At 46.7% G+C, this 57,671-nt stretch carries 45 protein-coding genes (1 of these 45 running past the window's edge); 36 read left to right on the top strand and 9 right to left on the bottom strand.

What is annotated here, in order from left to right:
• The 9 genes from BK127_RS16315 to BK127_RS16275 all read left to right on the top strand — a co-directional run.
• On the top strand, window positions 1-454 hold the 3' portion of the coding sequence (locus BK127_RS16315) for a carbohydrate ABC transporter permease (protein WP_076232026.1). The gene continues 416 nt to the left of window position 1, outside the view; 454 of the gene's 870 nt are visible here — the last part of the coding sequence; its start codon lies off the left edge, out of view; it ends in the stop codon at window positions 452-454.
• 66 nt (window positions 455-520) lie between these two features.
• Entirely contained in the window at window positions 521-2,107 is a 1,587-nt protein-coding gene (locus BK127_RS16310) for an extracellular solute-binding protein (RefSeq protein WP_076232024.1), read from the top strand.
• Window positions 2,108-2,196: 89 nt separating this feature from the next.
• The gene (locus BK127_RS16305) at window positions 2,197-3,936 is read left to right on the top strand and encodes a cache domain-containing sensor histidine kinase (protein ID WP_076232021.1); all 1,740 of its coding nucleotides are present in this window, start codon (window positions 2,197-2,199) and stop codon (window positions 3,934-3,936) included.
• Window positions 3,933-5,558 carry a response regulator transcription factor gene (locus BK127_RS16300; protein WP_256711342.1) on the top strand — a complete coding sequence of 542 codons (1,626 nt, stop codon included), beginning with the start codon at window positions 3,933-3,935 and terminating at the stop codon, window positions 5,556-5,558. The genes BK127_RS16305 and BK127_RS16300 overlap by 4 nt, the downstream gene beginning before the upstream one ends.
• Before the next feature lie 21 nt (window positions 5,559-5,579).
• Window positions 5,580-6,788: an SGNH/GDSL hydrolase family protein gene (locus BK127_RS16295; protein ID WP_076232018.1), complete on the top strand. Its 1,209-nt coding sequence runs from the start codon at window positions 5,580-5,582 to the stop codon at window positions 6,786-6,788.
• Between the two features lie 271 nt (window positions 6,789-7,059).
• Complete coding sequence (locus tag BK127_RS16290; RefSeq protein ID WP_179097508.1) at window positions 7,060-11,559, top strand: golvesin C-terminal-like domain-containing protein; 4,500 nt, start codon at window positions 7,060-7,062, stop codon at window positions 11,557-11,559.
• A 241-nt stretch (window positions 11,560-11,800) separates the two neighbouring features.
• Window positions 11,801-15,949 (top strand): WIAG-tail domain, encoded by a 4,149-nt coding sequence (locus BK127_RS16285; RefSeq protein WP_076232012.1) that lies wholly within the window; start codon window positions 11,801-11,803, stop codon window positions 15,947-15,949.
• A 132-nt stretch (window positions 15,950-16,081) separates the two neighbouring features.
• The gene (locus tag BK127_RS16280) at window positions 16,082-16,876 is read left to right on the top strand and encodes a DeoR/GlpR family DNA-binding transcription regulator (RefSeq protein ID WP_076232009.1); all 795 of its coding nucleotides are present in this window, start codon (window positions 16,082-16,084) and stop codon (window positions 16,874-16,876) included.
• Between the two features lie 27 nt (window positions 16,877-16,903).
• Window positions 16,904-17,869, top strand: coding sequence for an ROK family protein (locus tag BK127_RS16275; protein ID WP_076232440.1), 966 nt, complete (start codon window positions 16,904-16,906; stop codon window positions 17,867-17,869).
• A 167-nt stretch (window positions 17,870-18,036) separates the two neighbouring features.
• On the opposite strand, the gene BK127_RS16270 is transcribed toward BK127_RS16275, so the two are convergent.
• Together BK127_RS16270 and BK127_RS16265 are read right to left on the bottom strand one after the other, a co-directional pair.
• Window positions 18,037-18,636 carry a TetR/AcrR family transcriptional regulator gene (locus tag BK127_RS16270; RefSeq protein WP_076232007.1) on the bottom strand — a complete coding sequence of 200 codons (600 nt, stop codon included), beginning with the start codon at window positions 18,634-18,636 and terminating at the stop codon, window positions 18,037-18,039.
• A gap of 3 nt (window positions 18,637-18,639) precedes the next feature.
• Window positions 18,640-19,383: an SDR family oxidoreductase gene (locus BK127_RS16265; protein ID WP_076232005.1), complete on the bottom strand. Its 744-nt coding sequence runs from the start codon at window positions 19,381-19,383 to the stop codon at window positions 18,640-18,642.
• Between the two features lie 300 nt (window positions 19,384-19,683).
• Here BK127_RS16265 and BK127_RS16260 point away from each other — a divergent pair, with 300 nt between their 5' ends.
• The 4 genes from BK127_RS16260 to BK127_RS16245 are packed head-to-tail and all read left to right on the top strand — an operon-like array spanning window position 19,684 to window position 23,337.
• Window positions 19,684-20,409, top strand: coding sequence for a sugar phosphate nucleotidyltransferase (locus BK127_RS16260; RefSeq protein WP_076232002.1), 726 nt, complete (start codon window positions 19,684-19,686; stop codon window positions 20,407-20,409).
• Complete coding sequence (rfbB, locus tag BK127_RS16255; RefSeq protein WP_076232000.1) at window positions 20,406-21,425, top strand: dTDP-glucose 4,6-dehydratase; 1,020 nt, start codon at window positions 20,406-20,408, stop codon at window positions 21,423-21,425. The genes BK127_RS16260 and rfbB overlap by 4 nt, the downstream gene beginning before the upstream one ends.
• A complete protein-coding gene (rfbD, locus tag BK127_RS16250) occupies window positions 21,422-22,288 on the top strand; it encodes a dTDP-4-dehydrorhamnose reductase (RefSeq protein ID WP_076231997.1) in 867 nt (288 codons plus the stop codon). The genes rfbB and rfbD overlap by 4 nt, the downstream gene beginning before the upstream one ends.
• A gap of 5 nt (window positions 22,289-22,293) precedes the next feature.
• Window positions 22,294-23,337, top strand: a complete 1,044-nt coding sequence (locus tag BK127_RS16245) for a mannose-1-phosphate guanylyltransferase (RefSeq protein WP_076231994.1) — start codon at window positions 22,294-22,296, stop codon at window positions 23,335-23,337.
• Between the two features lie 188 nt (window positions 23,338-23,525).
• On the opposite strand, the gene BK127_RS16240 is transcribed toward BK127_RS16245, so the two are convergent.
• Entirely contained in the window at window positions 23,526-24,191 is a 666-nt protein-coding gene (locus BK127_RS16240; protein ID WP_076231991.1) for a glycosyltransferase family protein, read from the bottom strand.
• Window positions 24,188-24,889, bottom strand: a complete 702-nt coding sequence (locus tag BK127_RS16235) for a class I SAM-dependent methyltransferase (protein ID WP_076231989.1) — start codon at window positions 24,887-24,889, stop codon at window positions 24,188-24,190. The genes BK127_RS16240 and BK127_RS16235 overlap by 4 nt, the downstream gene beginning before the upstream one ends.
• 223 nt (window positions 24,890-25,112) lie before the next feature.
• Here BK127_RS16235 and BK127_RS16230 point away from each other — a divergent pair, with 223 nt between their 5' ends.
• Both BK127_RS16230 and BK127_RS16225 read left to right on the top strand, forming a co-directional pair.
• Complete coding sequence (locus tag BK127_RS16230; protein ID WP_256711341.1) at window positions 25,113-25,958, top strand: glycosyltransferase family 2 protein; 846 nt, start codon at window positions 25,113-25,115, stop codon at window positions 25,956-25,958.
• Between the two features lie 54 nt (window positions 25,959-26,012).
• Window positions 26,013-26,963, top strand: a complete 951-nt coding sequence (locus BK127_RS16225) for a GDP-mannose 4,6-dehydratase (RefSeq protein WP_076231986.1) — start codon at window positions 26,013-26,015, stop codon at window positions 26,961-26,963.
• 64 nt (window positions 26,964-27,027) lie between these two features.
• On the opposite strand, the gene BK127_RS16220 is transcribed toward BK127_RS16225, so the two are convergent.
• Window positions 27,028-28,110 (bottom strand): tetratricopeptide repeat-containing glycosyltransferase family 2 protein, encoded by a 1,083-nt coding sequence (locus BK127_RS16220; protein WP_076231984.1) that lies wholly within the window; start codon window positions 28,108-28,110, stop codon window positions 27,028-27,030.
• Window positions 28,111-28,252: 142 nt separating this feature from the next.
• Here BK127_RS16220 and BK127_RS16215 point away from each other — a divergent pair, with 142 nt between their 5' ends.
• Together BK127_RS16215 and BK127_RS16210 are read left to right on the top strand one after the other, a co-directional pair.
• Window positions 28,253-29,995, top strand: a complete 1,743-nt coding sequence (locus BK127_RS16215; RefSeq protein ID WP_179097507.1) for a DUF4214 domain-containing protein — start codon at window positions 28,253-28,255, stop codon at window positions 29,993-29,995.
• Between the two features lie 19 nt (window positions 29,996-30,014).
• On the top strand, window positions 30,015-30,653 hold the full coding sequence (locus tag BK127_RS16210; RefSeq protein ID WP_076231981.1) for an acetyltransferase: 639 nt from the start codon (window positions 30,015-30,017) through the stop codon (window positions 30,651-30,653).
• 136 nt (window positions 30,654-30,789) lie between these two features.
• On the opposite strand, the gene BK127_RS16205 is transcribed toward BK127_RS16210, so the two are convergent.
• Together BK127_RS16205 and BK127_RS16200 are read right to left on the bottom strand one after the other, a co-directional pair.
• Window positions 30,790-31,914, bottom strand: coding sequence for a DegT/DnrJ/EryC1/StrS family aminotransferase (locus tag BK127_RS16205; protein ID WP_076231979.1), 1,125 nt, complete (start codon window positions 31,912-31,914; stop codon window positions 30,790-30,792).
• Window positions 31,915-32,121: 207 nt separating this feature from the next.
• A complete protein-coding gene (locus BK127_RS16200) occupies window positions 32,122-33,651 on the bottom strand; it encodes a glycosyltransferase (protein ID WP_076231976.1) in 1,530 nt (509 codons plus the stop codon).
• Between the two features lie 215 nt (window positions 33,652-33,866).
• Between BK127_RS16200 and BK127_RS16195 the strand changes: the two genes are divergently transcribed.
• The 4 genes from BK127_RS16195 to BK127_RS16180 all read left to right on the top strand — a co-directional run bounded on the left by BK127_RS16195 (window position 33,867) and on the right by BK127_RS16180 (window position 39,326).
• Complete coding sequence (locus BK127_RS16195) at window positions 33,867-34,982, top strand: aminotransferase class I/II-fold pyridoxal phosphate-dependent enzyme (protein WP_076231973.1); 1,116 nt, start codon at window positions 33,867-33,869, stop codon at window positions 34,980-34,982.
• An 8-nt stretch (window positions 34,983-34,990) separates the two neighbouring features.
• Window positions 34,991-35,614, top strand: coding sequence for an acetyltransferase (locus BK127_RS16190; RefSeq protein ID WP_305954305.1), 624 nt, complete (start codon window positions 34,991-34,993; stop codon window positions 35,612-35,614).
• A gap of 22 nt (window positions 35,615-35,636) precedes the next feature.
• Window positions 35,637-36,500 carry a glycosyltransferase family 2 protein gene (locus BK127_RS16185; protein WP_076231970.1) on the top strand — a complete coding sequence of 288 codons (864 nt, stop codon included), beginning with the start codon at window positions 35,637-35,639 and terminating at the stop codon, window positions 36,498-36,500.
• 435 nt (window positions 36,501-36,935) lie between these two features.
• Window positions 36,936-39,326, top strand: a complete 2,391-nt coding sequence (locus tag BK127_RS16180; RefSeq protein WP_076231968.1) for an exosporium glycoprotein BclB-related protein — start codon at window positions 36,936-36,938, stop codon at window positions 39,324-39,326.
• A 241-nt stretch (window positions 39,327-39,567) separates the two neighbouring features.
• On the opposite strand, the gene BK127_RS16175 is transcribed toward BK127_RS16180, so the two are convergent.
• A complete protein-coding gene (locus BK127_RS16175) occupies window positions 39,568-39,942 on the bottom strand; it encodes a hypothetical protein (protein WP_076231965.1) in 375 nt (124 codons plus the stop codon).
• A gap of 99 nt (window positions 39,943-40,041) precedes the next feature.
• Window positions 40,042-41,247 (bottom strand): glycosyltransferase family 4 protein, encoded by a 1,206-nt coding sequence (locus tag BK127_RS16170; RefSeq protein WP_256711340.1) that lies wholly within the window; start codon window positions 41,245-41,247, stop codon window positions 40,042-40,044.
• Window positions 41,248-41,867: 620 nt separating this feature from the next.
• Here BK127_RS16170 and BK127_RS16165 point away from each other — a divergent pair.
• From BK127_RS16165 to BK127_RS16100, 15 genes are all read left to right on the top strand, one after another.
• On the top strand, window positions 41,868-42,638 hold the full coding sequence (locus BK127_RS16165; RefSeq protein WP_076231962.1) for a glycosyltransferase family 2 protein: 771 nt from the start codon (window positions 41,868-41,870) through the stop codon (window positions 42,636-42,638).
• Window positions 42,639-42,643: 5 nt separating this feature from the next.
• On the top strand, window positions 42,644-43,774 hold the full coding sequence (locus BK127_RS16160; protein ID WP_083689359.1) for a glycosyltransferase family 2 protein: 1,131 nt from the start codon (window positions 42,644-42,646) through the stop codon (window positions 43,772-43,774).
• Between the two features lie 18 nt (window positions 43,775-43,792).
• Window positions 43,793-44,542 carry a glycosyltransferase family 2 protein gene (locus BK127_RS16155; protein WP_076231960.1) on the top strand — a complete coding sequence of 250 codons (750 nt, stop codon included), beginning with the start codon at window positions 43,793-43,795 and terminating at the stop codon, window positions 44,540-44,542.
• Window positions 44,539-45,729, top strand: a complete 1,191-nt coding sequence (locus tag BK127_RS16150; RefSeq protein WP_083689358.1) for a CgeB family protein — start codon at window positions 44,539-44,541, stop codon at window positions 45,727-45,729. The genes BK127_RS16155 and BK127_RS16150 overlap by 4 nt, the downstream gene beginning before the upstream one ends.
• A 52-nt stretch (window positions 45,730-45,781) precedes the next feature.
• Window positions 45,782-45,988 carry a hypothetical protein gene (locus BK127_RS43725; protein WP_179097506.1) on the top strand — a complete coding sequence of 69 codons (207 nt, stop codon included), beginning with the start codon at window positions 45,782-45,784 and terminating at the stop codon, window positions 45,986-45,988.
• Window positions 45,975-47,009, top strand: coding sequence for a CgeB family protein (locus BK127_RS16145; RefSeq protein ID WP_256711339.1), 1,035 nt, complete (start codon window positions 45,975-45,977; stop codon window positions 47,007-47,009). Before BK127_RS43725 ends, BK127_RS16145 begins: the two co-directional genes overlap by 14 nt.
• Window positions 47,010-47,049: 40 nt before the next feature.
• The gene (locus BK127_RS16140; RefSeq protein ID WP_256711338.1) at window positions 47,050-48,198 is read left to right on the top strand and encodes a GT-D fold domain-containing protein; all 1,149 of its coding nucleotides are present in this window, start codon (window positions 47,050-47,052) and stop codon (window positions 48,196-48,198) included.
• A gap of 159 nt (window positions 48,199-48,357) precedes the next feature.
• Entirely contained in the window at window positions 48,358-49,710 is a 1,353-nt protein-coding gene (locus BK127_RS16135) for a glycosyltransferase family 2 protein (protein WP_076232423.1), read from the top strand.
• Between the two features lie 273 nt (window positions 49,711-49,983).
• Window positions 49,984-50,274, top strand: a complete 291-nt coding sequence (locus BK127_RS16130; RefSeq protein ID WP_076231955.1) for a hypothetical protein — start codon at window positions 49,984-49,986, stop codon at window positions 50,272-50,274.
• A gap of 49 nt (window positions 50,275-50,323) precedes the next feature.
• Window positions 50,324-50,680 (top strand): alpha-helical endospore appendage domain-containing protein, encoded by a 357-nt coding sequence (locus BK127_RS16125; RefSeq protein ID WP_076231953.1) that lies wholly within the window; start codon window positions 50,324-50,326, stop codon window positions 50,678-50,680.
• A complete protein-coding gene (locus tag BK127_RS16120) occupies window positions 50,677-51,033 on the top strand; it encodes a hypothetical protein (RefSeq protein ID WP_076231951.1) in 357 nt (118 codons plus the stop codon). Before BK127_RS16125 ends, BK127_RS16120 begins: the two co-directional genes overlap by 4 nt.
• Window positions 51,034-51,091: 58 nt before the next feature.
• Window positions 51,092-51,478, top strand: a complete 387-nt coding sequence (locus BK127_RS16115; RefSeq protein WP_076231949.1) for a hypothetical protein — start codon at window positions 51,092-51,094, stop codon at window positions 51,476-51,478.
• A gap of 218 nt (window positions 51,479-51,696) precedes the next feature.
• Entirely contained in the window at window positions 51,697-52,923 is a 1,227-nt protein-coding gene (locus BK127_RS16110) for an S-layer homology domain-containing protein (RefSeq protein ID WP_076231947.1), read from the top strand.
• Between the two features lie 2 nt (window positions 52,924-52,925).
• On the top strand, window positions 52,926-55,598 hold the full coding sequence (locus BK127_RS16105) for a CARDB domain-containing protein (RefSeq protein ID WP_076231945.1): 2,673 nt from the start codon (window positions 52,926-52,928) through the stop codon (window positions 55,596-55,598).
• 61 nt (window positions 55,599-55,659) lie between these two features.
• A partial coding sequence (locus BK127_RS16100) for a hypothetical protein (protein ID WP_144026474.1) occupies window positions 55,660-57,671 on the top strand: 2,012 nt, incomplete at its 3' end.

Genomic DNA, 57,671 nt, shown 5'->3' with positions numbered 1-57,671 from the left:
TCCGTGGGTATTGATTATTCCACAGCTCATTAGTGCATTTAATCTGGTGATCATTAAAGGCTTTTTCGAGCAATTACCTGCAGAAATCGAGGAATCGGCGAGAGTAGACGGTGCAAGTGAACTTCAAGCATTATGGAAAATCATTTTACCTCTATCCTTACCTGTCCTTGCTACGATATCCTTATTTTACGCAGTTGGGCATTGGAACAGTTATTTCGATGCTATCGTTTATTTGAATAATACGAATTTAATGCCTCTTCAAGTCGTCTTGCGAAACATCCTGCTTAACGTGGCAACACAAAGCGCTGATTCACTCGCCAATTCCGGAACGGTTAGCAAGTTCGCTGTGCAAATGGCTGCTGTAGTTGTGACTACGGTTCCGATTTTGATTGTTTATCCCTTTATGCAAAAGCATTTTACCAAAGGTGTGCTCATGGGATCGATTAAAGGTTAAAAGGCAATCCCCGTATAGGTATTACAGGAAAATCGTGATCGTATAAAAGCAAAAGGAGAGGTCCATATGCAACATACAAAGATTACATATACTATTTTGGCATCCATCATGGGGTTGGGAGCGATATTATCAGGATGTGGGGAAGATAAAGAAGTTATTCCAGCAGTATCGGGCATCTCTCAAGGCCAGGCTAGCCAGTTTGCCAACAAAATAAAAATCTCGATGTTTAACCAAGGCACATTCAACGCTGCTGCTCCGCTTCCTCCTCGTGAAGAAGATATTCAACGCCAAATGCTGGAAAATGCAATGAATATTGACTTGAACATGATTATTCCTCAATCCGGGCAAGCAACGACCAAATTGAATACGCTAATTGCCGGCGGAGATATCCCGGATTTGCTCTTCTTGAAGAGCCGTGCTGATCTCGCTCAATATTATGACCAAGGTGTGCTGGCGGATTTGACCCCGTACCTGGAGCAATTTCCCAAACTAAAGCAGCGTTTTGGTAAAGATTCCTGGGATGCGATGTTCTATCAGGGAAAAACGATTGCGGTTCCCGGCTATGATAATGTGAACGGTATCAGTCGAAGCCTCTTTATCCGCAACGACTGGCTGAAAAAACTGAATATGAAAGTGCCAACAACTCCTGATGAGCTGTTCGAAGTAATGAGAGCCTTTACAGAGAAAGATCCGGATGGAAACGGCAAGAGCGATACGTACGGTTTCATCGGCGGTATGAATAAAGAAGGCAATCTGCAAACCTATGGCTTTGATAGTTTGATGTGGATGTTTGGCGTCAATCCCCCTTCTGCCATTGAAGTGAAAGACAATAAACCGGTCTTCCTGTTTATCGAACCCAAAATGAAAGAGGCACTCGCCTACATTAATAAAATGATGGAAGCCAAAGTTGTGGATCCGGACTGGGTGACGATGAATACACCCGATTTGTTGGACCAAAAGCTATATAAGGGTAAGGTCGGCTTCATGGTAAGAGATGCCCGCAGGCTGGAGCCGGATGCCCAGCAAAAAATGAAAGAAATCGGCGGAGAGGTACCGGAATGGATTGTCATTCCACCGATGAAAGGGCCTTATGGCGATGAAATATTGGAGAGAAAATCGTTCCAAGGCAATTCATGGGCTATTTCCAAAAAAGCCGACAAGGACAAAATCATTCGCATCCTGTCCTTGCTGGAATATCTCTTTACAGACAAGGAAGCATATCCTCATTTCGCATACGGAATCAAAGGGATTCATTGGGATCTGATGGACGGCAAGGTTAAAAACAAAACCCCCGATTTAACGAAAGAATTGAAAGAAAAATACCTGTGGGTCGATCATTATAGGATGCCGCGCCGAGGGGATGATACCGAGTATTTTAGCTTCAAGAATCCAAAGACGGCAGAAGCTTTTACGAATAACCAGAAATATGTACTAGATCCGTTGCCCGGAAATTTATTGACGGCAGACTTGAGCGATACATTGTCAGCTGATCGCACGCGTTTTATTAATGAGAGCTTGGTCAAATTTATGACGGGCAAAGACCCTCTTTCCAATTGGGATCAATTTCTCAAAACGTTGGATACCAAGTTTGACATGCAAAAATATAAAGACAGCGCAATCAAGCAATTTAAAGATGCAGGCATAATTAAGTAAATAAAGGAAGTCAGTGGAAAGTCATTGTCCCTCTCTATGTCGTTCTATGCTATTCTTAGTTTCATACAGATTCATAAGGAAGATGACCGATGCGAAGAAGAATTAGCTTGCCGATGAAATTATTTTTAATATGCTTTGCATTTGTATTAAGCTGCATTATTTTGATTAGCCAATTGTCCTACCGATATGTCCAAAAGGAAATAAGAACGAACGACATCTATTTCTCAAACCAAATCCTAGACAAGGTCGACCAGTATTTAACGGTTAATTTCTCGTCTTTTCAGACGATCCTGTTCTCGATCGAAACCTCGGTGAAAGCAAACATAAACCGTCCGGAAGTAATAAAAAAGCAATTAAGGGAGCTGTATGAGCTCAATAGTAATTATGTCAATAACATCTACCTGATTAGGGATGATTTATCCATCATTGGCGGAAGTACGCCTACGCGGATCTTTGATGAGCCTCTGGCGGATCGAATGCCTATGTTTGCTGCGGCAAGCACGAACAGATTGACTACGATTGTCAGCGAGCCTTATTTATCGAAATATTCCGGCTGGACGGTTACGATGGTCCGATATCTGAACGGTTCTCCGGACCCTATGGCCATTGCTGTAGACTTGGATCTTAAAGCGATTGAGGAGACCTTATTCAAGATTAATAAACAAGAGCACATGAATCTAGCACTTATTACCGCTTCGGGTCAAATTATTGCCGGATTTTCGGAGCATACCGGACCTCTGGATGTGCAGGATCATACTTTTTCAATTGGGAAAACCTCAGCGCAACAGATTCTTGATACTACTGGAACAAGCCTTCAGCTGCATAGAAAAGAAGGGGTACCGGTCTCCATTCTGAAGAAGCCGACCGAGAAATTCAATTGGTTCATCATCTCGATTAACGATGAATCGCGGATGGAAGCTGCATTGGCCAGGTTGGAAACCTATTATATCTGGCTTCTGGCTGGAGGCTTGCTATTAAGTCTGTTTATTTCTTTTTTTATTGCCAAATATATTAGGAATCCGCTCCATGCTCTCAAATTAAAAATGAAAAAGGTGGAGCAAGGCGATCTGACAACTAGCATTTCTATTAACCGTAACGATGAATTCGGCGATCTTTCGCGAGCCTTCGACCGTATGCTGCAGCAAATTGTAGAGTTGATCCGAGGATCGGAGCTTCATAATGAACAGGAGCGGAAGTTGGAAATCCAAGTGCTGCAATCTCAAATAAACCCGCATTTTCTGTATAACACGCTCGGCTCGATAAGCAATGTCATCCATCTTGGACAATTAGAGAAGGTGGATGTGGTGATCGGGTCCCTCATTTCTTTATTGGAATACGGAATAGCGGAGGCGTCGGAGAAGGTTTCATTGCGTCAGGAATTACATAATGTATCGGACTATATCGCGATCCAGAACATTCGGTATAATCGGTATTTCAAGTTAGTGGAGAACATTGAAGAAGGCCTGATGGATTTTCCGGTTTTTCGAATGCTACTGCAGCCCATGGTGGAAAACAGCATCTTCCATGGTTACAACGGCGGAGGAATCGAAGGTTCCATTACTATTCATGCTTATAGGGCGGATACTAACGTCGTGATCGAAGTCATTGATCAAGGAGAGGGCATTCCAGCGGATACGATCAAGCATATTTTAAATTCTGAATGGAGTGATCTGGAAGTAAAGAGAAAAAGAATCGGGTTGAACAATATTCATGGTCGAATAAGGCTGCATTACGGGGAACAGTTCGGGCTGAACATCATAAGCATACCGAAGGAAATAACCCGTGTCCGTGCCGTATTCCCGGCAGGTCTATTTAAAGGAGATGCATGATTGTGAGAGCCTATACCTGCCTCATCGTTGACGATGAAGATCTGATTATTCAAAGATTGGAGCTGTTTTTTAAAGCGCTATCCAATAAGGAACATAAATTCCGTTTAGTCGGAAAAGCGAATAACGGTATGAAGGGGATAGAGGAGTGTCTAAGGCTCAAACCGGATATCGTGATATCCGATATTGTCATGCCGCAAATGGATGGAATTTCCATGATCGAGCAGTTAAAGCCGGAGCTGCCGCGTACCCAATACATTCTTTTGACCGCCTATTCTTCTTTTGAATATGCACAGAGAGCTATCCATGCCAATGTTTTGGAATACATTGTTAAGGTTCCGTTAAGGGAAGCTGATTTAGAGCGAGCTTTGAATAAGGCAGCCGGAATTTGGGATGAGCTTAAGAAAAAAGAAGAGGAATTACAATCTTTAAACGTATCCGTGCTTGAAAATAAATATAGGGTGCGCAAACAATTTTTTAACGAATTGATCAGAGGGGAGATACCAACGCATCGGGCAACGGATTTCGCCAATCGTATGCAGTTCCATTTTTTTCAAGCGAACTACTGTTGCTTTATTGTTGAAATGAATCTGTATGAAAGCTTCCGAAATGAATATTCGGCGGTTGATCAAAGCATCTTGAAATATGCGATTACTAATGTCATCGAAGAGACGGTGATGAATGTTGGAATGGGAGTAGCTGTAGATCTGTCCGATAATCGATTTATTGGCTTTCTTTCCTGGGAAAATACCCGCAGTGACAAGGATACGGAATACGCTTGCCAAACGTTGGGCAGTCAGATCGTGCACCATCTGAATCAATATTTGAATCAAATGGTATCCGTAGCTTTTGGACATCCGCACCGAGGCTGGGAATCCATCAAAAAAGCTTACACGGAAGCAGAAAATGGGAGTGAGGATTTCTATTATCATGCAGAGAAAGTAGTCAAAACGCCTGCGAACAGGTTCCATTATGATAATAAAAGAAAGGAGGACTTTCAACAGAAAACGGCTGATTTTCTCGGACGGCTGCACAGGAGGGTTTCCAAGGAAGTGCTGGACAAAGAATTAGCTGCTTTAAACCAATTTGTTATGGAGAACAAAATTCATAAGTCCATTATGGCGCCTATGCTTCGAGACTTGTACAGAGACATAACAGCAAAATTTAAATCGGCGAGCACTATAACCGCAGATGTAGAAGAGTTTCCCGTAGAATTTATGACATTTCGGGAGCAGCTTGCGTATATTGGCGATTTCACATTCGAATATGTACACGCTGGCCAACTTAGGCATCGTGCAGAAATCATGAGAGCCATGCGGTTTATAGACAAAAATCTGAAACAGCGTCTAACGTTGGAGGCTATTGCCGAGGATGTGAATTTAGCTCCATCGTATTTCAGCAGCCTATTCAAAAAAACAATGAACGAAGGGGTTATCAGTTACATCAATCGCAAAAAAATTCAAATGTCACTTGAGCTGTTAAATGTTCAGGATTATTCTTTATTGGAATTGTGTGAAGAAGTAGGAATTGTGAATGAAGGTTATTTTTGTAAGCTGTTTAAGGAATATACCGGGGATACACCCAAGCAATATCGAATGAAAATGACAAGATATGAATCCAAATAAGTGAGGTTAGGTGAATTGGCGATGAAGGAATTATTCCCAAGAAGAGGGCTTCCTAATGTAATTCATAAGTTGGAAAATGGGGATGCGGTGACCATAGTTTATTTTGGCGGCAGCAATACCCGATCTGAAGGATATCGGGTCATGACGGCGGAATGGCTTCGTGAGCAATATCCCAAGGCGGATATCCGCTGTATAAATGCAGGCATTTCTGGAACGGGATCGGATTTAGGTTGTGCACGTTTGGAGATGGATGTACTGCGGCATCAGCCTGACCTGGTGTTTGTCGAATTTGTTGGAAACGACGGAGGTGTTTCCGAGTCCAAGATGCGGATCGAAGGAATCGTGCGTCAAATCCGCAAGCGGAGTCGTTTTATCGATATCCTGTTTGTATATACGTTGAAGGAGCGGGACGTCGCCGGATTTCAGGCCGGGCAATACCAGAAGGGAGCTATTATGCAGGAGGAAGTGGCCGAGTATTACGGTATTCCTTCGATTCATTTGGGCATAGCTGTCAGCCATTTGGTGTCAGAGGGCAAGCTCATCTTTACCTCTGGGGCAGACGAGCCCATTTCTGGAGCAGTTGTTTTTACGCATGATTCGATTCATCCTACAATTCCAGACGGGCACCGGATTTACTCGAATACGATCACCCGGTCGTTTGAGAAAATTCGCGAGCTTCGAGGCGGTTTGCCAAAATTTGAACATAACTGGCCTCAGGAGCTTTTGGTCCCGGGCAATCCTTGGGAGTATGCCGCTATGCTGCCGTTGGATAGCCATGCCCATTTTTCGGCAGGGTGGTCGTATATGATGCCTGATGATTCAGACTTGGTCCGTGAATACAATTGGTTATTTCCCGGCATATGGCGGGCAGTCGACCCGGGAGAAGCGCTCACGGTGCAGTTCACAGGCACTCACATCGGGCTATTCGATATCGGGGGACCGAATTCCGGCAGACTGAAGGTGACGGTGGATGGGGGAAAACCCTTCCTCGTTGATCGATTTACACTGTATAACGATCATAATAGGAATCAGTATGTTTATTTGCCGGAGCTTCCGAATGGGAAGCATACGGTTCGCTTCGAGATTGATTCCGATAAGACAGACAAAGCGGCAGTGTTTGAGGCAAGCGGCAATGAACGAAGCCTTGAGCATGTTCGGCAGCATCCGGATTGGTACAAGCAAACAGTGATTCAGCTTGGAAGACTGCTGCTGGTACAGCCGCCATTATAGTCGGCACAAATGCTACTTCCATACGAGTGGATGTCCCCCAAAGCAATTGGGACCACGCATGCCAGGCTAACAAAGACGGAGAGACCAGCCAGACCTATAATGGCTTCGTCACGAAAATTCGAACAAAGGAGGCTTTTGTGAAAGCGCTATCAATCGTTGGAACCGCCCATTCATTCGTTGACATTCGTATAGTTTGAAAGCAGATCATGGGGAGGATGTGAAATTTATGATAAGAAGCAAACCGTTTTTTTTAATAGTTCTCATCATGACTATGATATTTCCTGTAAACCTGCTCGGGATCAAGACTGTTATTGCAGAAATCTTACCGTATAAGACATTTATCGTTGATGATGGAAGCCTGACGATCGATAGTGTCGTCACCGCAGATGTTTATAACACCAATACCGGCTTCTCGGCTCCAAATTGGTCCACAAGTACGGGGGTGAAGGGGTATAATAATTCCAGTTCCAAATATACGGATGCTGTGAACAGAAGCATGACCTGGAATCCGCGATTAGAATCAGGTATGGCGAGAATATCGTTTAATAAGCTTAATTGGGCGGATAAAGCAGACAGTAATGTAAAAATTGAAATTATTCACAACGGGATTACGGATGTCATATTTATGGATCTGAGGCCTTCGTCAGGCCCGGCTGTCGGATGGGTCGATTTGGGTGAGTATGAATTCAACGGTAAAGATACCGAATTTGTCAGACTTACCCGAATTCAACCTACGACCGGCACTATCATTACACGGGCTGATGCTGTCAAATTCGAAGGGAACATCAAGCAGCAGGCTCCACCGTTGCCTCCTCTACGCAGCCGCACTTTGACGAACCTCAGTTATACGGAAAAAGGCAGCATAGAAAACGCAAGCTATAAGGCGACCTTCTATGAAGCAGCCTGGGAGGATGGCAAATCGATCGTTCGTGATTTGTTCTACAAGGACGAGGGATCAGGGAACTGGGTCCCAGTCAATAATGTGCCTGAGAGACTTGAGGAACAATGGGTTTTATTGGATGGGAATGCGGGGAGTCAAGCCAATTACTATGATACGATGAACAAGCGCTGGATTACATTCGACAGTATCGATTTTCCAAATAGCCATACTGCGGTATTAACCGACTCTTTGCATGGAAGCGATTACGATTTGCAAGTGAACTGGTCCATGTCAGCGAACAAACCTGAAGTTTCCTTCGCTTTTACCCCTCGCCGGGATGGGAATTATGTAATCGGATATCAATCTTTCACAGCGGAGTTAATCTCTGACGTAAATGAAGTGTTAAACGGTTTCAGGTCGCATGCAAAAATGATAGGTTCCGTGGAATCAACAGGATTAAGGGAGCTGACTGCTCCAATGAGTCTGGTTGAAAAGAATAAGGGCACGGAGAATGCTGTTTCATACGGGGTATTTGTACCGTCCGCAGAGCTTCCGCTCGAATTTGAACCTACAGGAGGCGTTACCAATCAACGGCTTGGTATGAGTCTTGTCAACAATGAAGGCAGCGTTCAGCCGATCCTGTATGCTCCTCAGGTAGGGAATTATTCGAGAATGACTGCAGAAAGCAAATATCAGTTCCATATCGGGTTGATCGCACAAAAAAGTAGTTTATATGAGGCCTACGAGGATATTATACGCAGCGAATATGGTTATTCCGCATACCGAAAAAATGTTGCCAGTCAGTCGCTTACCGATGCGATGTTCAATATGATTGATTTGATCAAGATGCAGCCGCAGGGCGACGATTCAGTTGATTATGTTCCGTCACCCAGCGGCTGGTGGAGCCGGGCCAAGGGCTTCATTGATATTGAGAACGAGGATAGCGTTCGAACAACGTCGAATGCCGTGCTTCTGGGGGCGTACTATTTGACCGGAGACGACCAGCTTTACGATACGCGGGCGCTGCCTTCCATCCAGTACGGAGTATCCCGAAATGGTATCGGTTGGTCGCCGACGCAGAAGCCAGTATACGGCGTGCCGTCATTATGGAAAATGGCGACCTTGCCGTTCGATGTTTCCACCATAGCTGCTGTTTATCAAATGATGGGCGGGTCAGCAAGCATTCAAGAGCTGGGGCTGGAGGAGTACCGTTTCCGCAATCCCGACCAGAAAGACAGGGGTCCTGTCATTCAACCCCTGATGATGTATCGTATGACTGGTGATGCGCAGTATTTACAGGCTGCCAAAACTGCAGCAGATAACTATATCGCTCAAAATATCGATACCCCTGAGTCCGTAAATGTGAGTAAAAATGAGTTTATCTATTATTATAGCAAGCTGTGGATGGAGATTTTGGAGCTTTACGAGGAAACGAAAGATCCCAAATACTTGAACTCCGCGTACAAGGAAGCCAAACAGTACGCTACCATGTTCGTTACACGTCCGGTCCCTGGAGGTACCGTTACGATCCCTCAACCGAATACGTATAATTACGCGGAGTCGTTCCATTGGCCGGAAAGTGGCAAGTATGATTATCCCAGAGATAAGCTCCCGGAGGATGTGGCCGGAGGCGTACAAGTGGACAGTTGGCTTGTTTCACAGAGCGGGCTGACTTTTGAGGCGGGAAGTACTTCGGGATTTTATCGGATGAATGCGCAGGAGGCTCCGTTCATGCTGAGGTTGTCGCTGTATACAGGCGATAAGCTGCTGCAGGATATCGCTCATAATGCGGTAATCGGACGCTATTCCAGCTATCCGGGCTACTACTACAAGGGTTTCGCCGTTAGTCAACTCGAACCGGATTTTCCTCTGGAGGGTCCAAGCGGGGCTACATCGATTTATTATCACCATATGCCGGCGCAGCTCGGGCAAACGATGGATTATCTGATCAGCGAGCAATCGCTGAAATCGAATGGGAAGATTGCATTTCCTTCCGTATTCGAGACTAATTTTTTGTGGTTCAAATATCACCTCTACGGTCATAAACCAGGCACCTTTTATGGCAATTCCAACGTTTGGCTCTGGATGCCCAAGGGGATCATTCAGACCAACCATCCTCAATTAAACTGGATAACGGGGGAGAGCGGAAATAAGTTCTACATCGGATTGAGTAATGAATCCAACGCTGAAGTACAGACTCCAATCCAATTGAATCCGCAAATCATCGGGTTCAATCCGGCACAAGATTATGCAGTAACCATCATCCGCGATAATGGCACACCAGAGCAAGGGGTTATGCGAAATGGAATTATTAATGCTACGGTTTCAAGCAGAGGAATAACCGCGATTATTGTGGAGGGGCTCGATATTAATGTGCCGCTGCACCAGACCAGAACTGCCGATACATCGAGTGCAAGCTATTTCTTCGATATCCACAGTCCGATAGACGCAGTTAAAGGCATGCTAATCGTCAAGCCCGACGAAACGTCCTATGACGCTTACGTGCAGGCAAAAACGACCAAACCAGCGACGCTCCATTACTCGTTGAATGGAGGGGCCACATACACTACCGTTCCAGATACGATATATCCGATGGAATGGTCGATTAGGGTAAACGACATGTCCCAAACGTTCACCTATTATGTAGAGTCAGAGGACAAGCACACCCGTACGCGGACGTTATACCTGCCTGATCAGGTAACGGTAACTCCGTCTCAACCGGAGTGGCAGCAGGGATCATCTATCATTGTGGATAATGCTGAGGCAGAGACAGAAGGTGTCTGGATACGTGATTCAACGGCTAATACCTATTATTACGATAACTATGCTTATGCGAAATCGACTGCCGGAACAGCGACCAGCAGGATGGTCTGGCGACCGGAGCTGCCGGAAACCGTAACTTATAGCGTGTATTCCAAGCTTCCTCAAATAACAGCGACGAACGAAAATTGGTCAACGAATGCCTCATTTAAGGTTTATTACAGTGGAGGTTCTGAGACGGTTACGGTTGATGAGACAACGGGCAACGGGTCATGGGTGTTTCTGGGAGCCTATCCTTTTGCCTCAGGCCATAGCGGGTATGTCGAACTAACCAACAAGGCCAACAACTCACAGGTAGTTGCCGATGCTGTCATGTGGGTGAACAATAATAAGATGCCGCCATTGGAGTCGGTAGCCATTATGTCGAATCGGAGCGAACTGCAGATGACTCGAACCGCTCAGCTGACCGTAACCGGCTATCTGTACAACGGCTTGATTGGTAATCTGGGAAATGCCAACATGCACTATTACGTCGACAGGAACGATCTGGCTGAAGTGGACAGTAATGGTGTGCTGACCCTCCAACACCTCGATGGTGAAACGGATCACATCACGGTTTGGGCCACCGTAACGATTGACGGAGTGACCTTAACGACAACGCCATTAACCATATCCATCAGGGACCTGACGGTTATTGTCGACAGTACGAATACGGCTGGATTATACGCCACGGAAGGGTCTTGGAGCCAAAGCAATTTAGCCGGATACAAAATTGGTGTTAAGTCCCGTTACTCTACGGTCCAAGGATCATCGGCGACATGGAAGGCACAGTTTCCAGAGGGGAGGTACACCGTCTCCATTTATAAGCTCGTCCACACTACGGCAAATGATAATCATGTTAAAGTGGAAGTGAAGCATCAGTCGGTTACTGAAGCCACGTATATCGATGCGACAGTTGGCTCGTCGGGTTGGGTCAATCTCGGAACATTCGACTTTACTGGAGACGGCAGCGAGTATGTTCGTTTAACCAGGGAGACCCCGACAACGGTAGATCCGCCAACCCTTCCTGCCAATATGATCTATACGAGGGCTGACGCAGTCAAGTTCGAAAGGCATTCCGTCAGTCCGTAATTATAACCCAATTTATAAGCTGCAAAATAAATCAGCCCTCCGGATCATTACTTGGATCCAGAGGGCTTTGTCATTTACAAGGTTTTGGATATGTTTATAGAACTCACTACAGCAAACGGCTCGTAGCTGCGCCTATTTTTCCATAGGCAATGACTTCCATCTGGGTGAATGCATATGTTACAAAAGACTACTAAATGCGGTGCCCAACAAGAAGCATTACCAAAACGGGAGGAAGTGCAGGATGAAGAAGCCAACTAGCCGTGGTTTGAGTAAGAGTAGACTGCTGCCAAAAAAGAACGGGGCTTATATTAATGAATTGAAATGGTTGGATGATGTTCAGGATTCGGATCGAATTAAGAAGATTCATCCAGCAGATAATATCGATGCTACGATCAGTCATACTGAACTTGCCCAGCCAGAGGCTCAACAAACCACTGAGGAACCTCTTATAAAAGTGGGGAAATCAAGGACTGACAGTGTACCCTTATTGTTAACGCGTAAGGCTGCTGACGGAGCAGGCAGCGGAGGCGTTATTTACACGGACGATTTGGCTGAGGAATCGGTTACTGCTGAGAAGATTGCGCGGAATGCGATTGAAGGTAGTAAGGTTAAGCGCGGCGCAATTGGAAACGAACAGCTGGCCGACTATGCAGTGACTGCGGCAAAGCTTGGGGATCGCAGTGTGACTCAGCAAAAGCTGGGACTTCGATCAATTACAGAGGAGCATATTGCGTCTTTTGCAATCACGGGTGACAAGATTCAGGAAAGAGCGATTGGAGGCGAAAAGCTGCAGGATAACAGCATCACCTCTGAGAAGCTGGCAGACAAAACGATTGATGCCATGAAAATTGCCGAATATTCGATTCAAACCAAGCATTTGGCTGAGGAAGCGATTACTGGCGAGTTGATTCAAAACCAGTCGATCACGTCTGAGAAAATCAAAAGCGGTACGATTCAGGCGACGAATCTGGCCAATTACATCATCAATTCGGCAAAGCTGGCAGACTTGTCGGTCACAACAGAGAAGCTGCGTGACCACTCCATAACGGCGAGTAAAATCGCAGATGGGGAAATTACGGCGGTGAAGCTGGGCAAGCAATCCGTGACGGAGGAAAAGCTGGCAGCCTGGAGCGTTAATTCAGATCATTTACAGTCAAAATCTATTTTGCATGAGCATCTGGCAAGCGGCATCGTGCACAGTGATTCTATTGGGCCCAAGCAGGTTATCGCAGAGCATATCCTTGGCGGTGCCGTGACGGGTGAGCACTTGCGAGATCATACGGTAACCTCCGAGAAGCTGGCGAAGCAATCGGTGGGTGGTATACATCTACAGGATTTGGTGATAGAAAAAAGGCATCTTCAGCCTAAAAGTGTGGAAGCCCAACATTTGACGGATGGGGCGGTAACCGCAGGCAAGCTTGCTCCGCAAAGCGTAGGCGCGGAGCAGCTAGGTGCGGCATCGGTAGGCTCGGATAAGCTAAAGGAGCAAGCTGTCACTTCGGCGAAGCTGGGTAGGAAGGCTGTTACCAGTGAGCATCTATCCGGCAATGCGGTAAGCAGCGGACACATTACTGAGAAAGCGATTCAGGCTCTCCATATCGGGCTGCTTGCCGTGGGTAAAGAGCATTTGCAAGATCAGTCCGTTGTGACTTCGAAGCTGCAGGATCGAGCTGTAACTTCGGAAAAGCTGGCAACAGGATCGATCCAGCATCAGCATATTCAAGAGGGTGCTGTATTATCCGGGCAGTTGGCTAATCACAGCATCACCACCTCGAAGCTATCCAGTGAATCGGTATCGACGGATAAGCTGACTAACTTATCGGTTACGACGGCAAAGCTGGCGCAATCGAGTGTGACGTCAGATAAACTTGGCCGAGAATCGGTAATTGGCGAGCATATTTCTACTGGAGCCATTCAGTCTAACCATTTATCGAAGGCTTCTGTGAAAGCCATTCATTTGGCAACAGAAGCGATAACCCGTGAGAAAATGGCTGATAAAAGCGTGACCTCGGAAAAGCTGGCTGATGGTGCTGTGACCACTGCACATTTGAGCGCAGCCTCGGTGAAGGCGGCTCAGCTCGCTGATGGTGTTGTGCATACTGCACATTTGAGCGCAGGTGCTGTGAAAAGTGACCAGCTGGCCGAGGGCGTAGTGGTAAGTCGCCATTTGGGAGCGGGTGCGGTTAGTGGGCGAGAGCTGTCATGGGGTGCAGTAAGTGGAGTTCATATAGCCGCGAATGCAATTAATACGACTCAGCTGCATGGGCAGTCGGTGACCGGGGCCAAGCTGGCACGTGGTGCGGTGGAGGCAGAGCATTTGGCTGACGGTGCGGTGGGCAGCGAGCAGTTGGCATTGGGTGCCGTAACGAGCATTCAGCTGGCTGATGGCGCGGTTGGCAGTCGTGAGCTGGCGCTTGGTATTGTTACAAGTAAGCATCTTGGCGAAGAAGCAGTAGGTACAGCTCAGCTGCAAGAACAAGCGGTAACAGGAACAAAGCTGGCGCCATTCTCTGTGGAAGCTGTGCATCTCACTGCAGGTGCAGTAAGTAGTGAGCAGCTGGCGGACGGTGCAGTAACGGGTCGTCATCTGACGGAAGGCACGGTTGGCGGGCGCGAGCTGGCACTGGGGTCCATTAGAGGCGATCATCTGGAGCTGCATGTGATTGGCACGGCGCATTTGCAGGATCAGGCGGTAACAGGAGTGAACCTGGCACCAGGTACAGTAGAAGCCGCTCACTTGAGTGCCGAAGCGGTGGGAAGTGAGCAACTGGCTGATGGTGCAGTAACGAGCCGTCATCTGTCTGCAGGTGCTGTGAGCCGTCGTGAGCTGGCATGGGGTGCAGTGGGCAGTGCTCATATTGCTGAGGAAGCAATCGGCACGGCACAGCTGAACGATAAGGCTGTGACAGGAGCGAAGCTGGCGTTGGGTGCAGTGGAAGCCGCACATCTATGCGCGGAAGCAGTAGGAAGCGAGCAGTTGGCCGAAGGTGCGGTGGCGAGTCGCCATTTGGCTGCAGGAGCGGTAAGCGGTCGGGCACTTGCGTGGGGTGCGATTGGCGGTCCGCATATCGCAGAGGAAGCGATAGGAGCTGCTCAACTGCAGGAGCGTTCAGTGACGGGAGCGAAGCTGGCATGGGGCGCTGTAAGTACTGCACATTTGGCTGCTGGAGCTGTAGGTGAAGAGCAGTTGGCCGAAGGTGCAGTGACGAATCGTCATCTGGGAGCGGAAGCGGTGAGCAGTCGTGAGCTGGCGTGTGGCGTAGTCGAGGCGAAGCATGTAGCTGGCGAAGCAATCGGTACATCACAGCTGCAAGAGCAAGCTGTGACGGGAAGCAAATTGGCGATCGGGGCCGTGGATACGGCGCATCTGAGTGTCGGGAGCGTGGATAGCGAGAGGTTGGCTGAAGGTGCGGTGACGAGCCGTCATCTGGCACTGGAAGCGGTGAGCAGCGAGCACATTGCTGAAGAGGCGATAAGCACAGCACAGCTGCAGGAGCAAGCGGTAACGGGAACGAAGCTGGCATGGGGAGCCGTGGAGGCCGCACACCTGAGCAATGGAAGTGTGGGAAGTGAGCAGCTTGCTTTGGATGCAGTTGCCAGCTGTCATATTGAAGCCAGCGCGATTATCGGTAAACATATTGCTGAGGAGGCAATTGACACCGTACAGCTGGTTAATCAGGCGGTGACAGCTGCAAAGCTGGCGCCGAGCGCGGTGGACTCCGTGCATCTGAATACAGGTTCTGTAGGAAGTGACCAGTTGGCCAAAGGTGTGGTGACGAGTCGCCATATAGCGGATGGTGCAGTGGGAAGCGAGCAGTTGGGCAACGATTCGATCGATGGCTTGCATATTAAACAAGAGTCAATCTCAGGCTACCACTTGCTTCCTGGGAGCATAACTTCGATACATTTGGAAACCGGACTGGTTGAAAAGCTGTTGTTAGCTGCATCTTCGAGATTTCAAGCAACGGGCGTTCAGCCGGTGGATACAAAAGTTGCGGAAACGGAGGCTGTGGATACAACTGACGCGACAGCTGACGTGATGATTGCAAGTGGAGTGGAAGCAGAGTTTCCGGATACAACTGCAACCTCAGCTGAGATTTTGAATACAAATACGGCCGCCTCCACCAAAGTCGCCACAACAGTTCAACAATTCGGCATATGTTCCTTTCTGATGCGGGTGGAAGAAGAGTCCGTAGAAATCGGAATTCATTTTGATGAGCCATTTGCCGATGAACAGTACGCGTTAGTGGTCACAACGGATCAAACCAACAGCTATGGTGTTATTCAACAAAAAAACTGCGACAGTGCTGTCATCCAGATTGTTCGAAGCCGTTATTCGCCTCAGTTGGACGGAACTGTGAACTGGATTGCAATGGGTCGGACCCCATAAGCAATTTGTGTCTATAATCAGCAGCGCTTTTAGAGGTTGCTGATTTTTTTGGTCATTATCATGATTGAAATTATCATAATAAACCCCTATACTATCAACATAGATGATGGATGTGCAAGGAGAGGGAGAGGGATGAGCGAACAGGAACTATCCAAAGGTGAAGAACGGCGCAGTAGGATTATGAATGCTTTAAAAGCTCATGGTCGGTTGACCATTCAGGAAATAATTGAAAAATTCCATTGCTCGGAAGCGACTGCACGCCGGGATTTAGATGTTTTGGTGAAAAAAGAAGGGGTTATCCGTACGATCGGAGGTGCACAATGGGAAGGCTTTACAGGGCATCGTGAAGCGTCCTTTCAGGAAAAAAAGCAGCTGCTCTGGTTGGAAAAGGAATCCATAGCTACTACTGCGGCTGCTTTGATTGAAGAAGGCGACGTGATTGGATTGTCCGGTGGAACAACAACCTTTCTTATCGCCAAAGCGATTAAAAACAAAAGGAATATTACCGTTGTAACCAACGCTGTCAACATTGCTATGGAGCTTGCTGACAGTGAGGGTGTACAGGTGGTTCTAACGGGCGGTGTGATGCGTAAAAATAGCTTTGAGCTGTGCGGGCCGCTTGCAGAAAAGGTCATTGAAGATTTAAATATTGGTAAAATGTTTCTGGGCGCCGATGGGTTATCGTTGGAGCATGGGATTACAACTTACTCGGAGCTGGAAGCCCAGATTGGACGCTTGCTGTTGAAGCGCTCCAGAACGAAGATTGCCGTACTCGATCATTCGAAGGTCGGCAAAGCCTCGTTATTCGGAATTGTTCCGTTATCCTCGCTGGATATTTGTGTGACCGATGCTGTTCTGGATCCAGAGCTCGCGTCAGCTTTGGCGCAATCGAAGGTGACTGTCTATTTGGCTGATCAACATACATAGCCATAACTATGGGAAAGGTAGTGAATGATGGATTTTTTAATTGGAATCGATATTGGAGGCACGAATGTTGTATGCGGCTTGACCGATGCCTCCGGCAAATTGCTACACAAAATCAAACAACCTACAGAAGCACTGCGGGGCAGTGATTATGTATTTGACAAAATAAAATGTATGGTGGACGAGCTGTTGGCTCTTGGTGGTATTCAGCGTGAAGCGGTACGGGCTATCGGCGTCGGAACCCCGGGTTTCATTGACCCTGACAAAGGAATAACCCTGTTTGCCGGGAATTTACGATGGACCCAGGTTCCTACAGCGGAAGAGATTCGTAAACGTACAGGGATACCAACCTATATTGATAATGATGTCAGAATGTATGTGTACGGTGAGGCGGTTTGTGGAGCTGCCCAAGGCTATGAGCATGTGCTCGGGATCACGATTGGAACGGGACTTGCTGCGGCTGTTATTAATCAGGGTAAGCTTTATTATGGCGGCGGCTATATGGCAGGTGAGCTGGGACATATTATTATGCCGGAAATTCCTTATACTTGCGGCTGCGGAATGCGCGGCTGTCTGGAGACGGCGGTGTCTGCCACGGGTATTGCCCGTCAGGCACAAGAGCTGGTTCAGAGTGGCAGACCCAGCATACTTCGGGAATGGCTGGAGGCCGCACCTGACAAGAGCATCACAGCGGCTGATGTTTCCAAAGCCTATGATCAGCACGATTCGCTGGCTATCGAGGTGATGAACCATACGGGCATGCTGCTTGGTAAAGGTCTTGCTAATGCGGTAACACTGTACAGTCCCGATGTGATCGTGATTGGCGGTGGCGCCGCGCTGGCGGGTGAACGCTTGTTTGCGCCAATGCGGGAGCAGCTTCAGCAATCGGTGTACCATGGCTACTGGGAACGGCTGACGATTGTCACAGCTGCAATGATAGATGATGCCGGAATCGTCGGAAGTGCGATGGCTGCGGGCAACAGAGCCATTCAATAGTAGATACATGAAGACGGCAAGAACTCCAGACTCTAGAATGATCTGTAACTAACCTGCTGAAGCAAATTTTCATTATCGGTACTGGTATAATAAATATAGGCTATCCGTCAACAGTAGCGTACATAACTGTTCGGATAGCCTTATCTTTTTGTGCCGTACCTTAATGCTTACAGCTTCGTATCTGCGCGAACAATTCCTGCAAGAATGAGCTGCCAGACCAGCTCGAAATCATGCTGCTTGGTAACAGCATCCCCCTCATAAGCATGGGCGGGATGATGAAAGCGCACAGTAGCCATGAAGATGGCTCTTGCTGTCGCTCCGGGCTCTCCGCTTTTAAACACCTGCTCAATGACCCCTTGCTCGACAATCCGTGACAGCAGCGTGATCAAATAGTGTACGTGATTCTCGATTAATTCGGTTCCTTGTGAGGTGACTGCAGTATAGATGGAGAATAGCTCAGGATCATCAGCCGCCGATTGCTGCTTGCTACGAATTAAAGTTTCAAGCCAGATACGCAGACGCTCTGGGGAACTGCCGTCCTGCTGATTGGAGATAGCTTCAAGTGGAAGTGAGATCCGGTGCAGCCAACGCTCGGTTACGGCCTCCAACAGTGCCGCTTTACTTGCAAAATGACGATACAGTGTACCATGACTGACACGTAACACCTTGGCGACATCGACGACATTCGTTTTATCCCCATAACGTCGCAGCACTTGCTCGGCTGTATCCAAAATCGTTTCCTTGCTTAATGTAGATTCAGCGGCCATGACTTACACGAAGCCTCCGTTAACCCGGATCGTCTGGCCGGTCATCCAGCGGGTTTGCTCACTGGCCAGAAACAGAACAACATCGGATATATCCTTCGGTTCACCCAATCGTCCAAAAGAGTTCATTCTTACAATTGTCTGGATCTGCTCCTCTGTCTTGCCTACAGTAAATAGCTCCGTATTGATAGGTCCGGGAGCAACAGCATTGATGGTAATGCCCTTGGGACCGAATTCCTTGGCCAAATGTCTGGTGAATTGCTCAACGGCACCTTTGGTGCCTGCATATACGCTGTACGCTGGGAACATGGCACCTGCAACCGAAGTCGAGAAGTTGATGATCCTTCCGCCTTGCTTCATGTGTAGGGCAGCCTGCTGGCAAGCAAAGAAGGTGCCTTTGACATTAATGGCAAACTGTTTATCAAAATCGGCTTCAGTTACTTGTTCAATGGGTTTCGTGATCATGATCCCTGCATTATTGACCAGAATGTCGACCTGTCCATATAACTCCATAGCGCTGCGGAACAGGTGCTCCACTTCTGCTACCTGACTGATATCCGCTTGAATGGCGACTGCTTCACCTCCATTTTGTTGGATTGCCGCAATGACCTCATCGGCAGTTTCTTTATTGCTTGAATAATTAACGATAACCTTGGCCCCGCGCTCAGCAAAATCCTCCGCGATCTTACGCCCGATTCCTCTGGAAGCACCTGTGATAAGAACGACCTTGCCTGCTATTTTATTGCTCATGATACATCTCCTTCGATTCGTTATTGGGACTTGGAATACATGTAGTATATACGATGCACAAACAAAAATCAAATGACAGATTTAAGATTTTGTCATTATATTGTTTTAACTGATGTATTTCTTTTGTTTTTAGTGCTGTCCGGCTTCGTATGATCTCCATTTAAAGCGGCTGAGAATGCTTTTGGGGGACATGTTGCTTATTTTTTCTGCTTCCTCGGCAGGAGTCCATGTGTTTCTCTGCTTCAGGCATATCTTGTTAGAGGGTGACTTGCAGAATCGTTTCAAGAAAGGGGTAGATCCATGAAAGGGGTTATTTTGGCTGGGGGATCAGGTACGCGGCTAAGACCTATGACGAAAATTATTAATAAGCATTTGCTGCCTGTAGGGCCCTTCCCGATGATTCATTATGCGGTTTCCAAAATGGCTGCGGCGGGGATCAAGGATATTATGCTGGTTACTGGAAAACAGTCGGCAGGATTATTTATGGAATATATCGGCAGCGGCAGCGGCTGGGGAGTGCGTCTCACTTATAAGATTCAAGAAGAAGCCGGAGGTATTGCCCAGGCACTGGAATTGGCTGACGGGTTTATTCAACCGCAGGATAAGTTTGTAGTATTGCTTGGCGATAACTTGTTTGAGGATGGTTTGGAATCAGCGGTACGGATGTTTGCAGAGACGGAGCAGGGGAATGCCATGGTCTTTCTGAAGAAAGTTGCGGACCCTCGTCGGTATGGCGTTCCTGAGATGAGAGGAGATCGAATTGCAGCCATAGAGGAAAAACCGGCATATCCCAAATCGGATTATTGCGTGACGGGCATTTATATGTATGATTCTAATGTATTTGACAAGATTCAGGAGATTCAGGCATCGGAGCGCGGGGAACTGGAGATTACCGATGTGAACAACCGATATGCGGCACAAGGAATGCTAACCTATCGTCTGCTGGAAGGCTGGTGGACCGATGCGGGGACGCATCGATCACTGCTTGAGGCCAGTATACGGCTATCGGCAAGTGACGTTTTATGAGGCTATTGGTCACCGGTGGAATGGGGTTTATTGGTAGTCGATTTTTGCATTATTGGTTGGAAAAACATCCGCGGGATACCGGTGTCAATCTGGACCTGTTAACCTATGCCGGTAACAGCCACAATGTTGCAGATATTCGCGATTTGCCTGGTTATTCGGAAGTTCGCGGCAGCATTACGGATGCCCATCTTGTAGAGAGGGTTATGGCAGAGGAGAAGATCGACACGGTTGTTCATTTTGCCGCTGAATCTCACGTAGATCGAAGCATTCTGGATCCGCAGCGGTTTATCCTGACGAATGTGCTTGGTACCCAAACACTGCTCGAAGCCGCGAAAAAGCATGCGGTCAGCAAGTTTGTGCATATTTCCACGGATGAGGTGTACGGGACGCTTGGTGATCAGGGAAGCTTTAACGAACAGACGCCTCTTGCACCGAACAGTCCATATTCGGCCAGCAAAGCAGGCTCAGATCTGCTCGTCCGGGCTTATTATGAGACGTATGGACTGCCAGCGGTCATTACGCGCTGCTCGAACAACTATGGTCCTTACCAATTTCCCGAAAAGCTGATTCCGACGATTATTACGCGCGCTTTGCAGGATGAAGTCGTGCCGGTATATGGCGATGGACTGCAAATCCGCGATTGGTTGTTTGTGGATGATCATTGTGCAGCTATCGATCTTGTGATTCACGGTGGCCGCTCAGGAGAAGTCTACAACATCGGCGGCAGCAGCGAAAGAACCAATCTCGTTATGGTCAAGCGGATTCTGCAGGAGCTGGGAAAATCGGAGAAGCTGATCCAGTTCGTGCCCGATCGGCTTGGTCATGATCGGCGTTATGCGGTGGATACCTCAAAAATCCGCAATGAACTGGGCTGGAAGCCAACGCATACTCTGGATGAGGGACTGCTCCTCACTCTGGACTGGTATAGAAGCAATCAGTCTTGGTGGCAGGGTATTCTTGACGGAACCTATCAATCGGGTACATTCAATTCTAACAAGGAGGGTGAAGGGCCGTGAAAATCGTGATTACAGGAGCTGGCGGGCAGCTGGGCCATGATTTGATCCGCGCTTTGTCACCCGCCCATGAGCTTCTGCCGCTCTCCAGAGAACAGTTGGATGTTACGGATGAGCTGGCCGTCAAGCAGCAAATAACCGCGTGTTGTCCGGATGTCATCATTCATGCTGCTGCGTTTACCCAGGTAGATCTGGCTGAGACGATGCTGGATAAAGCTTATGCTATCAATTCAACAGGAACACGTAATGTCGCATTGGCTGCACATCATTGTGCTGCCAAGCTTGTTTATATCAGCACGGATTATGTATTCGATGGAACCAAGACAGGAAGCTATACAGAAATGGACCGGACCAATCCTTTGAGTGTGTATGGAAATTCCAAGCTCCATGGGGAAAAATTCGTGGAAATGATCAGCCAACGCTATTTTATAGTACGTACCTCTTGGCTGTACGGCAAACACGGAAGTAATTTTGTGACGAAGGTACTGTCGATGGCTGATCGGCAGTCCCGATTAACGATGGTTTATGACCAGACCGGTTCCCCAACCTATACGTTAGACTTGGCACGATTTGTTGGGGAATTGGTGGAAACAGAGAAGTACGGCTTGTATCATGTGTCCAATCAAGGGTGCTGCAGCCGTTACGAGTTTGCCGAGGCTATCCTGCAGACGGCGAATCGGACAGATATCAGTCTGGAAGCGGTAAGTGCCTCGACTTTTTCGCTGCCTGCGCTTCGGCCTGATAATTCCGCTTTCGACGATTTGGCGATCCGTCAAAACGGCTTCTCTCGCATGCGTGAGTGGAAGCTGGCGCTGCAGGATTGTATTCAAAATGATATTCAGTATGTGAGGTCAAATGAGGGGTGATTGTATTGAAGGTTGTCATTATGGCCGGCGGTAAGGGCAACCGGTTTTGGCCGAGAAGCACAGAGGAAGTACCCAAGCAATTTCTAGCTCTGACGTCAAACAATACGATGCTTCAGGAAACCTATCAGCGGTTTCTTAGATGGATACCGGCAGCCGACATTTATGTGGCTACGGTCCAAAAGTATACGCAGCTCGTATTGGAGCAGCTAAAGGAACTGGACTCTCGGCAGCTTATTATCGAGCCGGAGCAGAGAGACACCGCACCCTGCATGGCATTGATAGCACGGCATTTTTTGCAAGAGGGTCAGGATGAACCTTTTGTAACGGTTCCCTCCGACCAGTATATCGGAGATGACGAAGCTTACATTCAGGCGATTGAGCAGGCGGTAGAGGCAGCGCGCCAAGAGGGTGTGATTGTGACTCTTGGCATTGTCCCAACACGTCCCGAGACGGGCTACGGCTATATAGAAGCAATAGGAAAGGCTCAGGACGATGGCCGGGCTTACAGAGTTAAACGGTTTATCGAAAAGCCTGACCTGGAGAAGGCGACCAAGCTTGTCCATATGGCGAATGTGTACTGGAACTGCGGTATCTTTGCCTGGAGGCCATCAACCATAGCCGATTATTTGGAACAATTCGAGCCTGATATGTCGCGCTTGATCAGCCTAAGCGACGAACAGCTGGAGCAGCTGTATCCTCTTTTACCCAAGGTGTCGGTGGATTATGCGATTCTGGAGAAGGCCGATTTGATCTACTGTATCCCTGTCCGGTTTGGCTGGGATGATGTAGGGACGTGGACGGCATTGACTCGCCTATATCCAAGTGATGAGCAGGGGAATCTGATCAGCGGATCGGTTCATATGCTTCGTGCAGGAGATAATATTGTTTTTTCAGATAAGCAAAAAACGTTAGTTATAGGGGTTGCCGATTTAATTATCGTTTCTACACCAGAGGGATTGCTGGTATGTCCCAAATCGGATGAGCAAACGATTAAACAGGCTCTGCTGGAGATGGAGCGAATACGAGAGCAACAGCAAGATCCACAATAAGAACCGCAAACATCTGATGAATCCTCCCATTAGTATGGGGGGATTTGTTTGAGTTGTTTATGAAAATGGGGAGCACCTATGTACGAGACGTATGATCTCCACAATTATTGAAGATGTTGGCACGCTTTCTTGCAAAACTCACCATCTCTCAGGAAACAGTGAGTTTTGTATGTGTCTTTGTAATTATATTATCCCAGGTAGCTTTCATAATGATCAATAAACAGCTGTCGGTAATGCTCATACCCTACAAGATTGACTATTCCGCAATCATGGATGCACCATGGTGCAGTCTGGTTCCATACCCCAACCTCATACCCTGCTTTAATCATCTCCAGGCTTTGTGACGTGTCATAAAAAAAAGATCCCGAGAATACATCATCCCGCCAGGACAAGTCGATCTGAGTTGCCATGATCAAACCATCAATCGCCCGAACCCGCTCATACGCTTGTTGAATGGGACGAAATTCAAGTGGATATATACGACCTGAATGGCTGCTGTAGACTTTTCCGTACAAATACGGACTCTCCCACCAAATTCCATTCGGAGGTATTGTTGCAGCTCCAGCAACCCCGACCATTCCCAACTGTTCGTGCTTCTCGAACAACTGAATCAAATCATCCAGAAAATAAGGCTGAAGGATATAGACATCCTGATGGAGGTAAATTTTATACTTGGCCTGACTGCTGTTCATCGCGGTGTTATATCCTCTTGCCATATTTTCCGACTCGGGAATGGAAATCCAATCGATGCTGAAGCCTTCCGGCACGTGGAGACTACGTTGATAGTGGAGGGATTGCTCATATTGAGCGGGGTTGGAAACGCAGGTGATAAAACAGATCTGTTGATCGTTCATATTTGCGCCCCCCGGCGTGCTAATTCAGTGGCCCGGCTACTGTAAATATGCGAAAGAAAGTCTCTCATCGCAAGCACTTCTTGAAAATGGGCATCAACACCTTTGGGGAATAGCACGCCCAGCCCCCAAGAATGCGTAAATTCTATATGAGGGTACTGTACTTTTAGTTGATCCCAAAATTGATGAACGCCGAAATCCTTGAAATAGCAGGATATATCATGGAATAAGACGATCCCATTAGGTGCCACCTTGGGCAGCCATGTATGGTAATCGTGTGATACAGCTTCATAAGTATGATAACCATCAATATGCAGGATTTGAACCGTTTCATCCTCGAAGTCGTTTGCGGCCTCATCAAAGGTTTTGCGGATTAGGCTGGCTTTGTGCGCGTAAAGCTGTTCAGTAACGCGTGATACGGTCGCGTACACCTCATTGGTATAGAGACCGGCATGTGGATCCCCCTCCCACGTATCTACCGCATAACAATCCGTCTGGACCTGATCGTCATCTGCGACTGCCTGACAAAAGCTGAAGAAGGAAGCTCCCCAATGCGTACCCAGCTCAACCAATGTGTCCGGTTTCATAAAGCGTATTAAGTCATAGGCAAAATGACGATGACCGAGCCATGCGGAAATGCTCAAAATCGTGGGATGATAGCATTCATAGGCAAAATCAGGGTTATGGAAAATCCATTTCAATGAGATACACCTCTGCTTTAGGGTTTCGTCCTGCAAGTATGAAAGGACCTTGTTGTAATATATGAACAAGGTATAAAAAAGCAACGGCTCTTAACCGTGCTGCGGAATCCGTGCAGGACGGCTTTTTGCCGTTCCATTCTAACAAGCAGCGGCATAATTTAATACAAGTCTATTGAACTATCAGATAGATAAGAAATTACGGTGAAGGAGCATCCGATTATCCATGCCTAATGATCTGACTGCCGATACCCCCTATATTTCGGGTATGACCTCGATCGTCATTTTAACACGCAATGCCATGGATTATACGAAGCAGTGTATGGACAGCATCATGAAGCATACCCCTGAAAGCTATGAGGTTGTTTTTATTGATAATGGTTCCACGGATGAGACGGTCTCGTATTTGCGAACTATCCGCAACTCCAAGCTTATCGTTAATCGTGAGAATAGGGGGTTCGCATTCGGCTGTAATCAAGGCATGGCTGCAGCTCGAGGTGAATATATCGTACTGCTTAATAACGATACCGTCGTAACCAAAGGATGGCTGACTCATTTGCTGGGTTGGCTGCAAAGAGATGAGTCGATCGGCATCGTGGGACCGCGCTCTAATTTTGTGTTTTCAGCACAGCAAATTCATCCGGTTCCTTATCAAACGATGGAGGGAATGGCACAGTTTGCAGAGCTTTTTACGACGATGTTCGAAGGATCAGGCTTTGAGGCGGAGCGCTTGGTCGGGTTTTGCATGGCTTTCCACCGACGTTTGGTTGAGACGATAGGTGGGCTGGATGACCGATTTTTCCCTGGCTGCTATGAGGATGATGACTTCTGTTTGCGAACGCAAATTAGTGGGAAGAAGCTGTGGATCGCATCGGATTCGTTTATTCATCATCATGGTCACATCAGTTTTCATGCCAACAAGGAGGATATCTTCGGTTCAGTTATGCGTGAGAATGGGATTAAATTTTGGGTTAAATGGGGTCTCACAGACAGGTATGTGGGCTCGGAGATTGTTCAAAGAGAAACACCGTTCCGCAAGGATCGGCACTATGTTCCGCTTGGCAGAAAATAATGGAAAGGCGGCTCTGGACATTGGTTCACCGCATATAAGGAGGATCTTAAATAGATGAAAGCATTAATCACAGGCATCTCCGGTTTTGTAGGCAGTCATTTAGCTGAATATTTATTGAAAAATAATACGGAGGTTTATGGAACTATACGGCATCGCAGCCGGATGAATCATATCCAGCATTTAATGAATGATGTTAATCTGGTGGAGTGTGAGCTCAGAGACCCGTTCTCGGTAGAGAATTTAATTCAGGACGTCAAGCCTGATCTTATTTTCCACCTGGCCGCACAGAGCTTTGTTCCGACTTCATGGAATTCACCTATAGACACCATTCATAATAATGTAGCTGGACAAGTCAATATCTTCGAAGCTGTCCGGCGGTTCAACCTGGATTGTAAAATACAAATTGCCTGCTCCAGTGAGGAGTATGGTTATGTAGATCCAACTGAGGTGCCGATTACCGAGTTAAATCCCATTCGTCCGCTGAGCCCTTATGCCATCAGCAAGGTCGCGCAGGATTATCTGGGGTATCAATATTATAAAAGCTACGGTCTGCATGTCGTTTGTACGCGTACCTTTAATCACACCGGACCCCGGCGCGGTGAAAACTTTGTAACCTCCAACTTCGCCAAACAGATTGCCGAAATTGAAAAAGGACTGAAGGCTCCGGTCTTATATGTAGGCAACCTGCAAGCTCAGCGTGACTTTACCGATGTTCGCGATGTCGTCCACGCTTACTGGCTGGCACTTGAAAAAGGCGACCCGGGTGAAGTTTACAATATTGCATCGGGGTCTTGCTGCACCATTCAGGAAATGCTCAATTTGCTGCTGTCTTTAAGTACGGTTCAGATTGAGATCAAAGAGGATCCAGCCCGTCTGCGTCCATCTGATGTTGAGATTTTATTGGGTGACTACAGCAAGTTCCATAAAAAAACTGGCTGGAAGCCAGAAATTCCTTTCACACAAACGATGGAGGATTTATTGAATTACTGGAGAGCAATCGTATAATTCACATAACAAAAAGGGTCCTGCACAATCAAGTGTGCAGGACCCTTTTTGTTAGCATATCGGATTAATTAGGATCTTCAGGCTGGTAAGGCAGCAGTAATTTCCGATTGCTCAGCATCATTTCATCATCAGGATGGTAGGTAAGAGCAATTTCATTATGATAATGGGATGTGATCATATCCCCTTTCCGATAGTAGCAGATACACAGCTGTACATGGGGGAGCCATGTCCAATAGCCTGATTGCTGCATTCCCCAGCTTTCTTTAGGAGGTTCCAGCGTAGTCGCCATTGAAAGCCAGAAGATCGCTTGATCCAGTGCGTCTCTATGCATGAAATAACGTCCTAATCGAAAGACAGACTCAGCCCTTGGAACCGCGTATTCAAAAGATTTCAGTATAGCCGCCAAAGCTTCATCAATTTTTTCGATCGCTTCATAGCAGTCCGCGATTTTACAGCTGGCTGCCATGACATCCTCGATCCAACCCTGCTTCGTATCCAGAAAAGCCTGGTAATGAGTAATGGCATTCTCGAACTGGCGATGGTCTTTTAATTCGTTGGCATAGTAATACGTTTCACGTGGTGAGAAGGGGGTCTGTTTGGCTCGTTGCTCCTCATAAATATCGAGATTGCGGGTCGTGTGTACTTTTTCTTTTTGATGTGTAACGGCGATAGGGCTGGGAACTATCTTGCCATGGACAGCCAAATACTCATGGACAAAGCCATGCCATTGAAAGCCGCAGGCTCTTCGGACGATCCGATTGCGTTTCATGCTGAAGGTTGGCTTGCCATCGGGTCCGGTGCTCAAATGATAATCCATAGCAAGCGAGTCAATGCTCCTATCAAACGTACTTTTCAGCTGAAGCAGCTTTTCCCTGTCATTCTCCAACAGGACATCGTCGGCATCAAGCCACCATATATATTCCATAGTCGCTAATGAAAAGGAATAATTCCGGGCTGCGGCAAAATCGTTAATCCACTCAAAGTCATATATCTTCGCGTTATATTGCTCAGCAATTTCCTTGGTCCTGTCCGTTGAGCCTGTGTCGACAATAATAATCTCATCTACGAGCGCTTGAACAGAACCCAGACACCTTCCTATTGATTCTTCCTCATTCTTAACAATCATACATAGGCTGATCGTGATCACCGTAGGCACTCCTTTATTGAAAATTCCTATCCTTTATCGTATGCAATCGGTGCTTTTCAGTGACTTTTGCCGTGACGAAGCGTCTGCTAGTCTAATATACTGTAATACTTTGACAAGAGTTGTAATAGGAGTGATTCCCCGTATGAATGCATCTCAATTAAGGAATGGCAGTAAGGAATTTAATAAAAAGATAGAAAAGGGGGAGGGTCTGACTACCTTTGAACTCATTGGCGAGCTTATGGACCTGGAGGAAGAGCTGTTCATCTGGGAGCTGTATAAGCAATTATTGCTCCGTGAGCCGGATGAAGGCGGATTTCATTCCCATCTCACTCAGCTACAAGGAGGATGTCCGAGGCTTGTGCTGATGGATGCTATCTTACAAAGTCAGGAAGCAGCAGCGTTATATGATAAGTCATCCAAGCAATTCTCCGATAAATTCCCGCTGGCCAGAGTGCTTCAGCGACTTGTCCATGCTGATCATAGGGCATTTATTAGAGCATTGTATCAGGAATTTCTCAATCGACAGCCGGATGACCTGGAGCTGCAGAGCTATATACAGCAGCTTGAAGCAGGGACAGCACGCACAGCAATTAGAAGCGGCTTTTTGTTATCTGAGGAGTTTCAGGAATTGTTAAGCAAGTATCATCCCTTTTTGGTGAAAAACTCTTCCTACAATCGTGCAATGAAGCACGCATCTAATGGGTCTATGAAGCATATAGGTGTATTTCTTGGTTATCACCACCCCGTAACACTTTCCGGCGAAGGTATTGGGAGCTTTATCGGCAGGCTGGTGGAAGGTTGGCTGCACAACCGCAGCGATGTCATGGTCCACATTGCCGTAACACACCCAAATAAGGAGCAAGCAGAGCTATTGTTGAGCAAGCAGCTCTCCACATATTCAAACCGGCTATGGATTCACAGCTTTCCGAATATGAGTTGGTTGAACAGGCATCTGGATGTCGATGTTTGGTGTGTTCCTTATGTTGGCTTGAAGTGGGCTTTGGAGCTGAGCAAGCCTTATGTACTTTGTGTGCATGATTTGGTCTATCTGCATTTCAAGGAGCTGTACGCGGACCAGCAACCTGAGTTTCTAACCCACCTGCAGCCGATCGTCGATGCTATGGCTGGCAAGGCCGCCAAGGTTGTCTTTAACTCCAATTACATCCGGGATCATGAAGGTTTGAAATTTCTGAAGCTGCCTTTGCGTCAGACGCGGGTGATTCGTTTGGCACCACCCTTGGAAGAGTACCGGTCGTTCGGTCTACGCTTTGAAAGCACATTCCGGCGCAAGTACAATTTGCACAATCCTTATCTGGTTTTTCCTTCGGTCATGCGTTTGCATAAAAATCATGACCGACTGATCGAGGCATTTCTGAATTTCAAAAAAACGTCTGAAGGCAAAGCTTCAAGACTTCGTTTGGTGTTAACCGATGACTACAGGAACCGCCCCTTTGAACAGAGAATCCGTGCACTTTTGGAGCGTTGTCACAGTCAGGAGGAGCGAAACAGTGTTGTGTTTTTGGGAAGACTCTCTTCGGCTGATCTTCCTTCTTTGTATAAATATGCTGTTGGCACGATTGTCCCCACTCTTTTTGAAGGAAGCTGTCCGTTTCCCATATTGGAATCCCTGACGGTTGATACCCCCGTCGCAATAAGTAGAATTGATGTGGCAACAGAGGTCATAACCGATATGAGTGCTTTTATTTCTTTTGACCCTTACTCTGTGAAAGAGATTGAAGCCGCTATTAGAAAGCTGTGGCGTACTCACGAAGGGCTGGCTCCATTACAAAAAGCTGCGATAAGAGGGGTACTCAGGAGGACATGGTCAGATGCCGCTCGTGAATATGACAGCTTGTTCGATGAAGTGTTGAGCAAGAAGCAATGATAACGAAAGGAAGAGCGGCATGTTATCCAAAACGAAGGTGGTTATTATTGGCTGCGGCGGACATGCCAAGGTTATCATCGACATCCTGAAATCTGATCCAGAGATAGATATTGTTGGTTGTACGGACCCTTATGCCAGGGGCTGGGTCTCTGATATACCGATTCTGGGAGATGATACCATACTGCGAGAATTGTATGATTCGGGAATTCAACATGCTTTTATTGCGATCGGTGATAATACCGTAAGGCAGCGGCTATCCCGCAAAGCTGCCTTCATCGGCTTTCATTTTGTTAACGCAATCAGCCGATTTGCTTACGTGGCATCTTCAGCACAGTTAGGTATGGGTATTGCTATCATGCCTGGTGCGGTCATACAGGCCGATGCACGCATTGGTGATGGGTCCATTATTAATACGAATGCTTCTGTCGACCACGATTGCGAGATCGGGTCTCTATGCCATGCAGCGCCAGGGGTGACTCTCTCAGGGAACGCTGTTATAGGAGAGGGTGTATTTCTTGGAACAGGTACCAAAGTTATCGACGGGATGCATATTGGTGAGTGGTCTATACTGGGTGCAGGAGCCGTTGTGGTCGATGCTATTCCACATCATTGTCTGGCCGTAGGAGTTCCTGCCCGGATTATTAGACAGTGGGATTAAAAAGTTGAATGTAGGTACTTACGCTGAAAGAAAGGCTGTGACCAGCAGCCAATGGCATCGACAAAAGACGTTTCCGACTTGCGGAAACGTCTTTTGTCGATAAGAAGAAAAGAGGATATGTGTGGGCGGTCCGAGTTCAATTATGCAGCACATCAGATAACACCTTTTTGAAGCTGTCACTTATAAAATGTATCTCTTCAGCGGTCAGATTTCCCGAGCTAGGCAAATTAATCCCCTGGGAACTGATCCGGTTGGCTACTGGAAACTCAGATTGAGGCTGCAAATGCTGATAAGGAGGTAAAGCATGCATAGGGTGAAAAAAAGGTCTGGTTTCAATTCCAAGCCTAACCAGCCGTTCTATCATTTCGTCGCGCTGAGCTTCGGTAACGTCATTCAGCAGTACACTGAACAGCCAATATACGTTTTTGGCCCAATCTTTTTGAACGGGCATTGTGAGCGCTGAGCATGATTGAAGCTGGTCTTTATAAAGCTCGGCAATGCGTATTCTTTGCTCAATATGCCATTGTATATTTTCCAATTGTGCACAGCCGATGGCGGCCTGAATATTGGTCATTCTATAGTTATATCCAATAACAGGGTGCCAGTAGCGACGATCGGGATCCATGCCTTGCCCTTTTAACAATCTGATTCTTTGCGTTAATTCGCCATCGTTTGTGGTTACGATCCCACCTTCACCTGTCGTAATGATTTTATTGCCAAATAGGCTGAAAATGGCACTGTGACCTATTGAACCGACTTTTTTTCCTTTATACTCGGCTCCAGTGGCCTCAGCTGCATCTTCAATAACAAATAAACCGTACTTATCAGCGATTTCCATAATAGGGTCCATATCGGCAGGATGTCCATAAAGATGAACAGCAATGATTCCTTTGGTGCGTGGGGTTATTTTCTCTTCAATTAATAGAGGGTTCATATTCCAGGTATCGGGTTCTGCGTCAACGAATACAGGAGTGGCTCCGCAATGTGCTACGGCATTGGCTGTAGCAACGAATGTAAATGAAGGAACGATAACCTCATCATGTACTGTAACCCCGTGTCCCATTAGAGCGAGATGAAGTGCCGTTGTTCCATTGCTGCACGCTATGGCATGCTTGGTTTGAACAAATTGAGCAAATTCCTGTTCGAATTTATGAATGTAGGATCCATTAGAGGAGATCCATGTCGAGTCCAAACAATCCATGACATACTTTTTTTCATTTCCATTCAGTATGGGCTGTGCCACGTTATGAAATTTTTCCATCCCTAATTATTCCTCCTAGTGCATGCTCCGCAGGAAAATGTTTTCCAAACGCGATTCGCGATATCAATCAAGTTATCGTAATATATGCGTTTTCCTGCAAAATGGACTCATGGTGAGGAGGGACATTAAGCCCATTTCTTCCTTTTATCACTTCGTTTTTGCAATGGCTGCTTCCTTGTTAAAAGACACATTTTGCCAAATGTAGGTTCATGACTGCACGACTATTTTCTCCTTGCATGAAGCACAAAACTTGGCATATTGGATACACGTTTCTAAAGTATCATCCGGTTCCATTGGCCACCAGCGGATGGCGCCCATGGGTGCTATCGACGCAAAGATCTCGACTTCAGCAGGAACACGACCTACAACAATGACTTCGATATCGGTAAAGCCAGTCTCTATACCCTTTTGAAGAGTTTTAAGTAATTGAGGGTGCTCCTGTGTAGGGCTGGAGTGGGGAATAGGAAACAGGATCGAAACTCGGGATTCTTGTTCATGAATGATATGCGCAGACTTCCGTGCAGGGTGATCTACAGCTGTCTCCCATATACGACTATACGGTATATCATCAAGTAAACCCAGTTCATCCACTCTCGTGTGAATTCTTTGACTGTAATAGCTGTTCAGTTCGTTGACCAGAATCTGAATCTGCCTATTTCTTTGAAATGTAGAGTTATCTCCATTCTCATTCCGATACTGGATATAGAGTAAATCAGGTATCGCTACAAATCGGGTACAAAGAAACGACCGAACCAACAAATCATAATCGTCTGCAACTAATAATTCTTCGCGGTGTCCTCCAATCTGATGGTAAAAATCCCTCGTCCACGCACGAGGGTGATTCGGTAAACCGACCAAATGTCGAATCGTATTCCCATTAATGGTAGTATGCTTCTGCACATTTTGCCATCGATTCATCGTATGAACCCATACTCGATAATACATACTGTATCCAAAACCACAATCCCAGCCATACCAGTGAGCATGATGGCTCCCTATGTACACCTCTGAACAATCCCCATAAGCAAAGCCACTTTCAGGGTGCTGCTGAAATGTATCGACGATCTTCTTCAGACAGTCAGGAGTCAGCTCGTCATCATGATCAACCTCTACTAAAATATCCCCCGTACATAGACCTGCTGCATACCGCTTGATAGCTCCTATATAGCCACTACGTGAGTCCTGGCGATATCTCCGTACACGGGGATCGTCTAAAGGGAGTAAGTCCTGGTTGTACGTCTCGTCCTCATCACCGGAGTCATCTACAATGACCCATTCCCAATTGGAGTACGTCTGATTCAATAGAGAGCGATAAGGTCGCTGGATTTTGTCTTTGGACCTGTAGCTTGCTGTAAATATAGACACTAAGGGATGATCTGAAGAAAAACGAGTCGGACTTAGGGTTTTATTTTCAGGGAGAGGTTCGGTCTGCTTGAGCCAGCAGTAAAATAATAGGGAGGGTTGAATTTCTTCAGGGGATTTATAATGTAACCAACGTTTCCTCTCCTGAATGGGTAAGGCATTCAATGTCTTAAATGGTTCCCACCCAGTTCCCAAAGAAACATAGACTCGGGGACTCCTGGGATTTATATCCAACACGGCATCCTCAGGTTCATACAACTTCACTGTAATGCTACTTTCAGCCAGTCTGGCTAACATATCTTCCAATCCATCCCAAGAATCATTTTTGGAAAGAAATAGATGAGTTGTCAATAGTGGAGTTTGATTCGCTGACACATTCATCCCCCTTTTAAGATAGTCAACACAAACTTGAGCTTCGTGCTGAGTATAGGTAAGTTGGTATACATCGAATTATATATATCGGAAATATCGGAAAATATGACTCCATGCCAGCTCAATATTATTATTCATCAGTTTGTGTCTATGACCAAAGCGATCGTATTACATATATATATCTAAGGTAAAGAAAGGAGATGACAAAATATTCCATTATGATAAAGATTCCATTTTTACGACCTAATCTGGTCAAGCATGATACGTTGATCCCTTATTTGACAGAGATAGAATCATCTCGAATTTACAGTAATTTCGGCCCCCTCAATACACGCTTTGAACAAAGAGTAATGGATGAATACTTTGACCACCTGGGAGCTGTTACAACAGTTAACAATGCGACCATTGGTTTGATACTGGCTATTTCCCAAAGTAAACGTCCCAAGGGAAAGTATGTTTTGATGCCGAGCTTTACATTTGCTGCTACCCCCTTGGCTGCCATATGGTGTGGCTTGGAACCGTTTTTTGTAGATATTGATTCGGATAACTGGTGTATGGATGAGAAGATGGTTAGTGAGTGCCTGCAAATATTGGGTGATGAAGTGGCTGCTGTTGTCCCATACGCTACCTTTGGAACCCATATGAACCTCGATTTCTATCGACAGATCCATGAATCCGGGATACCTGTGGTTGTAGATGCAGCTGCCAGCTTTGGTGTGACAGATAACCACAATCATTTTGGAAAGGGATTTCCTGGCTGCGTCGTGTATAGCTTTCACGCTACCAAATCGTTTGGTGTTGGAGAAGGAGGGTTAGTATACAGTGCAAATCCTGAGTTAATTTCCCGTATTCGTCAAGCAGAAAATTTTGGGTTTTCTACGAATAGAGAAACGGACTTGCTCGGATTAAATGGAAAAATTTCCGAATATACGGCGGCGATTGCCTTATCCACTCTGGATACTTTTGACGACAAAATAATAGCGAGACAGCAAATTTATACCTGGTACCTCGAACAATTAGATCACAAGGATCTATTAAATAAGGGCTGGGCCGTTCAAAAGACTGTAGGGGTAATTCCTTATCAATTTATGTCGATGTGCTGCCCGGATGGTCTACACAATCGTGACATCATTCACTCACTCGCGAGTCAAAACATCGAAGCACGTACTTATTTTGCTCCTCCTTGTCATCAGCACCCACTTTTGAATGGGTATCCACACACACCTTTGCCAGTTACAGAGCAAATATCCAATCGCATCGTAAGCTTACCTCTATGGGAAGAAATGACCAATCAAGATGTTCGTTTAATTGTAGAAGGGATGGTTCCATCATAAAGTCACTTGTGATATGGGGATGTGGAGGTCATGGCCGCGAGGTTCTTCACCTTTGTGAGCAAATCGGAATTGAAGTGATGGGATTTCTGGATGAACGACCTGAATATAAAGGGCAGATCATAGATGATATTCCGGTGTTAGGGGATCTGCCAGATATCTCTTCATTACAAGAGAAGGTAAGGATTGTATGCGCTGGAGTGGGCAGTCCAAGTTTAAAGAAACGATTAGTGGAAAAAACGAAAAAATTAGGTTTTCAGTTTGCAGAAACGTTGGTACATCCTTCTGTATTCATGTCTAAACGAAATCGTTTAGGAATCGGTAACGTCATTTGTGAAGGAACGATATTAACCACAAACGTGGTAATAGAGAATTTCGTTATTATAAACCGAAGCGTGAATATCAGTCACGATGATCGAATCGAGGATTATGTGACGATTGCTCCCGGTGTCCAAATCGCAGGGAATGTTACGATTCATGAAGGGGCGTATATCGGGATTGGTTCTTCCATCCGTGAAAAAACGACGATTGGACCCTGGTCCGTCATTGGTGGAGGTTCCTTTGTAAAGGAGAACGTGCCAGAGCAAACCTTGTACGCTGGAGTACCTGCTAAATTCAAAAAAAATTTGCTATGAGCCGGAGAAAGGAGGAATTAACGTGGACCTTCCGTTAGTCAGTGTCGTCATACCTGCGTACAACCGACCGCATACTTTGCAAATAGCGATCGAAAGTGTATTGGAGCAAACCTACCCGAATATCGAAATCATTATCTGCGATGATAGTACAGATGATCGAGTACAAGAAATGATGGTTCCTTATTTACATTCATTTCCTCAGATCAAGTATCATCGAAATGAACGAAATTTGTTTCTTGCAAATTGGCACAAATGTTATGATCTGGCTTCAGGCGAGTATATCAATTACTTGATGGACGATGATGTTTTTCATCAAGATAAAATCAAGAAAATGATGTATTTTTTTAATGAATTTGACAACATTAGCCTTGTCACATCTTATCGACAAACCATCGATGAATCAGGTCAGTTTCTCCCTCCTATCCATGCTACAGCTAGACTATACCAAGAAACAAGGATAATGGATGGAAAAATGTTGGGCAATGTTGCATTAGCCTGTTGTCTCAATGTTATCGGTGAACCTACAACGGTAATGTTTAGAAAAAAAGATCTTACCGAGCTATATGGAGTATACAAGGGGAAGCAATATTCTCTTATCAATGATATGGCTGCCTGGTTATTATTGTTATCCAAAGGAAACGCTGTGTATATTTCAGAAGCTTTGAGTTATTTTCGAAGACACCCGAATCAAAATAACAATACGATGGGTTTACAAGCATTTAGTGAATGGTTAGATATTACGATTGCTTCACGAGAAGATGGATTTTTGAATACGAATGAGTTATATAGGACTGCTCTGGAGTCTTATCGTGGACGAGTAGGGGATCATCATCAATTTGTAGGAGATATCGCACGAATAGAAATGATTCTGGCAACCTTGGACTAAAAGTTAGGCTGTATGACGATCCTGTCCATAGAATTGAAAAGCTCCAGACTACCTGACGCCAATAGAACCTGGCAGTCAGGTAGTTTTGGTTTTTGCGCTAATGCTTGGCCCTGAGCCGGGGCAGATTACTCCTTATATCGATTTGTCTCATTCTAGCGGAATTGGTTGAGCAACATTATGAAATTTGACTCTATCTATTAAATTCCGCTGGGGCCTGTTTCGCTGGATAATGAACTCGGAATGAGGTTCGCGATGACAATCAAGTTACCGTAATATATACGTTTTCCATTAAAACCGATTCATGAAGTGCATGGTTAACAAAGCCCTTTTTTTCTATTTTATGTCATTTTATATTAATAGCCTGAGTCATTTACCGTATCCATAAAAAATCAAATTCATATACTTTATTAGATTCATAAGAAAGGGGTAAATGAAATGGCAGATGGACAGACGGGCCAAACCGGTCAGACAGGTCAGACAGGTCAGACAGGTCAGACAGGTCAGACTGGACAGACAGGTCAGACAGGTCAGACAGGACAGACGGGACAGACAGGTCAGACTGGTCAAACAGGTCTGACAGGTAAGACCGGATTGACGGGTAAAACGGGTCCTGCAGGTCCAAGAGGTCCAAGAGGAGCAACAGGTCCTTATGGCGAAGGAGGAACTGGTGCAACAGGCGCTCAAGGACCTCAAGGACCTCGAGGCATTCAAGGCACTCAAGGGCCTCAAGGAGCAACAGGTCCTTATGGCGAAGGAGCTACAGGAGCTACAGGCGTCCAAGGACCTCAAGGACCTCAAGGTACTCAAGGAACAACAGGCGCTCAAGGTACTCAAGGAACAACAGGTGCTCAAGGTACTCAAGGAACAACAGGTGCTCAAGGTGCTCAAGGACCTTCAGGAGGACCTCAAGGACCTCAAGGCCCACAAGGCACTCAAGGCGTACAAGGCCCACAAGGAGCAACAGGAGCTCAAGGTCCACAAGGCACTCAAGGAGTAACAGGTGCTCAAGGAACTCAAGGCCCACAAGGCACTCAAGGAGCTGTAGGACCTCAAGGTCCACAAGGCACTCAAGGAGTCGCAGGCCCACAAGGCGTACAAGGCCCGCAAGGAGCAACAGGGGCACAGGGTCCACAAGGTGATCAAGGAGCCGCAGGACCTCAAGGCGTACAAGGCCCGCAAGGAGCAACAGGGGCGCAGGGTCCACAAGGTGATCAAGGAGCTGCAGGCCCACAAGGCGTACAAGGCCCACAGGGTGATCAAGGCATTGTAGGACCTCAGGGGGCACAGGGTCCACAAGGCACTCAAGGAGTCGCAGGCCCACAAGGCGTACAAGGCCCACAAGGAGCAACAGGGGCACAGGGTCCACAAGGCACACAAGGAGTCGCAGGCCCCCAAGGCGTACAAGGCCCACAAGGAGCAACAGGGGCACAAGGTCCACAAGGTGATCAAGGAGCCGCAGGACCTCAAGGCGTACAAGGCCCACAGGGTGATCAAGGAATTGTAGGGCCTCAGGGGGCACAAGGCCCACAAGGCACTCAAGGAGTTGCAGGACCACAAGGCGTACAAGGCCCACAAGGAGCAACAGGGGCGCAAGGTCCACAAGGTGATCAAGGAGCCGCAGGACCTCAAGGCGTACAAGGCCCACAAGGAGCAACAGGGGCGCAAGGCCCACAAGGTGATCAAGGAGCCGCAGGACCTCAAGGCGTACAAGGCCCGCAAGGAGCAACAGGAGTTCAAGGAGCACAAGGCCCACAAGGCACTCAAGGAGTTGCAGGACCACAAGGCGTCCAAGGTCCGCAAGGAGCAACAGGAGTCCAAGGAGCCCAAGGTCCACAAGGAGCAACAGGGGTCCAAGGAGCTCAAGGCCCACAAGGCGATCAAGGAACAGCAGGCCCGCAAGGCGTCCAAGGTCCGCAAGGAGCAACAGGAGTCCAAGGAGCTCAAGGCCCACAAGGCACACAAGGAGTCGCAGGCCCGCAAGGCGTCCAAGGTCCACAAGGAGCAACAGGAGTCCAAGGAGCTCAAGGCCCACAAGGCGATCAAGGAACAGCCGGCCCACAAGGCGTCCAAGGTCCACAAGGAGCGACAGGAGTCCAAGGAGCTCAAGGCCCACAAGGCGATCAAGGAACAGCAGGCCCGCAAGGAGTCCAAGGCCCACAAGGAGCAACAGGAGTCCAAGGAGCCCAAGGGCCACAAGGAGCAACAGGAGTCCAAGGAGCCCAAGGACCACAAGGAGCAACAGGAGTCCAAGGAACTCAAGGCCCGCAAGGCAATCAAGGACCAAGTACGGGTGCTATTATTCCATATGCATCAGGGCTTCCAGTTTCACTGGTTTCTGCTTTGTTGGGAGCTGCGGGTACAACAGGGCTGATTGGGTTTGGATCATCGGAGACCAATGCTAATGTTCTTGGCGGTACAATAGATCTCACTGGCGCAGGTGGCACTCTTATTAACTTTGCATTTTCTGTTCCTCGTGCCGGGACGATTACAGGAATCACAGCGTACTTCAGTACTCCTTTAGCAATAACTGCTCTGGCACTTGGGCCATTAAACGTTACAGCAGAATTATATATTTCCACTACACCTAATAATAGTTTTGTTGCAATTCCAGGCACTTTAGTCACATTAGCTCCAGCTCTTACACCTGCACTAATAACATTTATAATTCCTCCTACAATTAGTACGGGTTCTTTAACTGGATTGAGTATACCAGTAAGTCAAGGAAATCGTCTGTTAATGGTATTTTCGGTAGTGGCACCTGTTGGAAGTCTTAATATCGCTGTTGTTGTACCAGGTTATGCGAGTGCGGGTATAACTATCGAATAGTTAATATTTTGGTATTGCAAATGCTCAGTAGAGCCAGATTCCTAGAGTCGAGTATAAGCCATACAATAAAAGTATTTCTGAAGAACAAGCCAATAAGCTTGTTCTTTTTTTGCTCCAGGCACCCGTATCGTGTTGTTACGGGGGAATGCAACCGCTCATCATTGTCAGATAAGATGATTATATCAATACGACAAAAAAATGACCGCCATATGGCGATCATTCGGTCTTGCAGTGTATGAACTTACACGCTGCCGTTCGGATCAAAATCGACGAAGAATTCACCCGGAAGAATAGGAAGCTTATGCTTCAATCTCAAACCGCCCGTGCCATCATCCAACACAACTGTCATATGTGCATCGGATAAGCGTACTTCGATTTCGAATGCATCGTGCGCAACTGCAGTTGCCGTCAATCGGAAATTGACCGCGCCGTTGGCTCCGACAGTTGCGAGCACTTCGTCAAGCAGAATCTTGGGGCTGAGACCATTCGATGTGTTCCACAGCAAGGCACGGAATGTTTGAATAGCTTCCGTTCTGTTATCGACATTAACTCGAATATGGTCGCCCACATGCAATTTGTTAGAAATAGAGCCGGTGGAGTATACAGTAACTGCCATAGTAATTCACCTCCTCCCGCTTTACATATAATAGTAAATGCAGCGAGAGGGGGACTTGTTCGGGCATTACTCCGAGGGTATTCCTACATTTTCAAGCAGCTAGACTAATCCGAGACTTCGCAGACGTTCTTTAACCATTTGGCCTACTACTTGTGGCGAATACTCGTTGCGGATGGTCTGTTGACCATTAGCAGCTATCGAATGGCGCCATTCCGGATTGTTAACGAGATTATGCATGAGCTGTGCTGCATGATGCACATCAGGCTCTGCCCAAGTTTGATAGGCTTTATAAGGTCCCCAATCCTGGCCTACCTGTACGAGCTGATAATTAACGGGACAGGAATTGGTTGGGTTCATAAAGTCCGTATTACCTGACCAGTTCGTTGCAACGACCGGTTTCCCCAAATACATCGCTTCCGCGAGACCAAGTCCGAAGCCCTCCGAACGGTGCAGGGAAACAAAGCAGTCTGTACATTGAAGCAAGGAATTAACCTCTACACGTGATAGAATACGATCGATGATATATATATTGCTGTGTCCACTGACCAGCTCTCGCAGTCCCTCCAGATCTGAAGGCTGGAAGCTCATATTATTGATTTTCAAGACAAGGCCGACATTCGGATTATTCATTTCAAAAGCAAGCTTGAATGCTTCAATGACAGCTTGAGGGTTCTTTCTCGCTGTATGGCTCTGAACGTCATACATCATATAAAAGAGGAACTGGTTGCTCGGAAGTCCAAACGTGTCTCGGTTAATGTCCGGCGAAACCTCGACTTCGATTCCATGTGGAATACGGACGACAGGTACCGGAGATTTTTTGGATACGGATTCGTGTACGAAGCTGGTCGGTACCCAAACCTCATTGACCAGATCAAATCCTGGCAAGTTTTCGTCCGGGAAGTCGGGCAGCTCCCAGTGCCAAAATCCGATATTGTAGCGACCTTGAAAAAGTTCTTGACCAAAATGCATTTGTGCATGAAGAAGGGAATCGCCATTCATATGAAGGATGTTTGTATTGTAAGCGGGATGCTGCGTTTCTTTATGAGCCCAGGTCGTATCGTCCATACGGCTTGCGACATTTAAGGGGAAGTCGAGGATGCCAAAAGGGACATCCGTTGTTTGAATCGCCCGAGCCGCCAGACGCGCAGATTCTCCAAGCCCAATTTCAGCACGGATAAAACCAATCAAGTTAATGCCGGGTGCATTTCCTGGTCCGACAGAGGGAGGCGCAGCCGGTGGTGGGACTGCTTCTACAACAGCTGCCTGTGGAGGGACAGGAGAACGTTTCTTTCGTCTGGCTTTCAATCTTTTTTTCTTGAATCTTCTGTGTTTTCTTGAAAGCTTCCATTTTCTCCTACGGAGGCCTTTTTTACGTTTCATTCTGATTTTTCGTCTAACTTTCAGCTTGCCTTTTCGTTTTAACCTTCTTAATTTTAATTTCCCTTTTAATCGGGTTTTGATTCTGTGTTTTTTTCTTCTAAGTCTGAGTTTTCTTTTAAGCTTTTTACCGGAACGATCGGCTGCTGCCAGAGACCTCTTTTTCTTCCTTACTTTAATGGCTAAAGTCATGATTGTCACCCTTTCCGGGGAAGCATTTGTTGGCATTCTTATAGAATACCTGCTTTTCAACGAGGCTTTGTATGCGCAAACCAGCTTGTGGGACGGATAGAAGGCAGCAGTGGATATGCACTTGACTCCATACTATGCAGGCGTAGTGAACGACTTATAGACCCTTGACCCCTACTCGTAAAAAACGGCGTTTGACTATGGCGAAGGGAAGGAAAGTCTTCTTCAATGTTTGGTTCTGGACGGGCTTTTCGCCCGATTTTACGGCCTATGGAACGAATGCCCTGTTTCACCTGACGGATAGACATAAGATGGAGAAGGAGAAGAGACTACTAGCCTGGAACAGGAGTTGGGAATTCATGAAAAAGCCGCTGCGACAAACTCTTGTCCGAAATGCCTCGAAGCCTAAGGTTTCGATTATCATTCCGGTATTCAATGAGAAAAGAACATTGGCGCGCGTTATCCAACAAGCTTATGCCGTTCATAAGGCTTGCGAGGTTATTGTCGTATGCAATGGCTCCAAGGATGGGACGAAGCAGTTGGCCAGAAGACTTGGTGCAATCGTAATCGAGTTCAAGGAGCAGTTGGGACATGATGTTGGCAGAAGCATCGGGGCGAGGGTGGCTAAGGGTGATGTGATCCTGTTTCTGGATGGGGATATGGTCATTTCGGCACGTGAGCTGCGGCCTTTTGTGAAAGCTGTGAGTGATGGAGTCGATGTGGCGCTGAATAGCTACTCCGGGCTAACAAACCGAAAAGAGATCCATCAGGTTGTGGCTGCCAAGCATGCTTTGAATGCAATATTAGGCAGAGCTGACTTGAAAGGGGCTTCGATGACGACGATACCCCATGCCATTAGCAGAAAGGCATTACACGAGATTGAAGCAGAGAATCTGGCTGTGCCACCTAAATCACAGGCGATAGCCCATGCGACCAAGCTCCGTATGGAGGCTGTTCATTATATTAACGTATTGAAGCTGAATCCGCTGCGTCGTAAAAGTCGAAAGCTGGATCCCGTTGGCGATTTAATAGTAGGAGATCATCTGGAGGCCATTTATTGGCTGACACTACAGCATGGGGAACGTTACGGTAAAACAGATATGGGCAGAAAGAGAGAGCTGGTGAGGTGATAAATATGAAGCTTCGCAAAAGTAAGGGTATTATTGCTGAAAGCAGCATGAAGCGAAAAGCTGTCTCGAGCCGGAATGGCCGGTTAAGACGTCCACTGGGAGCGCTCCGGCCGAGGAGTAAAAAAAGCTCGTTAAAATTTGCGCTGCGATCATTGCCTCGTACTCCTGTAGATTGGAAAGCGTGGGGCGAACAAGCAGGTCGAGAAGATGCGCTGCATGATCCAAAGCCTGAGGACGGCAACCAGAAAAAATTGTTAAATGACCTATGGGTGACGAGAATCAAGCAGAAACCATTTAACGATAGAGCATGGAAGCATTATTGGGAAGCGGTAAAAGGTTATCTTATTGGTTACAGTCTTGTGTCAGGCATTAATGTTAAAGACTGGATGCTGCTCCCAACCCAGCGTACAGTGAGCGTCGTGATCTCCGTAATGAATGAGGAAGCAACGGTGATGAACGTGCTGCATCAGCTTCAACGGATGCCATTGGAGGAAATCATAGTCGTCGTGAACGGCTCTGGTGATTCGACCTTCCAGAAGGTTCGAAAAGGATCGAATGCGATAGTTGTCCATTACTCCGAGCCTTTGGGCTATGATGTGGGTCGGGCTGTTGGGTCAAAGCTTACGGGTGCTGATATTGTTCTGTATGTGGATGGCGATATGACCGTTGCTGCTGAACAATTGATTCCGTTTATAGCTGCTATTGAGCGGGGGGCGGACGTGGCACTGAATCACATCTCGCCTTACCTGAAGACATATACGCATTGGGATGGGGTTAGTAAGGTGAAAAAGCTGATCAATGTCTCGCTGTGTCGATCTGATCTGGGTGCCGATTCGCTAACAGCGGTGCCTCATGCATTATCGCGCAAAGCTCTGGATACGATTGGCATAGAGCAGTTGATGGTGCCGCCTAAAGCCCAGGCGCTGGCACTTGCCAAAGGACTGGTTGTAACCGCTCCTTGGAGTGTAGATGTGATTACAACAAACAGAGTCAATCAACATAACGCAGGTGCACATAATTCTGTGTCCGATATGATCATCGGGGATCATATTGAAGCGCTCCATGCCGTACAGAAACTGGGCGGGGCAAGGCTGTCCTTTACCGATCTCATTCGAAAAAGATCTTATCTGGCGTAAGGAAGGAGGCTCACAAGAATGAAGATGACGAGTATGATTATCTCTAATAGAAACGGACTTCCTTTACTGCGGCGATGTATTCATTCCATTCAGAAATATACTGATATCCCCTACGAAATTATTGTGGTCGACGGCGGTTCCACGGACGGCTCCGTCGAGTACTGCCGCCAGCAGCAGGTACGCTTCATCTCTACTCCGTCCAGTCGTGGATTTACGAGATCGCACAATCTGGGACTGCATCTCGGCAGTGGAGATGCGCTGCTGCTGCTGAACAATGATGTTGTGGCTTCTCCCCGTTGGCTCTCCAACCTGTTGAACTGCCTTTACAGCAGTGAGGAGATCGGAATTGTTGGCCCTGTAACCCGTCCTACAAGCAGTAAGCAAATGGCGGATATGCCAATTAGCACCCCTAAGCATTCGCCCGAAATGATCAACTTACCCGATTCACGGAAATGGCAGTCGGTTGAAAGACTGGCTGGATTTTGCTTTTTAATCAAAAGAGAGCTTGTAGAGCGTATTGGCTTTCTCGACGAACAGTTTCCACCAGGTTACTTTGAAGATGATTACTGTTACAGGGCACGTTTGAGTGGTTATCGCTTACTGATGGCCGGCGATACGTTTGTATTTGATCTGGGTAATGCCAGTCATAATAAAGAAGACAACCAGCAGGTCCTAAATCAGGATAACCCAAACGAGCATAAATTTGTGCAAAAGTGGGGTGTTGATCCCCGAAGCTTCGTGAGAATCGAAGGGGGCGATACGGCTTGAAAACGAAGCGAAGTGTACGTAAAGTAGCGCTCAAATCAAAATTGAAGAGCGGAAAGAAAACCCGATGGAAAATCAGGCGGAAGATCCAATCGATCATTCCGCACAACCCTATAACCAATGGTTATGAAATAGGTCGACGGGATGGCTACACACATGGGACCCAATACGGGTTTCATCTGGGAGGCTGCGAGGCAGTTATGGGTAAGGGAGCCCCGGAACCGGAGGCTCATTGGGATGTACACGTTTTTTATGTGAAGGAAGGTTTTGTTTCCCTTGATGATGGGATTATTGCAGCCCTCCAAAAATTAGTCAGGGTGGTCACCCCACTTCATGAGGGAGAGGATGCTGCTTCGATGGCAGCACAGCTTCGCCCTGATCTGGTTATCGCCTTAAACGGAACCCGATTCCCTTCTGCACAGGTTGACGCTTTGCGGGCGCAGGGGATTCGAACGGTCGTATGGACGGTAGACGATCCGTATCATTCAGACATTAGTGCTGTACTTGCCCCGCATTATGACATCGTGTTTACACATGAGATGAATTGTGTTGCCTGGTATAAAGAGCTCGGCTGTGCGCAGGTTCATTACCTTCCGCTTGCTGCAGCGATGCACTTGTATGCGCCGAAGAGAGTAGAGATGACCTATCATACCGATATTTGTTTTATAGCCAACGGATTTTGGAATCGTATCGCGTTTATTGAACAGGTAGCCCCTTTTTTGGCTCAGAAAAAGACGATGATCGCTGGCTGGTGGTGGGACCGTCTGGGAAATTACGAGCTGCTCAGGGATAAAATCAAACCGAACATCAATTGGATGCCTCCTGAGGAAACAGCGAGCTTTTATAACGGAGCAAAGATCGTCATCAATCTGCACCGCTCGGATCAAGACCCCGCTAACTTTAATAGTAGAGGCATTATTGGACATTCAATCAATCCTCGTACGTACGAAATATGTGCAAGCGGTGCTTTTCAGCTAACGGATTCACGAACGGATTTGCCGCAGCTATACGTACCCGGACGAGAGATTGCAACCTATGAGTCGCCGCAGGATTTTATTGAAAAAGCCAGCTATTATCTGGAGCATGATGAAGAGCGGGAGGCTATTGCGTTTCGTGGGCTGCGCCGTACGATGGAGCAGCATACTTACAGCAAAAGGCTGCTGACGATGCTGCAGCTACTGTTCCCATAATAGCGGAAAGGGGGGAGATGACGATGAAGGCTGCGGGAAAAAGCAAACATTCATGGAGAATACGAAGGCGAGTAGGCTCAGGAATTTCGAGGACTTCAAGGAGCTTAAGAAATTCAAGGATACGAAGAGGTTCAAGGATCACGAAGGCTTCAAGGATTATAAAGAAACCTATAGAGAGAATGAGCGCGGGCTTTCGCCAGGGCTGGAAAACAGCCTATCCGCTTGGTATATCCGAGGGGTATCATTTGGGAAGCTGTGAGACGGTCATACGCAGCAATCAGCGTAAGGAACCTCTGCGAACCAGACAGTGGCGGCTTATGTTTGTCGTTTCCGGGCAGGGAGATCCCTATGCAACGATAGAACGCGGACTGCTGCTTAGCTTGCATGAGCTTGTCTCTGAGCTGCGAGTAGCTACTCCTTTTGATGATGTGGCCTTAATAGCTCAGACTATGAAGCCTGACCTCGTACTCGTGTTTAATGGTATGGATTATGTATCCGCCGAGACCATTCAACTGCTTCGTCAGCGAGGCCATCGCACGGCTGTCTGGTTCACGGATGATCCTTACTACGCCGATTTGTCCGGAGCGATTGCTCTGAACTACGATATCGTGTTTACGCAGGAGTTGAACTGTGTTGAATGGTATCGCGGCCTTGGATGCCCAAACGTCCACTTTATTCCTTTGGCGGTATCCACACATATATACAAGCCTCAGCGAGTTGCTTCCGAGTTCCATAATGATATCTGTTTTTTGGGAAGCGGCTATCGCAATCGCATCACCTTATTTGATGCGATCGCTCCGCTGCTGGCATCGAAAAAAACGTTAATTGCCGGCAGGTGGTGGGAACGGCTGGAGCGCTATTCGCTGCTGCAGCCGTTTATTCGTGGAGATGCCGCTTGGCTGACAAGTGAGGATACAGTCAATTGCTATGCGGGTGCCAAGATCGTTATTAACTGTCATCGCGCTTTTGATGATGATGAGATCAATGCCAATCAGCGAAGGATACCAGCAATCTCGCCCAATCCGCGCACGTTTGAAATTGGCGCTGTAGGAACCCTTCAACTGGTCGATGCCAGAGGAGGACTGGAGACATTTTATACACCGGGTGTGGAGATCGAGACGTTTGCTTCCCCGGAGGAGCTTGCCCATAAAATCGAGTATTACTTGCAGAATGAGCAGCAGCGCAGACGAATAGCGTTGAACGGACTGGCACGAACAGTACGGGAGCACACGTATAGCTCACGGCTTCAAGAGCTGCTGCATGCTGCCTTTCTGTCATGAACAGCTGCACACAATGTGACGATGATGAGGTGTTGAAACTATGAAAATAAAGGTAAAACGAAAGGTTAGTAAGCAGCCTGCAGGGGGTAAAACCTCTTCTTATGGCAAGCAGCTCCGAGGCACGCATAAGTCGACATTCAAGCTGAAGAGGAAGCCCGGTGGAAAACGTAGTAAAGATTTAAATAAAACAGGGAGAAGAACCCTCAGCAGAGGAAAAGCGGATAATACCAAACGGTTCCGTCCGTCCATAGTCAATCAGATGCTGGATGAATCGCATTCCAAGGGCTATCAGTCCGGATATCAGGATGGCCAGTCCAAGAACTCCAACAGCCTGATCCACGAGCGGATCCACGAGCAGAGCTATAATCAAGGACACCGTGATGGACATAAGGAAGGCTTGTATGCAGGAGGCGACGGAATTGTCGATTCGCTGCTGCCATTCGATGCGATTCTACCTGAAATATCAATCAGGCATATTATTGAAGCGGGGATCGGGCAGCTGCATTCACAATTTTTTATTTTGCAAAATGCAGAGCAAATTACTCATCGTCTGCGTCATGCACTGGATACCAAAACTCCCTTTTCCCTTGTGCGCATTGGGGATGGCGAAGTGTTGACGATGGCGCAGGAAACCATACTCAGCATTGATCAGGTGAAGGAGGAAGGGAAGTTTCTCAGCTATGCCGGAGTCGATGTCCCGGATTTGGCGGCAAGAGATCAACTCATTAGCTCCTTGAAGCAGGCGACTGTGGTTGGCATTCCGAAGCTTCGCAATTTCACCTATCAGCCTATGGCTTTCCAAGCGCTGCGCGCACATGGTGTCGACTACCATAACTTGAGCCTGACTCACTCCCTTGTCAACTATTATATTTTTAAAGAAGGACGACTTGCAGGACTGTTACGGGGAAGTCGGATACTGCTTGTAGGCAATATGGCAGAAACGTTATCTACTGTCCTGACGGAGCAAGGTATGACGGTTAGCGGTATTGTTACTCCGGTACATGGAGTGAGGGATATCCCGCGTGTGATGGCGGAGGTATCCCGTCATGACTTTGATCTTGCACTTATATCAGCAGGGGTGTCAGCAGTCACGATAGCACAGCGAATCGCAACCGAGATGGGCAAGGTCGCTATCGATTTTGGCCATTTGGCAGATGAGCTGGCAACCCGCAAAGAAACCTTGTATTGAAACAACGGGCTGTAGAGCCCAGCTATACAACATCATACCAACCGGAAGGAGGTCATACTCCGGATGACCAGGGGACGTAAAAAGGCTATAAGAAAGCGGAAAGCCGTTCTTACGATAAGGAAAGCCAAACGTTCTTCGCGCAGGCGGAAAGCGCCATTGATGAACAGGAAATCGCGACGTAAATTGAAGATTTCCAAGGTATCTGCTCGATACAGGTTGGGATATCTTGCCGGTTATCAGGCAGGCTATGGTATCGGTTATCCTTCAGGTGTTACTGCAGGTGCAGCTTCTTTCACCGTTATGTTCGAGGGCACAAGTATCATTATCCCGACCTTTAATCAAGGTGAGCTGCTGCGGCAGTGCATCGAAAGCATCAGTCAGTTTACACCTGAGCCTCACGAAATCATTGTGATCGACAACGCTTCAACCGACAGTACAGCAGATTATCTGCGGACGATGGCAGGTAAATTACGTTACCGGATCAATCCGGATAATATCGGCTTCGCCGGTGGAGTGAATCAGGGCATGAAAATGGCCAGAGGGTCCAGGCTGCTGCTGCTTAATAACGATACAGTGGTTACACAAGGCTGGTTGACTAACCTGCATCGCTGTCTCGATAGTGATGAACGATTCGGCCTAGTAGGTCCCATGACGAACTATATTAGCGGGGAGCAGCTGGTTGCCACCTCGTATACATCATTGGAGGAAATGCACCGTTTTGCTGCAGAATTTAATCGACCCGATCCGCTTCGCTGGAAAAAAACAGCTCGGATCACCGGTTTTTGTCTACTTTTCCGAAGGGATTTGTTCGAGCGGCTTGGTTATTTTGATGAAGGCTTCCTGATCGGGAATTGTGAGGACGATGATTTTTGCCTCAGGGTTCGGCTGCTTGGTTTGGATCTTGTGATCGCAGGCGATTCTTTTATTCATCATGTCGGCAGTGTGAGCATGAAGGCGCTCGGTTCGGAGATGGGAGAGGTATATGGACGCAACCTTGACTATTATGCTAAAAAATGGGGTAGTGTGGACCAGCTCATATCTGAAATGGAGGGCTTGCCTGCCAATGGAGAACGGAGATCGATGATTCATTACTACCCGGATCATGCCGTTGTGCAGGGAAACCGGGGTACTGTCTATGAGCTGCATGCTGGCGTACGTCGCCTTTTGACGGGAACGGACAGTTTGCCAGTATCCCCAGCCCGTCTATCGCATGTGGAGCTGAGGGGATGTATACGCGGAAATGGGATACATGCTGATGAGGTTCGTAATCGTGCTCATGCAATGGCTGATCCAAGCTCAGGCGTGCAGGAAGGGACTCTGCTTCAAAAGCGGGATGGACAATTGTTCCTTCATGAGGGCGGGCGGCTGAGAAGGATTGTATCCGAGCTTGCTATATCAGTATGGGGATTCGATCGCCAAAAGCCGGTAGCTACGAATGACTCTCAGTTAAGCAGCATGCCGATAGGACTGCCAATTATTGCTCCAATTACGCTGAGATCGGACAATATTTAAGGTTTGGGCAGTGGAAAGAGTGGCTTTCCTAATTACTTCGGCATAGGCTACAGGAGATACCGTGCGATTGTGAGAAGTCCATTTTTTACAAGAAAGCTCTAAGCAGCTTCTGATGATATCCGATTTTCTTAATTAGCTTTTCAGCGAATAGCTTTAAACAATGCTAACAAGGTTAGCTTCCCTGGAAAAAGTTCTGCGATAGCTTACGAAGGAAGTACTAAGTAAATGCTAACGAGGTCAGCTTCCTACGGAAGCTCTGAGGAGGGGTAAAGGGTGCAAAATCAAATCACGGAGATGATTCATCATATGGCCAACTCGCAGGAGCAAATGGCGAATATCATTGAGGCCAAGCGGCATGTGGTTGTTCATTTATCATCGCTTAATCATCAAGTCTCAACAGTAGATCCGAACCTTGGCGAAATTCAGTCGCTGATGGAGCACTCTCTTCTTATTACAAAAAGTGTTACCGCCTATTTAAATAGCTTGGCCGATTTAGAAGATGCTTTGGCGGAAAATTTGAGCAGTGTGATGAAGGAAATGGGAGATCAGGCTGCTGACGAATAAATCGCAGACCATCTGGTAGTATACATTGTACAGTTAAGGAGGTAGTGCTTTGAGCAGACCGGAATCGTTTAATCGGATGATGACAGCAGCGGCCAAGTTCCAATTGAATATAGCCATAATTTTGGAAGCGAAGGCGATTGAAGCAGTAAAGTCGCGTCATTGGATATGTAATCGTCTCAACCTCTCTGCCTATGAGGATCATGCTCAGCAAGTGAAGGAAACGATGGATGTTCATGATCAATTAATCGAACTGATTGACGGACTTACGAAGATGGAAAGTGCACTGGCCAAAAATCTCACCATTATTTTAAATCAAAAAGAAGAGGAAGATATGATGGGCGGTGGCTCGGGTTCTGGCGGCGGTGGTATGGGCGACTTGTTCAATCTGGGTGGGAGCTTCAAATGACGGACCGGCCCAACGCTCCAGCCTACACCCATGAACAGCGCATACAAATGCATATGCTAACCTCCATTGCGAGAAGTCAGCGTGCGCTTACCCAAATACTAGAAGCTGTTGCAGACCTTACCCAGAAATCTGCAGATGCCCATATCAGCTCTGAGAGCATTACTACGAACCCGAAAGAGACCGTACAGCGCGTTGTTGACAATATTCAGCAGATCAGTAATTACCAACGACAGCTTACAGCCAAAATTACCGGAATTACAATTCGGCGCAGAGTACGAGTTCGAGGACATAATGGCAAACCATGGCTGAACCACGAACATGTAACGGAATTACGCCAAGGTATACAGGAATAGAGATGCAACAAGGAAGATCAAGGGAAACAGTCTGAACTAGAGGGGAGGAACACTGGCAATGGGAGTGACTGCATCCAGAAAGCGTCGATCCGTTCGCAAACCGCTCACAATCAGCAAGCGCATCCGTGCTAAGAAATCGGTTTCCAGCCGAAAAAAAGCAATCGGTAAAAAAGTCTCTGCCCCAAAAACTGCTTCTACAAAAAAGGCAATCGCTGCAAAAAAAACGGTGTCAGGCCGCTCTGGAAAGCGACTGAGCAGGGGCAAAATCCGTACTTCCAGACGCAAGGTCAATAGCCCTAAAGCCGGCCCGCATAAAGAGGCAGCGTATAGTGAGGAGTATAACAAAGGCTTCAACAGCGGGTACGAGGAAGGATTTAAAGTAGGCCATGCCAAGGGCTCTGAGGATGGCCTGGAGCAGGCTTATGGTGAATTGGATCCCAAGTAACGGATGGAAACTAAATTTTACTGTTGCATAAATAATCCAAATTCTTGTATAATCGAACTATTGCAGGTAAATATTGGATGATTTCAAATAATTTCATAATATTATGTCGGAAGCACCGCCATTCGAGGTTTTTTTTACCTTAGGTTTGGGGTGCTATTTTTGTTTAAATCCTGGTTTCCACAAATACATAATCGATACCATAATGGAGGCAATATCCTATGAAACTATTAAAATCGTTAACAACCGTTACTTTACTAACAGCATTCACCGTCTCGCTACCTACGGCTACGATCCATGCAGCTGCCTCGATTAACTTTAAAGATATTCGTGGACACTGGGCAGAGACAGATGTCCAAATTGCAGTGAAAAAAGGCTATGTCGACGGATATGCAGATGAAACCTTTAAACCGGAGCAAAATGTGAGCAGAGCTGAATTCATTAAAATGGCAATTACAGCTATGAGCTTGAAGACGTTAGCGGCACCAGACAAACCATGGTACGAGCCATTTATCGAGTCAGCTGTAACGAACGGTATCCATCACTACGAGGACTATACAAGTGGGGATATCAATACCCCCATCACACGAGAAGAAATGGCCAGGATAGCCGTTAGAAGCGCCGGAGAGAAGAACACAGACGCTTTAAAGTGGATGTATTTGGCAACAAGTAAAGGCATTATCAATGGCTTGGATAATCAAGGAACGATCGGTGAGGATCAACCAACAACGAGAGCGCAGGCGATCACGGTTATTGAACGGATGCTGAAGCTTAAAGCTGGGGAAAAGCTGCCATCGGACAAGTATGCGACTTCGGCGGCTGAGATCCTCTGGCATAAGACGAATGCTTCTACGATGGCCCCTGAATACTTTGGATGGGCTATTGAAAATAACATACCATTTGAATTTGATAAGATTCGCTATGAGGGGATCAAAGGATATTCCGAAACAGAAAAATATATCGTCGTTGATATGGGTGATCCTACCGATCCTAACCGCAAGCTGATTCCAGATACTATGCGTTGGATTATGAAAGTGGGAAATGAACGTACAGCAACCCAGGATGTGCCAACTAATGCCTATGCATTTTTGTCCTTTGATCATTTTTACGTAGAAAGCGAAACGCCGTTAAAAGGTTTTTTATATTCATATTTGAGTTTAACTAATTTATATATTACAGGGGATAACATCGGTAAAGATGGGATGTTACTAGATGTTACTCCTTATGCTGAATCAGCCGGAGAGGGTCCTGTAATTAAATTCGGACGGACTACATTACCTGCAGGTACTCATGATGTAAGACTCGTAACTGGACAATTAGTTCCTAAAATGAAGGGTATAGATAAAAATGGGTTTAGTGTGTATAAAAACCCAGCACAAGGTTTGGGGGAAAAGGGGACTTTTATTGTTTATGAATCTGTAATTGACAAATCATTGGGAGGCAAATAGAGGTGAAGCGACTCTTATATATAACTGTAGTTTTATCCCTGATCCTATCTAATTATTTATTTCTCTTTGATCCGGATGAAGTCGAGGCTGCTGGACCATTGTCTGCCCAAGTTGTCGATTACGATAGCGTAGATATGCTTTTTACGATGCCTGATGGCTCATTTGGTTCCAAACAGCAAAGCGTAACACCCAAAGAGGTTACGATTTCCAATCCTTCAGGCGATCCCATAACCAAGGTGGAACTTAGGGATGCGAATACGCACACAGTTTTGCAGCAAATGATCAGCGTAGGTGGCAATAAATATAAAGCAGCAACCCCCCTACAGCAGCAAGGTCAAATCATAGTTGGTACAAACAACTACGTAAAACTTGATGACGGTTCTTTTCAGTGGTTCCGAGATCCAAACAAAAAGGTATGGATGTTCGATTACGATGATTCAGCAGCAGATGGGGGATTAACACATCGATTTTATAGAAACAAAGACAATGCTGTTTATGATTTCCCACCACCTACTTCCTGCCTTCAACACAAACGAGGAATGCCTTATGGTCCAACACTTCCAGCGTATCCCTCCGGATACGAGTCTACAGTACAGTATTGTGATAGTGCCTACGATTACAGAGAAGGGACCTTAAATGTACCCGAATTAAGCGTATTAAGTGCTCCTACAATCAAACTAAATTTTAATGATGCCGTACATCTAGAATTCAATACTACCGATTTTCAACTTGATGATTTAGGAACCTTAACTGCTGCTAATATAAGTGGCTTATCGACCGACTATATTGATATCCCTACAAAAAAATTCCGATTCAACTTTACCACGCTATTTTCAACATATCCAGACGAAGATCCGGAGGACACGCCTGATGGTCGGATTTTAACTTGGTACAGCAACTGGAAAATCAAACTAACCGGCTACGTCTACAAATACCCCAAACTCGAAGCCGTAGCCTACACAGCAGCACCTACAGCCAAAGTAGATTTAACTGTTCCTACCTTAACAGGATCTTCTTGCATCGAAGCCGGAAAAAGTGCCACCTTCAAGTATTCCATCACGAACAGCGGCCCAGCTACATCCAGCCCGTTTAAAGTCAAAATTTCAGCCGATGGAGTGGAGATCATTACCCATACGTTTAATGGGATAGGAACTACCACGGAGTATGGGACGTTCACCTATCAATTTTCAGCTCCAGGAACGAAGGGAATCACAGTTTTAGCCAATAGCGACAATTCATTAGATGAGGAATCGACTACTAACAACACGAAAACCGAGTCCTTTACAGCTTCAGCCAATTGTAATGGTGGCGGAACCGATCCTGGAGGCTGCAGTTTAGGCGCAGGCTGTCCCGGAGAATGGAAAGGAACCCTAAAGGTCCATTTCCCAACCATCGAATGGAAGAATCCCAATGATTTTAACGTCACACTGACAGATCCGGCCAATGGCTGCACAGCCGTTACAGGGCGGTTTCGAGTCTCGCAGGGCAATAATGCATACGCATACGGCTGGACGCCTATTGTTGGTGGCAAAGATACCATAGGTTTTGCGTGGCAAATGGCGGGGTCTACGACCTATCCTGGTAATATCGGAGCTGGAACCGTTATCGTCATGTATGACGTCGAGGATAGCTGCGGCCGAATATCGTTGATAGGTCCCGAACCTTTTGAAATTATCAAAGTCGCAGGTGCCCCTACTGTTCAAGTGGATTGGTACAAAACCAGCACAGGAGCGAAAACGTCCAGTGTGGTACAGGATGAAAATGTTTTTGTAAAAGCAGCAGCCACCGATAGCAAAAACGAGAAAGTGACACTGAGCTGGACATTCACAGGGAGTACAAGCTGGCTTGCAGGATTACCAGCTTTCATGGGTTGGACCTCACCATTAAACAAGATGCAGTATTCAAATATAACGGCATCTGTCAAAGGTACCCACCAAGTTTGCGTAACCGGAACCAATGAATCAGGCATAAGCGCTAAAGCTTGCTCATACCTGGATGTCATCGGTCCTGAGCCTGTTGCTGTCATTGATGTAGGCGGCTGGCTGAAGGAAGGCCGGAGAATTGAATTATCCGGAGAGAAAAGCAGCAGCCCAAGAGATATGGCGTTGACGTATGCCTGGACGATAGCACCAATAGCTGGACAAACAGCAGGGACACAAGCAGAAATTGAGTACATCCAGCCGCTATCTGGGAAACTCAAAGATTTTAAAACGCCTAAGCTCGGGAATTATCTGGTTACGCTTGTCGTCACAGACACAGAGGGACTTACAGGATCGGCGACCAAAACGGTAGAAGTCAAACCCGATCTGCCTCCTATTGTCGATATCGCAGGTAATAATAAAGCAGGACGTGATGTAGCAAATCGAGGATTGGCAACCTTTACTGTACTTGGAACCGGATTAAGCGTTGATCAGGATATCATCGTGAAGCGATTATGGTCATTTACCTATGATGGCAACAATGATGGCATTTTTAATGAAGGTGAAACAGCTGAAATCGATGAGGATAGTTTGGTGATAGGAGCTGAGTATCTATATTCATCTAATGCAGAATCTTTCTATATCGCGAAAACCGGAGTCCACATCGTAGAGCTGAGAGGTCAGCATGTAGGGAAATTTAATATCAAGCTTCGTGTGGTTGAGGCACCGGGACAACCCACGGATCTCGTACATTAATTTTGAAAATAGGTGGGATCGTAATCGGCCCGCCTATTCAGCATGGATAGGAGGGGCAATATTGACTCGGATACGCACAAACAAATGGATAAACAGCGTCATGGTGGTTCTTGTATTCTTCTCAATTTTTATAGATTCATTACCTATTGAGGCGATTGGAGATAGTGCAACGAAGAATTTTCCGGTAGAGGTGAACAATGACAATCCGGTTGCCACCTTTACAGCTACAGGTATTGCCACAGAGCCCATGCCTATCAATGTAACTCCTTTCCCAGCGTCCGATTTTATGAACTGGACGAATACCAGCTTAGATAAGTCCTGGATCAACAATGGGTGGTATGCATCTGCTGATGGTCGATTAATAAGCGCTAGGATGGGCAAAGGAAACCATAGTAAATTCTCTATGCCAATTGGGGCCGAAAATGTTGGCTTGAATCGAAAGGAAATTAAATTACCTGCCTATGACTCCAGCGCATACTTTTATTTAGGTCAAGGGGAATACTTGAGTGATTCGGGTGACGGTAATGTGAAGAATTATCATATCGTAGGAGACACACACGAACCTATCCTTTTAGGCAACTTTGCAGTTAGTGGTAATGTCCCAGGGTTGTATGTGCGTAAAGATTTAGGAGAAATCTTGTATCGGACTCAAGTGGGTCCAAGATTTACGCCCGGATGTGCTTGTTATCAATATAACGAATATTGGTGGAGGTATCGTATTGCTGATCTGATTGCGTTGAATGCATCACCGTCAGCATCGGGAGGTTACGGGCAGCAACTCGATGGAGCTACGCTGACTGTTTTTCCGAACAGTAAGAGAGCGACATTCAGTAATGGGGATGAGCCTGGTCACTATGCTCGTATGAGGTTTAATTCGGATTTCAAAGAAATTAACCTTACGGCGCGGACTATTAAATCCTTTAAACCTGACAATATGGCTACTCCCTATAAGACGGAATCATTTGACAATATCCCGGCTGAACCCAAAATAACTACATATAATCCGACTGTGTGGTATGCCTATGTCGCCTATCTACCCAACGGCTATGATGATATCCTTGGAGTTTCCACAGAGACTAAAGATAGTATTGATGGCGGCGATATTGGGTATTGGGCACCTGCCGGAGATTCAAAAGGGTACTATTATACAATAGTCAAAATATCAAATAAGCCGCACTTAATCAGATGGGATGCTGAGACTGGATTTCCTTCTATCGTTAAACAGATCGTATCCCATGATAAAATCAATGGATTTAACGGAGTAGGAGTATCAGCTGACCAAAAATATGTTGCTTTATCCTATTGTTGGCCTTATGACTCTGAATATGAGACACCTGCTGGTTGTAATTACTACTATGAAAATCTGGTTACGAGTGCCGTTACGACAACAAAACCTTCAGATTTTTTTGAATGGGTCGAAGGCACTGCGACCTCAAACGGTTATCCCAATTATACAACGTATAGGAATGGCTATGGAACTACGTCATTAGGTTCCAGAACAATAGACCTTACAAGTGGGGTACAAATAAACCAACAACTATTAGAGAAACAATGGCCGAGAAACAGCAGCAGATATACGGACAGTATTATTACGAAGTCCGGAAGCTACTATGCCGTAACGTATGGCTACAAGCCGAGTACAGGACAATCCCCATACAGCAACGAACCTATTACCTTCGGCCAACTGTTCAATCCTTCGTCTCAACAGGTGATCAACGGTACAATTTCATGGAATATGAAGTTTTCCAAGCTGGACGGTCCTGATTATCACGCGGGTATGGGATTCCGAATTCAAAATCACCAAAATATGTATAGAGTCGAAGTATATAAAGATTCTGTGCAACTGTTTCGTATCGTAAACGGTAGGAAAACCGCAATTTCTCAACCCGCGAGCCACTACCTGGCGAATGAACAGCAGGTAGCTTTCAAAATTAAAATAACAGGCACACATATCAAGGTCTATGAAAAAAATGGACTCATCATGGATGTGGTAGATAACACGTTTACATCCGGTACGCTTGGTCCGTATTCAACAGCCGATAATACCGAATTTAAAGGCATAAGTTACATGTG

The organism is Paenibacillus sp. FSL H7-0331, from assembly GCF_001956045.1.
The sequence above is the reverse complement of the archived record's forward strand: the minus strand, read 5'-3'. Positions and strand labels throughout refer to the sequence as shown.

What these genes read in the sequence shown, in the direction of transcription:
- BK127_RS16310 (WP_076232024.1), top strand. Translation starts at nt 521, where the DNA reads ATGCAACATACAAAGATTACATATACTATTTTGGCATCCATCATGGGG.
- BK127_RS16305 (WP_076232021.1), top strand. Translation starts at nt 2,197, where the DNA reads ATGCGAAGAAGAATTAGCTTGCCGATGAAATTATTTTTAATATGCTTT.
- BK127_RS16300 (WP_256711342.1), top strand. Translation starts at nt 3,933, where the DNA reads ATGATTGTGAGAGCCTATACCTGCCTCATCGTTGACGATGAAGATCTG.
- BK127_RS16295 (WP_076232018.1), top strand. Translation starts at nt 5,580, where the DNA reads ATGAAGGAATTATTCCCAAGAAGAGGGCTTCCTAATGTAATTCATAAG.
- BK127_RS16290 (WP_179097508.1), top strand. Translation starts at nt 7,060, where the DNA reads ATGATATTTCCTGTAAACCTGCTCGGGATCAAGACTGTTATTGCAGAA.
- BK127_RS16285 (WP_076232012.1), top strand. Translation starts at nt 11,801, where the DNA reads ATGAAGAAGCCAACTAGCCGTGGTTTGAGTAAGAGTAGACTGCTGCCA.
- BK127_RS16280 (WP_076232009.1), top strand. Translation starts at nt 16,082, where the DNA reads ATGAGCGAACAGGAACTATCCAAAGGTGAAGAACGGCGCAGTAGGATT.
- BK127_RS16275 (WP_076232440.1), top strand. Translation starts at nt 16,904, where the DNA reads ATGGATTTTTTAATTGGAATCGATATTGGAGGCACGAATGTTGTATGC.
- BK127_RS16270 (WP_076232007.1), bottom strand. Translation starts at nt 18,636, where the DNA reads ATGGCCGCTGAATCTACATTAAGCAAGGAAACGATTTTGGATACAGCC.
- BK127_RS16265 (WP_076232005.1), bottom strand. Translation starts at nt 19,383, where the DNA reads ATGAGCAATAAAATAGCAGGCAAGGTCGTTCTTATCACAGGTGCTTCC.
- BK127_RS16260 (WP_076232002.1), top strand. Translation starts at nt 19,684, where the DNA reads ATGAAAGGGGTTATTTTGGCTGGGGGATCAGGTACGCGGCTAAGACCT.
- rfbB (WP_076232000.1), top strand. Translation starts at nt 20,406, where the DNA reads ATGAGGCTATTGGTCACCGGTGGAATGGGGTTTATTGGTAGTCGATTT.
- BK127_RS16240 (WP_076231991.1), bottom strand. Translation starts at nt 24,191, where the DNA reads ATGAACGATCAACAGATCTGTTTTATCACCTGCGTTTCCAACCCCGCT.
- BK127_RS16230 (WP_256711341.1), top strand. Translation starts at nt 25,113, where the DNA reads ATGCCTAATGATCTGACTGCCGATACCCCCTATATTTCGGGTATGACC.
- BK127_RS16225 (WP_076231986.1), top strand. Translation starts at nt 26,013, where the DNA reads ATGAAAGCATTAATCACAGGCATCTCCGGTTTTGTAGGCAGTCATTTA.
- BK127_RS16215 (WP_179097507.1), top strand. Translation starts at nt 28,253, where the DNA reads ATGAATGCATCTCAATTAAGGAATGGCAGTAAGGAATTTAATAAAAAG.
- BK127_RS16210 (WP_076231981.1), top strand. Translation starts at nt 30,015, where the DNA reads ATGTTATCCAAAACGAAGGTGGTTATTATTGGCTGCGGCGGACATGCC.
- BK127_RS16205 (WP_076231979.1), bottom strand. Translation starts at nt 31,914, where the DNA reads ATGGAAAAATTTCATAACGTGGCACAGCCCATACTGAATGGAAATGAA.
- BK127_RS16195 (WP_076231973.1), top strand. Translation starts at nt 33,867, where the DNA reads ATGATAAAGATTCCATTTTTACGACCTAATCTGGTCAAGCATGATACG.
- BK127_RS16180 (WP_076231968.1), top strand. Translation starts at nt 36,936, where the DNA reads ATGGCAGATGGACAGACGGGCCAAACCGGTCAGACAGGTCAGACAGGT.
- BK127_RS16175 (WP_076231965.1), bottom strand. Translation starts at nt 39,942, where the DNA reads ATGGCAGTTACTGTATACTCCACCGGCTCTATTTCTAACAAATTGCAT.
- BK127_RS16165 (WP_076231962.1), top strand. Translation starts at nt 41,868, where the DNA reads ATGAAAAAGCCGCTGCGACAAACTCTTGTCCGAAATGCCTCGAAGCCT.
- BK127_RS16160 (WP_083689359.1), top strand. Translation starts at nt 42,644, where the DNA reads ATGAAGCTTCGCAAAAGTAAGGGTATTATTGCTGAAAGCAGCATGAAG.
- BK127_RS16155 (WP_076231960.1), top strand. Translation starts at nt 43,793, where the DNA reads ATGAAGATGACGAGTATGATTATCTCTAATAGAAACGGACTTCCTTTA.
- BK127_RS43725 (WP_179097506.1), top strand. Translation starts at nt 45,782, where the DNA reads ATGGAGAATACGAAGGCGAGTAGGCTCAGGAATTTCGAGGACTTCAAG.
- BK127_RS16140 (WP_256711338.1), top strand. Translation starts at nt 47,050, where the DNA reads ATGAAAATAAAGGTAAAACGAAAGGTTAGTAAGCAGCCTGCAGGGGGT.
- BK127_RS16135 (WP_076232423.1), top strand. Translation starts at nt 48,358, where the DNA reads ATGAACAGGAAATCGCGACGTAAATTGAAGATTTCCAAGGTATCTGCT.
- BK127_RS16120 (WP_076231951.1), top strand. Translation starts at nt 50,677, where the DNA reads ATGACGGACCGGCCCAACGCTCCAGCCTACACCCATGAACAGCGCATA.
- BK127_RS16115 (WP_076231949.1), top strand. Translation starts at nt 51,092, where the DNA reads ATGGGAGTGACTGCATCCAGAAAGCGTCGATCCGTTCGCAAACCGCTC.
- BK127_RS16110 (WP_076231947.1), top strand. Translation starts at nt 51,697, where the DNA reads ATGAAACTATTAAAATCGTTAACAACCGTTACTTTACTAACAGCATTC.